This window comes from Pseudomonas sp. M5A4_2d (genome assembly GCF_053345295.1).
The window spans coordinates 1253258-1307397 of the sequence record NZ_JBKEZW010000001.1; the positions used below are offsets into that span (position 1 = coordinate 1253258).

Sequence of the window (54140 nt, forward strand, 5' to 3'; positions counted from 1 at the left end):
CACCGCTGACACCGCTCAAGTAACACCCGGTGCCCGGCCGAAACCTCGATTCGGCCGGGTACGTCCCTCCTCGATGATAAGTGCGCCGCCCTGCCCCGCTATAACAACCCTGGCGCAGGGAATGCGTCGAACCCTCAGCGGTTTTTCAGCTTCACATAAGACTGATACACGTCCGACGCCCAGCCATCGATAACGCCTTTAACGTCATCCGCCTTCATCACTTGAGCGTCGTTGGACAAGGGCTTGCCGGTGCCTTTGCGAACCACCTGTGCGAGCACCTTGCCAGTCGCGCCATCCAGAAACTGCGCCTCAGTGCCCAGTGTCGTCTCCTGATCACGAATACCGGCTCCGGTACTCACCGCCGCCACCACCAAGGCCACGGGAATGTACTCGTAAGGCTTGAGGCTTTCGGTCTTGCTGCTCACGGCGGTAATGGCTGCGCGCAGCACGATCACGCCCGGGCCGGGGGCATTGGCCACCTGCATTGACTTGCTCAGCTCGCGCGTGAGCGCTGCGGTGTAGTAACTGTTGATACCGTTCAGGGTGCTGGCCGGAATTTTGGCGGTGGCCTGGGGTTTGGGATAGAACTGGGTGGGTTCGATGTACACCGCGGTGTAGCGCTTGAGGTCCAGGTTGGGATCGACCCAGCGCATCACCTGGGCGCCCGAGGGCGACTTGGCCTCTTTAAGTTGGCTGTAGTCCGAGAGAAAACCGGAATACTCGTCCGGCTGGGGGGCCTTTGAGGCACACCCGGACACTGCGACAGTAGCGACGCACAGCGCACTGACCATTAGCCTTAGTTTCATCATTGAACTCCCTGGCGACCATCATTGAAACAACGAGCCCTATGTATAGCCAATGCAGAAGGAGTTTGCTCAGCCGCGTTCGCGCGGGATCAGGCTTTGTAACTGCGCGGCCAGGAAGTTGGCGTCGAAGGCGAAGGTGTCCGGGTCTTTCAGGCCGTTGGTTTTCTTCCACAGCCAGTCCTGTTTATCCGGCGGTAGCACCAGCGAGATACTGCCGTGCCGAGCAGCGGTCAGGCCTATCACCGAGACGGAAATCAAGCCGCCTGCGCCCATGACTTCCGGCACGAACTCAACGGCTTTGCCGGTGATCTGCACGGTAAGTTTCTCGGTTTTGAAGGTCGAACTCTCGACCGGCAGGCTCGGGCTGCTGGCGACATACGCTTCGCGATGGACGTCCAGCAGGCCGACGGTCTTGACCGGCTCCAGCCACTGTTCAATCTGCCCGAACAACTCACCGAGCTTTTGCGCCCAGCGCGCCGACTGCACGTCGAATTGCTGTTTCTTGTGCGCTTCGCTATCGGCGTAATGACGAAGCATCTCGCCCAGTTGCTGTACATCGTCCATTGCAGATTTCCTTGGGTGAGCCAGGTTGCGAAGTAAGATCATGGCAGAAGTGGCGGCTCGCCGTATGGCTTAAAACTGCTCCGGTCATTTAGCGGGTAACTGCATATGACTAATCCGCAGGCGGTGAGTAAGGTAACGCGACATTCCTTGTCAGGAGCTTCGCATGCGTACCATTGGCCTAATCGGCGGCATGAGCTGGGAGTCCAGCGCCGAGTATTACCGCATCATCAACCAACGCGTGCGCGACCAACTTGGCCCACTGCGCTCTGCGCAATTGTTGATGTACAGCGTGGATTTCGGCCCGGTGGAACAGGCTCAGCATGCCGGCCGCTGGGATGACGCCGCGCTGATTCTGGAAGATGCCGCGCGCCGCCTGCAAGCCGGCGGTGCCGAGTGTGTGGTGCTGTGTACCAACACCATGCATTTGGTGGCGCCGCGCATTGAAGCGGCGGTGTCGATTCCGTTTCTGCATATTGCCGATGCCACCGGGGCTGCGGCCGTTGAGCGCGGCACGCTGACGGTCGGCCTGCTGGGCACTGCGTTCACCATGGAACAGGATTTTCTCAAAGCGCGCCTGGCCGCCCAGGGCTTGACCGTGCTGGTGCCCGACGCGGACGAACGCCAGGCCGTGCACCGGATCATCTATGAGGAGTTGTGTGTCGGGATGATCAACCAGGCTTCACGCCAGGTCTATCAGCGCGTAATCGCCACCCTGGCCGCACGGGGTGCCCAGGCCATCATCCTCGGGTGCACGGAAATCGGCCTGCTGATCAAGCCTGAACACAGCGACCTGCCGCTGCTGGACACCACCGAGCTGCATGCGCAGGCCGCGGTGGCGTTTGCGCTGGAGGATTAAGCCGATTTGCGCAGGCGCGCCATGCTCAGGGTGTCGACAAAGACACCGTCACGCAGGGCGTAATCGCGCAACCGACCTTCAACTTCGAAGCCGAACTTGCGGTACAGGTTATGCGCCGCCTCATTGTCGGCGTACACCGTGAGTTCCACGCGGTGCAGGTTCATCCAGTTGTCGGCCACATCCAGCGCGGCCGTCAACAACCTGGAACCCACACCCTTGCCCTGCCAGGCCGTCGCCACGCCCATGCCGAACGAACCGACGTGGCTCTGGCGTACGCGCAGGTACTGTTCCATGCCGAGCTGACCAATCACCTCGCCGCCATGTATCGCCACCAGCTGTAGCCGGCGCTCGTTATCCATCACCAACCGCTTGCGCCAGGCCTCGATCGACTGAAAAGGCATTTGCAGCACCTGACGACACACAGCCGGTTCGTTATAGAGCGCAGCCACACCTTCAAGGTGGGCTTCGGTAAAGCGCTGGATCACGATGTGGGGTTCAGGCGTGTGCATTGTGTTTCATCCTTTGAAAGACAAGTGGCAGGCCAGTGTAGGGGCAAACCAGCTTCTCTGACGAGCCCGGAATCCTCCCGCAAATCAACCGGCTATATCCTGCATCTGTACGATAGCGATCGCACCCGGCAGCGCGGATACTTGGCGTAGGCCCTGCCACGTCAATCCAACGTTTCGGCCTTTAACCCTGTGACGAAAACAACAAAAAAAGTCCCACAGAGGAACGCCCATGAATCGTCTTGATCCCTCGGGCCTGTTACAGGCCTTCAGCACCCTGACCCTGGATTTGCAGCGACTGGCCCAGCGCCAGGACATCGAACATTTTCAGCAGCATGCACTGACGCGTATCAGCCAGTTACTGGCGTTTGACAGCGCCTGGTGGGGGCGCGCGGCGCTGATAGGAGGCTTGCCGGAAGAGCACAGCAGCTATCTGTACCAGTTGCCGCCGGGCTATTTGGACGACTGGCAATCGATCCGCCATATGGATGTGACGATCAAGCAGGTACATGCGGCGCCAGGCCAGGCCGTCATCATCGACATGCGCGACTGCGCCAGCGGCGCCGGCTTGAATTGGCTCGGCGAACGGCACGGGATCGGCGAGTTGTTGTGCGTCATCCATGTCGACCCGCTCACTTGTCTGAGCGATCACCTGACCTTGTACCGCAAGCCTGCGGCTGCGAAATTCAACGAGCAGGACTGCCTGCTGCTCAACAACCTGATGCTGCACTTGGTGGCGGCGGTTTCGGCGAACCAGATCCGCGCCCTGGTGGCCATGCGCGAAACGCTCACAAGCCCACGCAATCTCGCGCTGGCGGTGTGCGGCCCGCGCGGCGTCCTGCAGTGCGCCGAGCGCGGCTTTACCGATTTACTGCTCAGTGAATGGCCGCAATGGAGCGGCCCTACCCTGCCGGTGGCCCTGGATGAGCGCGGCTACGAGGGCAAGCAGATCCACATTGAGGTTTCGGCGGTGGGCGATCAGTTTCTGCTGGCGGCGCGCATCAACCGCGCCCTGCCCCAGCTCAGCCCAAGGGAAAACGACGTCGCCCAAGGCTTTGGCGAGGGCAAGACCTATAAGGAAGTCGCCCGCGACCTTGGCCTGTCGCCCAATACCGTACGCCATCATATTCGCGCTATCTACACCAAGCTCGGCGTCAAGGACAAGGCGCGTATAGCGCACTTGGTGCACGCCCCACCCGACTGATCCACACCGCTTTATCGCAGCGTTTTGCACTGTCGTTTTGACGGTCACGGGTTTCTTTTGCCCATTTTTTACCCCTGCTGCACTCGCCCTGACACTCCATTTAAGAGACACCTCGCCATGACCCCAACAACCGTGCGTAACCTGACGGTGCTGCTCGGCGGCACACTGCTGTGCCTCGATAGCCGGGCTGCCGACCTCAATGCCCGCGACTTTTTCAGCGCACCGCCAGGCACCAGCCTGGGCGTGCTGTACTTGCCTGCGACGCGTGCCGGAAATTTCCACGGGCCTGCCGATACCACCGGCAAGGCCGACCTCAGGGTGAACGCCCTGGCATACCGCCAAGTGTATTTCACCGACGCCTGCGGCACGCTGTGCACGCCGCAAGTCATCGTGCCCTTCGCCGACATCAATGCGCGCTTGCCAGGCGCCAGCCAACGCACCGGCGAAAGTGGGCTGGGCGATCTGCAAGTGGGCGGCACCGTGTTTTTCATCAACGACCCGGCCTCTCGTACCTACAGCGGCCTCTTGAGCCTGATCACCGTGCCGGTGGGCGAATACCACAGCAACAACCCGGACGTGTCTGCGGGCGCCAATCGCTGGGGCGCAACCTTTGTCTACAACTACACGCGAGGCATCGGCGAAAAATGGGTGCTGGAAGCCAATCTGGAAGCCCAGCTCTACGCCCCCAATGACGACTATTTCGGCAGCCAGCTCAAGCAAGCCCCGCTGTATCGCCTGCAAGCATTTGCCTCCTACGACTTCAGCCCCGCCACTTACGGTGCGTTGCGCCTGATCCAGGCCGACGGTGGGGCGCTGCGCCTCAACAACCGTCAACTCGACGACACCCACAAACGCTACACCCAGGTCGGGTTCGAGGTCGGGCACTGGCTCGACAAGCAGAACCAACTGATGTTCGGCCTTTCGCAAAATGTCGCCGCGTCCAACGGTTACGCCGGAACCGATGCGCTGTTGCGCCTGGTCCACGTGTTCTGACGCGCTTTCCCGAGCCCCTTTTCCCGGAGCAAGAAGATGCACACTCAAACCCATGCCGCACAGCATGAGGCCTCAGCCTCATCGCCCTCCTGGGCACTGCTGGCAGCCATTGTGCTGTTTGCCGCAATCACCCCGACCATCCTGATGACCGCCCCCGCCGTGGCTTCACAGTTGGCGAGCGAATGGCAACTGAGCCCTGCGCAAATCGGTGATCTGTTTTCCGTCGAACTGGGCGCCATGAGCCTGGCGACGCTGCCCGCGCTCTGGTGGCTCAAACGGGTCGACTGGCGGGTGGCGGCCTTGTGCGCCGCACTCCTGTTCATCGCGGCCAATCTGCTGTCGATGCTCGCCGACACCTACGCCAGCTTGCTTGCCTTGCGCTTCGCCAGTGCGTTGGCCGGAGGTTCATTGATGATCATCTGCCTGGCCAGTGCCGCCCATACGGCCAACCCCAGCCGGGTCTACGGGCTATGGGTGATGGGGCAACTGGTGGTCGGCGCCCTGGGCCTTGCGGTACTTCCGGGGTTATTCGAACGCTACGGCTTGAATGCCTGCTACCTCATCCTGGCGGTCCTGATGACCGTACTGTTGCCCCTGGCCCGTGGTTTTCCCCGTGCCAGCCCGGCGAGCAAGGCGAACGATAGCCCTGCGCTGCACCGCTCACCCTGGAAGGCCGCGCTGGGGATCGCAGCGGTCCTGGCCTTTTACATCAGCCTCGGCGGCGTCTGGACCTTCATCGGTGCCCTGGGTGCGCGTGCCGGAATCTCGCCACAGCACAGCGGAGAAGTGTTGGCCGTCGCGACGCTGATGGGCATTGCCGGGGCGGCGTGCGCTGCGCTGATCGGTGCGCGCCTGCCGCGTGGGGTGCTGTTGCTCGCGGGCTATGCACTGATGGCGACCGCCGTGCTGCTACTGCTCGGCCAACCCGCGCTGCTGCGTTTTGCGCTGGCGGCGCTGCTGTTCAAGTTCACCTGGACCTTCATCCTGCCGCTGATCCTCGCCTGCCTGGCCGACCTGGACCACAGCGGCAAGTTGATGAACGCCTCCAACCTGGTGATCGGCGGCGGCCTGGCCATCGGCCCTGCCGTCGCCGGCCGGCTGATCGAGACCAGTGGCGGGTTTACCGCGCTGCTGGTCGGCGCTGCCGTTATCACCTTGCTGTCCCTGGCGATGACCTTCGCCAGCCGCCCATCACAACCCCGTTGAACTGGAGCCTGTATGAACCGAACCACCGCGTTTTTCTTTGATGAAATGACCCTGTGGCACAGCGCCAGTGCCCACGCGCTGACCTTGCCCGTGGGCGGATGGGTGCAGCCGCCGGCCGGCAGCGGGCATGCCGAGTCGCCGGACACCAAGCGACGCTTGAAAAGCCTGCTGGACGTGTCCGGCTTGAGTCGCCACTTGCACCTGCACAGCGCCCCTCCCGCCAGTGAAGAGGATCTGCTGCGGGTGCATGGCAGCCACTACCTGCAACGTTTCAAGGCCCTGAGCGATGCCGGCGGTGGTGAACTCGGCCCCCAGGCCCCGATGGGTCCGGGCAGCTACGAAATTGCCAGGTTATCCGCCGGCTTGACCATCGCCGCGGTGGACACGGTCCTCAAGGGCCAGGCACACAATGCCTATTCGCTGTCGCGGCCACCGGGACACCATTGCTTGGCCGATAGCGCGATGGGCTTCTGTTTCCTCGCCAACATTGCGCTTGCCATCGAAGTGGCCAAGGCGCGCAACGGGCTGGGCAAGGTCGCCGTGATCGACTGGGACGTCCATCATGGCAATGGCACCCAATCGATTTTCGAGGACCGGGGCGATGTGTTGACGATTTCACTGCATCAGGACGGTTGTTATCCGCCGGGTTACAGCGGCGAGCAGGATCGCGGCCGTGGCGCCGGCCTGGGGGCGAATATCAATATTCCATTGCCGCCGGGCAGTGGTCACGACGCGTACCTGCATGCCATGGCGCGCATCGTGGTGCCGGCGCTTGAACGGTTTCAACCGGAGCTGATCATCGTTGCTTGCGGCTATGACGCCAACGCCGTCGACCCGTTGGCGCGCATGCTGCTGCACAGCGACTCTTTCCGACTGATGACCCGCACGCTGCGCCTGGCGGCAGAGCGCCTGTGCCAGGGCCGCCTGGTGCTGGTGCATGAGGGCGGCTACAGCGAAGCCTATGTGCCGTTTTGCGGGTTGGCCACCCTGGAGGAGTTAAGCGGTGTGCGCACGGCGGTGCAAGACCCGATGCTGGAATTTGTCCAGTTGCAGCAACCCAACGCGGCGCTGCTGACATTCCAGAAGCAATGGATCGAGCAGTTGGCGCGCGGGCTCATCGATTAAACCTTGGGCGCCGCCAGCCGCCATAAGCGAGCGATGTCCGAGGCCCGTTCGCGTAATAAACGCGGCGCTTCGCTGCAAGCCTGTTCCAGGCTCATCGGGCCCGAAGGCAAGGCGAATGCGGCGTCCACACCGTGGGCGTACATTTGCTCGTAGCCATCGCCCAGTGTGCCGGCGATCACGATCACCGGCACGTTGTGCTGGCGGGCAATGCGTGCCACGCCGAACGGGGTTTTGCCACGCAGCGTCTGGGCGTCGAAGCGGCCTTCGCCGGTAATCACCAGATCGGCGCCCCGTACGGCTTCGTCCAGCCCCACCAATTCGGCGACGACCTCAACGCCGGCGCGAAATTGCGCGCCCAGGAAGGCCTTGGCGGCAAACCCCAGGCCACCTGCTGCACCACTGCCTGGCTCATCACGCACTTCTTTGGGCAGAACCTTGGCGCAGTGATCGGCAAAATGGCCAAGGGCGGCGTCCAGTTGTTCGACCTGCTGCGCATTCGCACCTTTTTGCGGGCCGAAGATGGCAGAGGCGCCGTGTGCGCCGCACAACGGGTTGTTCACGTCGGCAGCAATCTCAAAGCGTACGTGGGCCAACCGTGGGTCCTGTTGTTCAAGATTGATGCGCGCCAGGCCTGCCAAGGCCAGGCCACCGGGCGCCAGTGGCTGGTCCTGGGCGTCGAAGAGTTGCACGCCGAGCGCCTGCATCGCGCCTGCACCACCGTCGTTGGTGGCGCTGCCGCCAATCGCCAGGATGACGCGCCGGGCGCCAGCATCCAATGCGGCGCGTATCAGTTCGCCGGTGCCGTACGTGGTGCTGGTGCAGGCATCGCGCTGACCCGGCGGCACACGTTGCAAGCCGCTGGCTTCGGCCATCTCGATAATCGCGGTGCAGCTGTCGGCCAGCCAGCCCCAGCGCGCTTCAACCGTCCCTCCCAACGGACCTCGCACAGTGTGGCTGCGCAGTTCGCCATTGCAGGCGGCGAGTACCGAATCCACGGTGCCTTCACCGCCATCGGCCATCGGGCACTGGATCAAGCGTGCATCCGGCCACACCTGGGCCAACCCTTCGGCAATCGCCTGGGCGACGCCTTCGGCACTCAGACTGTCCTTGAATGAGTCGGGGGCGATGATGATTTTCATGGGGTTTCTCCGTTTTTTATAACGCCCATGCTGCCAGTTGGCTGCGGCAATGACGCCGGTCAGATGCACAAGTGTGAGTGAGGTTTGTTGTTCATTTCGACAAAGCCTGGGGCAACAACTGTACGCCGAGGTAAAGGGCAAGCATGCCGTCGAGGGTCAGTGGGTCGACACCACTCAACTCGGCTATGCGCTCCATCCGATAACGCAGGCTGTTGCGGTGAATACCCAACGCATCCGCACACGCCTGGCTCTGGCCGTCGTGTTCGCACCAACTGCGCAACGTCGCCAGCAACTGACCGTTGGTGTCCTTGGCCAACACTTTGCGCAACGGGTTGAGCAATTCGTCGAGGGCGTCTTCATTACGGTGTCGCCAGAGCATCACGGGCAAACGATAACGGTTGAGCGTCAACAGCCGTGATTGCGGGAGAATATCGCGACCATAGGCGAGCAAATCCCCCACGCGACGGTAACACCGGCGCAGCCCCGCCAAGCCATCGGCCTGACCGCCCACGGCCACTCGCAGGATATTCCAGCCCAGGCCTTCAAGCTTCTCCAGCAAGCGCAGGTTATCCACGCGCACCGCTGCAGGTCGGCACCACAGCAGGGAAAATTGCGCGGAGCTGACGCACCAACTGTCCGGGTAGCGGCTGGTGAGCCAGGCGCTCAACGCGTCCGCCGATTGGCCCACGCCCAGCTCGAACAGGTACGGCGTGCGCGTCATTTGCGGTTTGAGCCCCAACTGTTGCGCTTCATCGACCAGGCGCGGCGAGTCGCCGGCGTCGGCCAAAAGCAACGCCAGCAGATCATCACAGCGCTGGCGCCGCCATTGCTGTTCGGCTTGTTGATGGCGATGGCTGACCAGCATTTCCGCCGTCATGCGCACCAACTCAGCGTAAGTGCGCAACAACTCGGGTTCACCGGTAATGCCGAGCACGCCGATCAGCCGCTGGTCGTGCATCAGCGGCAGGTTGATGCCGGGTTGCACGCCCTTCAGGTGTTTGGCGGTCTGGCCGTCGATTTCCACCACCCGACCGTTGGCCAGCACCAACTGCGCGCCTTCATGACGTGTGTTGATGCGCTCCGGCTCACCGCTGCCGAGGATCAAGCCCTGGCTGTCCATGACGTTGACGTTGTAGGGCAGGATGGCCATGGTGCGATTGACGATATCCTGCGCCAGGTCATGATCCAGCTCGAACATGGGGCTAAGTTCCTTGAAAGGCAGGGTTGTTCATAGGCACAGCGCAAAGCACGCTTCACTGTGCGCTAGCACAAAGACAGCACCCCGGCCGGTGGCCGAGACTCTTTGGGCGATCAACGTTACCCTCGCATCGCGAAAAATCATAATAAAGAGAGACTGCCATGTCACAGAGCGCCGCTGCCACACTGGCCACCGATGACGATAAAAACGCCATCTACAAGCGCATTACCCTGCGCCTGATCCCCTTCATTTTCATCTGCTACTTGTTCAACTACCTTGACCGGGTGAACGTTGGCTTTGCCAAGTTGCAGATGCTCGACGCGTTGAAATTCAGTGAGACGGTGTACGGCCTCGGTGCCGGGATCTTCTTTATCGGCTACGTGCTGTGCGGCGTGCCGAGTAACCTGGCGCTGACCAAATTCGGCCCGCGCCGCTGGATCGCGTTGATGATGATCGTGTGGGGCACCTTGTCCACCTGCCTGCTGTTCGTCACGACGCCGACGCATTTCTATGGGCTGCGCCTGTTGACCGGCGCCGCTGAAGCCGGCTTTTTCCCCGGCGTGGTGCTGTACCTCTCGCAGTGGTTCCCAACCTTTCGCCGCGGGCGGATCATGGCATTGTTCATGTCGGCGATTCCGGTGTCCGGCTTGCTCGGCAGCCCGTTCTCCGGCTGGATCCTCAACCACTTTGCTGCAGGCCAGGGTGGCCTGGCGGGCTGGCAGTGGATGTTCCTGCTGCAAGGCATCCCGACCGTAATACTTGGCGCACTCGCTTACTTCCTGCTCAGCGACAGCTTTGCCAATGCCCAGTGGCTCACGCCCCACGAGCGTGCAGTGCTGGAAGCCGATCAGGCGATGGACTTGGCCAACAAGCCGAAGACCACCACCGATTCGCTCGGCGCAGTGTTCAAGAACCCGGCCATCTGGGCGTTCGGCCTGATCTACTTCTGCATCCAGAGCGGTGTGTATGCGATCAACTTCTGGCTGCCGTCGATCATCAAGAACCTGGGTTTCAGCGATAACCTGGTGATTGGCTGGCTGAGTGCGATTCCGTATCTGCTGGCCGCCGTGTTCATGCTGCTGGTGGGCCGCTCCGCCGACTTGCGCAAGGAGCGTCGCTGGCATTTGGTGGTGCCGATGTTGATGGGCGCAATCGGCCTGCTGATCGCGGTGAATTTCGCCACCACCCCGGCGATTGCGATTCTCGGTCTGACCATCGCCACCATGGGCGCGCTCACCGGCCTGCCGATGTTCTGGCCGGTGCCAACCGCCCTGCTCAGTGCAGGCGCGGCGGCAGGCGGTTTGGCGCTGATCAACTCCATGGGCCAGATGGCCGGCTTCCTCAGCCCCTACATCGTAGGGTTTGTGAAGGATGCCACCGGGTCCACGGACATGGCGTTGTACCTGCTGGCGGCGGTGATTGTCGCCGGTAGCCTGTTGGCGCTGCGCATGACACGTACTCTCAAAGTATAAAACCCAGTCCATGTGGGAGGGTGCAAGCCCCTCCCACATTTTGCGCTGTGTTTACAACACACCGCCGCCGTCGATATCCATCACGGCACCGGTCATAAACCCGTTCTCCATGGCCAGCACATACCCCGCCGCAACCTCCTCAGCCTGCCCCACTCGCCCAACCGGCAAGGCCCCGCCAGCCTTGGCGAACATCGCCAGCCGCTGCTCCTCTGTCAGCCCTGCATAAGCCGGTGTATCAATCACCCCCGGGCTGATCACATTGACCCGACGGGGCGCCAATTCTTTTGCCAGTTGCTTGCCCAGCGCTTCGGTCGCAGCGTTGATGCCGGTCTTGATCAACTGGCCGGGCGCCAGTTTGCGGCCCAGTTGGCCCGAGGTCAGGCTGATGCTGCCGTGCTCAGCCAAAAACGGCAGCGCCTGTTGGATTGCCCGCAGCGCGCCCCAGAGTTTTACGTTGAAGTTGTCCTGGGCTTCGGTCAGGTCGGTTTCACTGAGGGTTTTGGCCCGCACCGACGGCCCGGCGGTATAGACCAGATGATCAAAGCGTCCGACCGCTTCGAACAAACGTTGCAGGGAGACGCTGTCGGTCACGTCGACCGGCTCGCTGCGCACGCCGTTGTCGACACTGGAGGCCAAGCGGCGCCCGGCCAGCACCACCTGTGCGCCACGCGCTGCGGCAGCCTTGGCCACTGCCGCGCCGATACCGCTGCTGCCGCCAATCACGATGACGGTTTTACCGCTGAGGGGGGATGTCATGAGGTTGATACCTGATTGAGAAAGTGAGCGTTGATCTTCTCAGCTTGGCAATCAGCGAAAAATCCCGGTAAAACGACAAGATCTTTAAAGGATTTTTACAAATGAGCTCAACCCTGGACCTGGAAGTGTTTGTGCGCACCGCCGACACAGGCAGCCTCTCGGCGGCCGCGCGAAGCCTTAACCTCACGCCGGCAGCAGCCAGTATCGCCCTCAAACGTCTGGAAACTCGCTTGGGCATCCGCCTGCTCGCCCGTTCCACCCGCAGCATGCGCCTGACCGAAGAAGGTCGGCGTTACCTGGACAGCGTACGCATAGCCCTGGAAGCCTTGTCCGAGGGCGAGCAAGCGATCAAACAACAAGGCCAAAGCCTCAGCGGCCTGTTGCAGTTGGCCGCCCCCTCGGATTTCGGGCGCAATGTGCTGCTGGGCTGGCTGGATGAATTCAAGGTCGAGCACCCGAACATCCGCCTGCAGTTGTTGCTCAACGACAGCAACGCCGATTTGTTCCGCGACACCGTCGACATCGCCCTGCGCTTTGGTGTGCCACGGGACTCCAGCCTGGTGGCATTACCCGTCGTGCCCGGCCACCATCGCATTCCTTGCGCGAGCCCTGACTACCTCGCGCGGCACGGTACGCCGCGTACGCCTGCGGACCTGGCGCAACACAGTACGCTGCGCTACATGCGCCGGGGGCAGCCGAATAACACCTGGTACTTTCGCCAGGGCGCACTGCTCCAGGAAGTCGAAGTGACGGGCGATTACCTGAGCGACGATGGCGAAATTGTGCGGCGTTGGGCGTTGGCTGGCCACGGGGTCGCGTATAAGGCCAACCTGGATATCGCCCGGGATATCCAAGCCGGGCGCCTGGTGCCGCTGTTGCCCGATTGGCAAGGCGAGCCCACCCCGTTCAACCTGATGTGCCCTCACCGCCTGCAAGTGTCGGAACGGGTGAAAGTGCTGCATCGTTTTTTACAGCAGCGCTGTCAGACCTTGCTGAGCGCATGAAGAAAGCCGTGCTGGGGTTGTTCCAGAGCCCTTGAGTCTGGTATTGCATCACTTACGTTTCCCAGCCATGAGGATCTTTGCATGATTTACCGCACATTGGGCCAGTCCGGGTTGAAGGTCAGCGCACTGACCCTGGGCACCATGATGTTTGGCGAACAGACCCACACCGAAGACTCGCTGCGCATCATCGACAAGGCCTGGGACCAGGGCATCAACTTTATCGACACCGCCGACGTTTACACCGGCGGGCGCTCCGAAGAAATCGTCGGTGAAGCTATCGCCCGCCACCGCTCGGATTGGGTGGTGGCGTCGAAAGTCGGCATCGGCCCATTGGACGGTTTACCCAACCGCAATGGCTTGAGCCGCAAGCGCATTTTCAACGCACTGGAAGCCAGCCTCACCCGCCTCGACACCGACTACCTGGACATCTATTACCTGCACCGCGAAGACCACGACACGCCGCTGGAAGTGACGGTGTCGGCGATAGGCGACCTGATCCGCCAAGGCAAGATTCGTTATTGGGGCCTGTCCAACTACCGGGGTTGGCGCATCGCTGAAGTGATTCGCGTGGCCGAGCGTTTGGGCGTAGACAAGCCGATCATCAGCCAGCCGTTGTACAACATCGTCAATCGCCAGGCCGAGATCGAACAAATCACCGCCGCAGGCGCCTATGGCTTGGGCGTGGTGCCTTACAGCCCGCTGGCCCGTGGCGTGCTCAGTGGCAAGTACGCACCTGATGTGACGCCCGAAGCCGGCAGCCGCGCGGCGCGCCAGGACAAACGCATTCTGGAAACCGAATGGCGGGTTGAGTCATTGCGTATTGCCCAGCAGATTCAGCAATACACCCAGGGGCGTGGCGTGGGGATCGTCGAGTTTGCGATTGCCTGGGTACTGAACAACTCGGCGGTCAGTTCGGCGATTGTCGGGCCGCGTACCGAGGCGCAGTGGGATGCGTACACCGGGGCGCTGGATGTCAAGATCAGTGCTGAAGATGAGGCGTTTATTGACTCACTGGTGACGCCGGGGCATTCGTCTACGCTGGGGTTTAATGATGTGGGCCATTTTGTCTCGGGTCGCGTAGCTCGTTCTTAGCGTGTACCCCGGCTCGCCCGCCGCCTGTGACCAGTAGCAGGGTGTGGCGAACCGGGCTCACCATAAAAGCCCGCTTGCCACAGGGATTAGCCAAAACCGCGTGTCGTGAAAAATTTCCCGCAAAACGCCCCAAAACAGCGCAACCGTATTCCGCCAAAAGCACCATAATCCCCTCCTGAAATCTCTCTCTTTTGTAGCAATCGGTTTTCGCGAGGACAGTGTGTCTAAAGGTGTTGTTTTATCGGTATTGGCCTCGGTGTTGTTTGCCGTGATGTATTACTTCACTTCGTTGCTCACGCCATTGAGCGGCCTGGAAATTTTTGGCTGGCGCATGTTGCTGACCGTGCCCTGCATGACCGTGTTCATGATCGTCAGTGGCGAATGGCGGCGCGTGTGGGAACTGGTGCGGATGTTGGTGGCCAAGCCGAGGCTGATTGGCGGTGTGCTGCTGTCGTCGGCCCTGTTAGGTGTGCAACTCTGGCTGTTTATGTGGGCACCGCTGAATGGGCGTAGCCTGGATGTGTCGGTGGGGTATTTCCTGCTGCCGCTGACCATGGTGCTGACCGGGCGTTTGGTGTACGGCGAACAGCTATCACGCCTGCAGCAGATCGCGGTATTTTTTGCCGCGCTCGGGGTGCTTAACGAGTTGTATCAGGCCGGTGGTTTTTCCTGGGCGACATTGGTGGTGATCATCGGTTACCCGATCTATTTTGTGGTGCGCAAATACTTGAGCACCGATCACTTGGGCGGCTTGTGGCTGGACATGGCACTGATGCTGCCGGTGGCCTGGTGGTTTGTGCAGAGCGGTGAACAGGGGTTTGCCGTGCTCGATGTGCACCCCAAGCTGTACGCGTTGATTCCGATGCTGGGCTTGATCAGTGCCTCCGCCCTGGTGAGCTATATCGTTGCCAGCCGCTTGCTGGCGTTCAGCCTGTTTGGCTTGCTCAGCTACGTGGAGCCCGTATTGCTGCTGGCGGTGGCGTTGATATTGGGAGAAGGCATCAAGGGCGGCCAATGGCTGACTTACATCCCGATCTGGCTGGCGGTAATGGTGCTGGTGTATGAAGGGTTCAAGCACTTGGTGCGTCAGCGCAGAGCGTGATTCGCAGGCAATAAAAAGCCCGCCCGAGGGTTAACCTCGGGCGGGCTTTTTTACGCTTAGTCGGCGGTCAGTACACCACGACGCACCTGGTCACGCTCGATTGACTCGAACAGTGCCTTGAAGTTGCCCTCGCCAAACCCATCATCGCCCTTGCGCTGGATGAATTCGAAGAACACCGGGCCCATCAGGGTTTCCGAGAAGATCTGCAGCAGCAGACGTTTGTCGCCTTCAATCGAAGAACCGTCGAGCAGAATGCCGCGTGCTTGCAGTTGGTCCACTGGCTCGCCGTGATTCGGCAGGCGGCCTTCAAGCATTTCATAGTACGTGTCCGGCGGCGCCGTCATGAAGCGCATGCCGATCTTCTTCAGCGCGTCCCAGGTCTTGATCAGGTCGTCGGTGAGGAACGCCACGTGCTGAATGCCCTCCCCGTTGAACTGCATCAGGAACTCTTCGATCTGGCCGGCACCCTTGGAGGACTCTTCGTTCAGCGGGATGCGGATCATGCCGTCCGGGGCACTCATGGCCTTGGAGGTCAGGCCGGTGTATTCGCCCTTGATGTCGAAGTAACGCGCTTCACGGAAGTTGAACAACTTCTCGTAGAAGTTGGCCCAGTAGACCATGCGCCCGCGGTACACGTTATGGGTCAGGTGGTCGATGACCTTGAGGCCGGCACCCACCGGGTTGCGGTCAACGCCTTCGAGGTACACGAAGTCGATGTCATAGATCGAGCTGCCCTCACCGAAACGGTCGATCAAATACAGCGGCGCGCCGCCGATGCCCTTGATCGCCGGCAGGTTCAGTTCCATGGGCCCGGTTTGAATATGGATTGGCTGGGCGCCCAGCTCCAACGCGCGGTTAAACGCCTGTTGCGAGTCTTTGACGCGGAACGCCATGCCGCACACCGATGGGCCGTGCTCGGCCGCGAAGTAGGATGCGAGGCTGTCAGGCTCGTTGTTGAGGATCAGGTTGATCTCGCCCTGGCGGAACAGGTCGACGTTCTTGGAGCGGTGGGTCGCGACTTTGGTGAAGCCCATGATCTCGAAGATCGGCTCCAGGGTGCCCGGGGTTGGCGATGCGAATTCGATAAATTCAAAGCCCATCAGGCCCATTGGGTTTTCGTATTGGTCGGCCATTTTCGGCGCCTCATTCTTGTAGTGAACAAATAGTTATTTGCGAGCAAGGATGAGGTCGGAGGGAGGCGCACAAGAGAGGCCCCGCACACTGCGTGCGAGGAAGTCACCAAAGATCAGGGGGGAGCCGAATAGCTTCATGGTTACATCAGTCTCTGACGGCCGAGGCTTGCGTGAGCGCAAGTCCATATTCTTGTATGCGTAAATCGATTCTACACAGCGTAACCGTATTTGTCCGCACTCTTATCAAATCCCCATTGGCTTGGCCTGCGCAAGGGGTTTGTTGCACAGATAGATGCCGGACAGGATCACCGCACCGCCCAGCACCATGGGCGCAGTCAGTTGTTCGCCCAGCAGCAGTGCGCCGCAAATCACCGCTGTCAGCGGGTTAAGCGCAATAAACACACCGGCACGGGTCGCGCCGATGCGCCGAATGCCGTCGTAATAGCCGATGTACGCCAGTGCTGAGCCCAGCACGCCCAGGTACAACAAACTCAATGCCTGCGGCAGTTGGAGGCTGCCGAGCCCTTCGGCGGTGAAACGTCCCATGAACAGGGTGAGGACGGTGAGCATCAAGGTGCCCAGCAGCACGGACCAGGTGACGGTTTGCAAAGGGCCGAGGCTCTGATTCAGCTCACGGGAAAACAGCGAGTAAATCCCCCACCCCACTACGCAGCCAAAAATCAGCACGTCGCCCCGCCAGTTGCTCGCGGTGCTGTGCAGCAGCTCAGGGTTGCGACTGACGATCACCACGGCGGCGCCGGCCAGGCATAAGGCGATGCCCGTAACTTTGCCGACACTCAGGCGCTCTTTGAAGAGCCACCATGAGGCCAGGCCGATCACCGCCGGATTCAACGCCACGATCAACGAGGCGCGCGATGCGTTGACGTAATGCAGGCCATAGAAAAAACACAGGTTATAGAAAAAGATGCCAAAGAAACCCAGCACGCTCAGCCGTATCAGTTGCCGAGGATCGGGTCGCGCCAGAGGAATCCGCGCGCACACCATAAACAGCAGCAGCGCCAGGCTGGCCAGGATAAACCGCAGGCTGGCGGCCAGTAGCGGGTCGACCTGATCGGCCAGGTAGCGCCCGGCGACAAACGTGCCGCCCCATATCATGGTCACAGCAGCAAGTTTCAGATAGGTCAGTCGTTCGGACAGGGGGTGCATAAGGATGTGCTCAGGGTACTGAAGGATTGGCGTATTCTTCGACTAATGATCGGTAATCGTAAAATGAGCCTTTACTCATGACCCTGACGCAGTTGGAAATCTTTTCGTTAGTCGCCGAACTGCAAGGTTTTACCAGTGCGGCTCACCGCCTCGGCATCAGTCAATCCGCGGTGTCGCATGCGATCAAGGCCCTGGAACAAGAGCTGGGCGTGGAATTGTTCCGGCGCCACCAGTCGTTGGTGGAACTGAGCGATATCGGCGCGCAATTACTCGGGCGCGCGCGTGCAATGCTGGGCCTGGCCAATACCTTGCAGCAGGAAGCGGCCGATGCCCGCGGGATGAAACGCGGCACACTGCGGATTGGGTCGTTCGGGCCGACGGCGTCAATCCGCATCTTGCCTACGCTCCTGCGGCAGTTTCGACAGGCTTATCCGGGCATCGAAGTGCACGTGGACGAAGGGCCCGACAGACAGGTTATCCAGTGGCTGGATGAGCGCAGGATCGATGTCGGGTTTGTGGTGCTGGATCAGGAGCGCTTCGACACCGTGGCCTTGTTCGAGGACCAACTGGTGGCACTGCTACCCGCCGCTCATCCACTGGCCGCTAACGCGGCGCTGCCCTTGCAAGCGTTGTGTGATGACCCTTTTATTCTCACCGAGGCCGGTTCCTCGGAACTGGTGATGCGTTTGTTCAGCGAGGCCCGTTTAAGGCCTAAAGTGCGTTATCGCTGCGCCCAATTGCTCAGCACGCTGGAAGCCGTCAGCCGTGGCGACGGGCTGAGTATCGTGGCGCAAGCGTCGCTGCCGGAACGCGTCGACCCACGCTATGCAGCGCGGCCGTTGTCTCCCGCGGTGCCACGCCGGATCGGTCTGGCCGTGCTTGACCGCCGCCAGTCCTCACCTGCCACCCTGGCGTTCATCGCGCTGGCGCAAAAGCTGCACCACGCCGGGACTTAGCGATAACTCATGGTGAACGAGGCCAACCCGTTGGCGACGCCGGGCGTGATCGTTTGCTCGGTTTGGACGTAACGGGCGGTCAAGGGGATCGTCACCTTGCCATTGCCGGTGCTGCCCACCTGCCATTGATTCAGGTTGCCCACTTCCGCGGAATCGGCGCCATACCTCACCAATTGGGCGCCATGCAGCAGTTGCAGCGCCACGCCACGGGCGTTTGAAGTGCGGGTCAGGGTCAACCGGTCGCTGCGATTAGCGTTGTCAGTCTGGTCGGTTATCGTGATGAATACATCTTGGGTGCCACCGGTTCCGCCAGCGCACTCCAAGGTAATATCCTGAGTTACGCTGCCGGCGAAACTGCCTGGCCCCTTGAAATCACGGCTGGCTATACGCCCCACCGGCATCGCAATCGACGGCGCAGAGACACGGCAGGTAGGCCTGCGCGGGGGTGCTATAACCGCAGGGGTAAAGTTGACCGCCACATAGCCCGGACCTGCGGTCGATACATTTGTCAGCGTGTACCTCGCGATATTGCGGGAGGGAATCGTACCGGCCGATACCGGCCCGGTGGCAACCAGATAGACCCGCCCTTGAAGCCCCCAGCCATTGGGTTTGTTATGTTTGGTGTTTAACAGTGTGGTGCCGGTGTGGCTGATGGCACGCATTGGCTGGCCGGGGTCCCTGGCCATCATGGCGAACCCGACCCCGGGCAGGCCAGTGGCATACACCGGCATTGACACGCCTGAGGCGCTGAACGTCCTACCACTGACTGGCGAATTGACCACGCTCATGTTCGCAGACACCGGTTGCTCGATGGGCCAGTCCTGATATCGACACAGCATCACAAAGCTATTGTTGCCGAAGTCATAACCGTTCGCCGCACCTATCACCTGACCCACTTGCGGGTTGACCGGCAAGGTGATCGGCGCAATAGAGAGGTTCACTGTCGCTTGGGGTGTACACGTGCCAGCACTGAAATGAGCATGGGCCGCCATCGCAACTCCCCAGCCCGCCAACAGAGCGCTCATGCGTAAAAACCTGATCATATCGCCACATCCTCTGTTACAGGACCCGCCAGGGACACCGAATGCTCGCGCGTCACGCCGTGGTCATCCAGGGTGGTAAAGCGCAGCGTCGCCGAGCCTTGCCAAGGTTCTGACCGGCCTTTCAACATCAGGTTTGCCGTGGTGCGTGGCAACAGCATCGGCGGGTCCTCACTGGGGTATTCGACGCCCTCCAGGGTCAGCACGACGCTGGATAACGTCACATGAAAAGCACTGGGGTTATGCACCCGTAGCACCGGGCTGTCGCCGCCCAGCCGCCACCGCAGGGTCTGCACGGCGTCCACCTCCCGGCCTGCCAGCTCCTCTGGGCGCAGGAACAGCTTGATTCGTGTGCGAAAGACAAATTGCAGTTGATTGCTAGTCCTGGCCGTGGGCCGGATACCTCGTACATTCAGCCAATACACTGACTCTTGAGGGCGTGCGTTCGCCTGCTCCTCAGCGGGGTGGTAAGCCAACCGCAACCCCTGTGCCGTGCCGGCCTCCAGCCGCAGGATCGGCGGGCTGACCGTAAACGGTACGTCACTCAACTCCGGCAAGGCCTCAGGGTCGCCGCGATCAATCCATACCTGCACCAACCTCGGGCCGTCAGCTTCGTTGCGAAGGTTGACCGTCACCTCCCGCGCGGCGGCGGGGTAGATGATGCGGGTTCGATCTATGACGATTTCCCCGTGCGCCGGCCACATCTGAGCCGCCAGTGCCAGACCGAACACGGTCCTCAACCACCTGTTAAACATCAACTGCTCTCCTCCTGCCTACCCAGGTCGCCCTTGCACTGGCTGATCAACTGGTCCGCGTTTTGCTGGCGCCGGCCGGGTTCTCGGGGTGGCAAGCGATACTGGATAAAGCAGCGCTCGCCGGCGGCCTCAGCCCAGCGGACGGTCAGCGTGCCGTGCTCGGCAACGCCACGCACAAACGCCTTGCCGGCCTGCCCGATAACGCCGACTTCACTACCGTGTTCATCGAACACCTGTGCGGCGAACGGCACGGGTCTGCCGTCTGGATGGGTCGCCTTGATCACCACCGCCCGGCCGCTGACGGTCTCGAACCTGACCCGCGACACCGCCCCCATCGTGGGGACGACGTGATGGTTGGACGCTTTCAACTCCACATCCATGGGCATGCCCTGTGGATCAATGGCCACTTCATTGCGCTGGTACGCCCTGAGCGAGGGCATGACGCCATAGCCGTGTTTGTCGATACGCACCCCGGAACTGCCGAGCTGCGCGCCCTGCGCATCCGGCGCATAAACCAGCGCCGAGGCTTCCCCAAGGCTTGGCGAGAGCGTGACGCCGCCGTCATGGGCGATGAGCCCGCCATCGGCGCTCATGGACACTTGCGCGCTGTCCCGGCTCTGGCCATAACCGGCGCGCAGGCTGGCGGTGTTGCTGCGATAGCCCGTGTAGGCATTGAAACTTGAGCCGTGCTGGTTACCCGTTCCGTGGCTGCCGATCAGCCCGTAGTGAGTGTGATCTGAATCCCCCAGCAAACCATTGATTCCGACTTGCTGTTGGCTGCCGCGCGAATCACCGGCGTCCCGGTAAAGCGAACTGCTCAGGGTCGGTGCGTGCGCGCCATCGCCCAACGGCATGGAGAGGGTCAGTACCAGATGATTATCGACACGCCCTGCTTGCGTGGCCCGGCCAAAAAAGATCTCGTCACTGCGTTCTCGGTCGCTCGAGCGATGCATTTCACTGACCCTTGAGCGCTGCGCCGAGAGGTTCCAGTTGAGCTTCTTCCAATGGGCCCCATAGCTGACAGTGAATGAAGTCTGGCGCCCTTGCGTCCCGGCCCAGTAGTCGATGGAACTGCCGTACACACTCAGCGTGCCCTCGCCCACCTGCTGACTGATCGTCAGGTCCAATCGACTTTTCTGCCGGGTATAACTGCCCATGCTCCCGCCGTGATGCCCCAGTTCCCGTACAGTCAGCGCGTCAGGCAGGCTCAGATAGCCTTCGGTAGAGAAGCGATAGGCCCCCAACATAAAATGTGTCCCTGAGTACGGCACGTTCTTGCTATAGGCCAGTCCCCAGCTTTGTCCGCCGAACAGCCCTTGCCCCGGCACCTGAGTACGCGAGCGCGTGCTGTCGAGGGCGAACGCGCCGATGGGCGTGCTCATCGCCACACCCACCTTGGCTTGACCATAACCCTGGGAAAGCGTGCTGCCTGCGTAGGCGGTCAGGCTATTCGTGAGCCCCTGCTGGAGGGTGCCCTGGAATACCGTGGGGCTGGCGCCGGCTAGCCCGCGTTGTTGCACGCGCCCCATGGTCACGGTGTAGTGGGTAGCGCCATTACGTAACAGGTGCGGGGCAACCGAATAGGGCACGACAAAGGTGCTACGCCGCCCGCCCACCTCGGTGACGCTGACGTTGAGGTCGCCACCGTAACCGGTGGGGTAAAGATCATCGATCACAAACGGCCCGGGAGCCACCGTGGTTTCGTAGAGCGTGTAGCCATTCTGGCGCACCGTCACCGTGGCAGTGCTTTCGGCGACGCCGCGAACCTGGGGTGCATAGCCTTGTTGCGACTGCGCAAGCATGCGGTCCTCGGTCGCCAGGGTAATACCCCGTACGCGCACGCCGTCGAGGATCTGGCCGCTGCTGAAACTGTCGCCAACGGTAAGTTGCGAACGCCAGGTTGAAAGGGAGCGTTGCAGGTAGGTAGCCGTTTGTTGATAAGGCAACCGGCCACTTCGCGATGCCCAGGCTTGCCCTCCCTGGTGGCGCAGTCGCCAGTCACCCAGGTTGACGCCGCCGTTAAGGCCCAGGTAGCCCCGGTCCTCACCGGCGCCCGACGTCACGGCTGCGGCGCTGAAGTTGTAATTGAGCAGTGCGGCATCAATGCCCTCGTCCCACTGGGCAGGGTCAATGTAGTCGCGTGCGGAGCGGTTGATGTAGACCTGCGGGATACTCAGGTCCAGCGTCAGCGACTCGGTGTCGACGCGGCTGCTGGCCATGGGGATCCAGTCGGCAAAATCGCGGCAGGCAGCCTGCGAGGCGCCGTCGAGTGGGTGCAGCACCACCCCGAGTTCGGCAAGCTGTTGCGCACTCACGCACGGCTGCGCGCCATCCTGCTCATTGCGGGGCACGAAATTGAGCGCGTGGCGACCAATCGATTGCCCATTGAGCATCACGTCTACGCGATAAACGCCAGGCGCTAGCGTATTGACGGCATTGAAACGCGTGATGTCCGCCGGGCTGGACTGGCCGCTGCTGAAAGCCTCTATGTCAAACAACAATGGGGCAGCCTCGACCGATATCACCAGCGTACTCAGGAGGCCGAACAACACCACCAGCCGAGGATGGGAAAACAGCCAGGCGCATTGGTAGAGCGTAAATTGTAATGAGGCAGGCATAGTCAGAACTTCAGGGGCGCACGCTGCGGCGGGGAAAACGCGCCGTAGTCATTGATGTATTTAAAATGCACCTGGGCATCAGCGGGAATTGCATGCACGACCTCGCGCACGGCCAGTGTCAGATGACCGCCGGGCGCCACCATGCCCTCTCCCGCCGGCAGCAGGCGCGCGTCAGGTTGCGCGCCCATGGCCAGCGCGACCTCGTTGAATGTCACGTGATAGGCCGATGGGTTGTGCACTTCCAGGAGCGCGCCCTGGGCGCTGCGGTGCAGGGTCCAGCGTAATTGGGCGGGCGCCTCGTCCGTGCTGCCGGGTAAATGGGCCGGCCGAAAAAACACTTTGGTGCGGATGCGAAAGGCGAACTGCAGGTGGCTCGCAGGAGCGTCGTCCTGAGCGGACTGCTCAGCGTTGACCTTGGGCGGAATCTCAAGCGCGTTCAGCCAAAACACTGACTCGCGGTCAGCCGGCAGCGGCTCTTGGGTATAGACCAATCGCACCGCCTGGCTTTTGCCCGGGTCCAGACGGAATACCGGTGGCGAAAGAATGAAAGGCACTTCACTGCCTGACGGGGCTGGCGCTTGGTCACCCGGGTCCAGCCACACCTGCACCAGGCGCGGAGCCCGCGGGTCGTCGTTGGTCAGGCGTAGCGTGACTTCACGGCGCTGCTGCGGGTAGATGTGCCGAGTGCCATCAATCACCACGCCGGCGTGGGCGGCGCTTGGCCATCCCGCACTGATCGAAAGGGTCATCAGCAGGCAACTCAGAAGCAAGGGTCGGGCGAGCATGGATCGGTCCTTCAAGGCGCTGTCAGGTGCCTGGCGAATCGCCAGGCACCTGGGCCTTGATCAGGGGAACGTGATGGAATACAGCACTTGCGTGCTGACCGGGCCAGGGGTTGCAACACCGGTGGCGAAATACTGAGCCGCGAACGGCAACGACACTTCACCGTTTTCAGGGACCTTTGCGGCGCTCGAATTAAGGGCGAGGCGAAGGTCCATAGGGCGGTGAGTGGTGCCGTCGACAATCTGTACTTCAACCAGAGAAGCGGGCTTCGGCGAGGCAGGCGCTTGATTCTTCAAGTTACCGGTAGCCGGGTTGATGGCAGGGCTGCTGCTCTCAAACAAGACGGCCACGGCCGTGTCCTTCGGGCAAGCACCCACTCGCACAAAAAAGGGCGTGGTGCCGGCCGTCTGGCCTTTGGCCTTGAGCGCGCTGGCCTGGACCTTGCTGAGCGCCACCGCGAAGTTCGAACTGGTGCCAGCCGCCGAGCCGGAGCCGCCACTGATACTGCACGTTGTACCGGTGATTTCACCGGTCAGGCTGATCGTGCCATCTGCGCCAAACACAGGCAGCGTGGCAACGCCGGTAGCGGCCAGCAAGGCGGCGGCCAGTCGGATTTTTTTCATTGCGAGTGTTTCCTCATAAGTAGCGTTAACGGGTTGCAAGACGAATTTCAATTATTGAAAGACGAGGTTGTACCGTCCCGCCAAAGTTGGGCTTGAACGGCTGAGAGAGAGGCTGGAGGGGGTGTTGTTCCTGAGTCTCTTACTTTTTGCAACGATGTTTATCTTGCCAAGGTGAAGTGCCCGCAACAACTGACCAAACGGCTAGGTGGATGGGCCTCAAACAACTGAGCACACCGGCGCAATGCCATCTATCATCGGCATACACCTCTGTTTTCATTTCGTTATTGGCTGCCCCTATGCCCCTCACCGCTAAAGGCCCACGAAGCCGAACCGTACGCGCGTTTATCAGCGGAATCTGCGGCGTGCTTCCCGTTTTACTGGGCGTTGCGATTCTTTATTGGCAGGCCGAACGCACCCTTGAACAAAGCACGGACCAAACCGCCCACGAAGCCGTTCGCCAATTCGACTTGATGCTCGACAACACCGCCCTCGCCGCCCGCACATTGCTACCGCTGGCCGGCCACCCTTGCGACAACGGTACGCAACTGGCCCTGCGTGAGCAGGTGACGCGTCGGCCCTTTGTGCGAGCGACGACCCTGTCCTGGCAGAAAAACATTTATTGCAGCTCGTTATTCGGAGGTACTTACCAGTCAGCGGTTAACCCGGATGATTACGTTGATGGCACGTTGTGGCTGATGAACGGCAACCCGGTGACGCCGGACACCGCGCTGCTGGTTTACCGCTTGGTCGAAGGCGATAAAGCCGCATTTGCCTCTGTTGACGGCTACCACCTGACCAACGCCTTGCGCCTGATCAGCCGTTACGCGTACCTGATCCTGCAAGTCGGCCCCAACTGGCTGGATGCGGACGGCAAAGTACACAACACCGCTGTGCCGGAGTATGCCGTGGCCCATCACCACTTGGCCTCTGAGCGTTATCACTACAGTGTCGACGCAGGCATGCCCGACGGCGAGGTCTGGCGTTATATGGAAGCGCGCTACCCGGCCCTGTTCAGCCTGCTGGTGTTCTTCGGCGTACTGGCGGGCATGCTCGCGCACTGGCTGCAAAAGCGCTCGTCCGCACCCACCCACGAGCTGCAGCGCGCCTTGGGTGCCAACGAGTTCATTCCCTATTTCCAACCCGTGGTACGCGGCGATACCCGCGAATGGGCTGGCTGTGAAGTGTTGATGCGCTGGCAACACCCGAAAGAAGGCCTGGTGCGCCCTGACCTGTTTATCCCGCTGGCCGAACACTCCGGCCTGATCGTACCGATGACCCGCTCACTGCTGCGCCAGACCGCCGCGCAACTCGCCCCACATGCCGGGCGCTTCAGCCCTGGTTTTCATATCGGCGTGAACATCACGGCACACCACTGCCAGGATCTGGACCTGGTACAAGACTGTCAGGAGTTTCTCGCCGCCTTTACCCCAGGCCAGGTGACGCTAGTGCTGGAGCTGACCGAACGCGATCTGATCCAGCCTACCGACATCACCCGCCGCTTGTTCGACGCCCTGCATCAACTGGGCGTGATGATCGCGATTGATGACTTTGGCACCGGCCACTCGAGCCTGGGTTACTTGCGCAACTTCAATGTCGACTACTTGAAAATCGATCAAAGCTTTGTCGCCATGATTGGGGCCGATGCACTCTCAAGGCATATTCTTGACAGCATCATCGAACTCTCCGGCAAGCTGGATCTGGGTATTGTGGCCGAGGGTGTGGAAACAGCAGAGCAGTGCGAATATCTCGCGGCACAAGGTGTGGATTTCCTGCAAGGTTATCTCTTCGGTCGACCGTTACCCTGTGAAGAGTTCATTAAGTCCCTGACCAGCCATTGAATAGCCATCTACTGCGCTCGATGAAATAATCTTATTAAAGCAACAACGTGATTTACTCGTGCGACATTAACTACTACAATTTTTCCTGCCTGTGCTGAACTCGCAGAAAGGCCTCTTTCTTTGAGTCACCTTAAGCTCTTGGCTTACTAGCTTTGTCTGCAGTTGATATCAGCCAACTACACTATTGGAGTACAGATTTTGTCCAGACTCGCCGAATTTCGCGCAGCAGAAAAAGCCCTTCAAGAGCAGCTTGCCCAGCTGGAATCCCTGAAGAACGACGCCGGCCTGAAAAAAGAAATCGAATTTGAAGAAAAGCTGCAAGGCCTGATGAAGCACTACGGCAAAGGCCTGCGCGACATCATCTCGATCCTTGATCCAAACCCAGGCAAAGCCGGTGCCGCCACCAATGCTCCCAAACAGCGTCGCGCTCGCGTGGTCAAGGTTTACCACAACCCGCACACCGGCGAACTGATCGAGACCAAGGGCGGCAACCATCGCGGCCTGAAAGCCTGGAAAGAACAGTATGGCGCCGCCACTGTAGATTCCTGGCTTCGCGGCTAATCAAAAGTCACTAGCAAAAAGCCCCGCCTACGCGGGGCTTTTTGTTTGAGGGTTCGAAAACGAATCTAACTACTGTTTCACTTTGTTCACTATCGATCAAAAGGGTGTGTTCAAAGTTTCAGACTGTCGCGCACCGAACTCACTTCACCCTGGCTGGCCTCGTAGGCTTCGGCTTGGCCCGCGTATGAAAAAACATACGCTTTATCGGTATCTACCGCGCCCACCAATGTTTGTGACAACACGTGTCGTCCGTTCTCGGTAATCACGCAAGTAGTTTCCATCGCCTCAAGACGACTCAATGTGGTTGGGTGCATTTTGCTGCACACGCTTTGATAACCACTGCGGGCAAATGCTTTCTGGATGGATTTACGCATGTCCAGCAACACACCCTGAAGATTAACTTTATGCCCGACCTCAATCGGTGTGCCGGTCAACTCCATGACCATCAAGGTATTGCCATTTTCATCATTCTTGATCGCGCGTTGCCGAGAAGCAGCCAGGGGTGTTACCGGCGCGCCGTCGTCGGGCACCACCTCCTCGACTTGCCAGCCGCTGGGCCAATGAATTTCCGGGTCTGCCGCTTGCACGAACGAACCGCCCAAGAGTGGGCCAAACAGCAAACACAAAGCACTCAACAGCGGTTTACGGATTTCAATCATTGCGAAAAACACCCAAGGTTCAAGCGCCAAAGTTTGACGCCCGATACCCGCAAGTCGCAAGCGCTGTGTGACCTTTTCATTTGGCGCAGCAGGCAGGCCTTGCGTATCATGGCCCGGCTGCATGGATGCTTGCCGCACGCCAAGGGAACGCTATTCTCACTTCAAGCCGCGTTTGCCCCATTTTTCTGGAGGGCCCATGAGCCTGCACGATCTGAACACTTTCCCGGGCGTCACCGCCCAACCCGACACCGCTACCACGAACTTCGTGTTCAACCACACCATGCTGCGGGTCAAAGACATCACCAAATCGCTGGACTTCTACACCCGCGTCCTGGGTTTTTCCCTGGTTGAAAAGCGCGACTTCCCGGAAGCCGAATTCAGCCTGTACTTCCTGGCCCTGGTGGACAAAGCCCAGATCCCGGCAGATGCCGCTGAACGTACCCAGTGGATGAAATCGATCCCGGGCATCCTGGAACTGACCCACAACCACGGCACCGAAAACGATGCCGATTTTGCCTACCATAACGGCAACACCGACCCTCGTGGTTTTGGCCATATCTGCATTTCGGTGCCGGATATCGTGGCTGCCTGCGAGCGCTTTGAAGCCCTGGGTTGCGACTTCCAGAAACGTTTGACCGATGGCCGCATGAAAAGCCTGGCGTTCATCAAAGACCCGGACGCGTACTGGGTTGAGATTATTCAGCCAGCGCCGATGTAAGCCGCTAATGGGTGGGAGCAGAGCGTCACTGAATGCATTCCCACGCAGCGCGCAGGAACGAAAAAACCCCATGAGCACTCATGGGGTTTTTCATTTTCGAGCGCGAATTTATGCCGGAGCGGAGGTTCGGATCAGGTGATCGAATGCACTCAAGGAAGCCTTGGCGCCCTCGCCTACCGCAATCACGATCTGCTTGTACGGCACGGTGGTTACGTCACCGGCAGCGAACACCCCTGGCAGGGAAGTTTCGCCACGGGCATCGACAATAATCTCGCCACGAGGCGTCAGCTCCACAGTGCCCTTGAGCCAATCCGTGTTGGGCAGCAAACCGATCTGAACAAAAATGCCTTCCAGGTCGATGGTGTTGAACTCACCGCTATCGCGATCCTTGTATGCCAAGCCGGTGACTTTCTGGCCATCGCCTTTGACTTCACTGGTCAGCGCGCTGGTGATGACATCAACGTTCGGCAGGCTGTAGAGCTTGCGTTGCAACACCGCATCGGCGCGCAACTTGCTGTCGAACTCAAGCAACGTCACGTGGGTGACGATACCGGCCAGGTCGATGGCCGCTTCAACGCCAGAGTTACCACCGCCAATCACCGCTACGCGCTTGCCCTTGAACAACGGGCCATCGCAGTGCGGGCAGAAACACACGCCCTTGGCCTTGTATTCCTGCTCGCCCGGCACACCCATTTCGCGCCAGCGGGCGCCGGTGGCCAGAATCACGGTCTTGGACTTTAGGGTCGCACCGCTTTCAAAGCGAATCTCGTGCAAGCCACCGGCATTTTTCGCAGGGATCAAGCTGCTTGCACGTTGCAGGTTCATGATGTCCACGTCGTACTGACGCACGTGTGCCTCAAGGGCACTGGCCAGTTTCGGCCCTTCGGTCTCTTGTACAGAGATGAAGTTTTCGATGGACATGGTGTCCAGTACCTGGCCGCCAAAACGCTCGGCCGCCACACCGGTGCGGATGCCTTTACGCGCGGCGTAGATGGCAGCCGACGAACCGGCTGGGCCACCGCCGACGACCAGCACATCAAAGGCGTCTTTGGCGCTGATTTTCTCGGCGGCTTTTTCGATGCCGCTGGTGTCGAGTTTAGCGAGGATTTCTTCCAGGCCCATGCGGCCCTGGCCGAAGTTCACACCGTTGAGGTAAACACTGGGCACTGCCATGACCTTGCGCTCATCGACCTCAGCCTGGAACAGCGCGCCGTCGATAGCGACGTGACGGATGTTCGGGTTGAGCACCGCCATCAGGTTCAACGCCTGCACCACGTCCGGGCAGTTCTGGCATGACAACGAGAAGTAAGTCTCGAAGCTGAACTCGCCTTTCAAGGCGCGAATCTGTTCAATCACTTCGACACTGGCCTTCGACGGGTGGCCACCGACTTGCAGCAGGGCCAACACCAGCGAAGTGAATTCATGGCCCATCGGGATGCCGGCGAAACGCAGGCTGATATCGGCACCCGGACGGTTGATGGAGAACGATGGCTTGCGCGCATCATCGCCATCGGTTTTCAGGGTAATCAGCGTGGTGAGGCTGGTTACGTCCTGCAAAAGAGCGAGCATTTCCTGGGATTTCGCGCCGTCGTCGAGGGAGGCGACGATCTCGATCGGCTGGGTGACCCGTTCCAGGTATGACTTCAACTGAGCTTTAAGATTGGCGTCCAACATACGGGCGATTTCCTATTAATTCGGTTTATTGCAGACAAAAAAACGCCCGAGCGAAACTCGCCCGGGCGTTTTGAGGGCGGTGCAGCTTACTTAAGGTGCGGCACAATCCGCCCTGAGGTGTTTCACAGGCTTAGATCTTGCCGACCAGGTCCAGGGACGGAGCCAGGGTGGCCTCGCCTTCTTTCCACTTGGCTGGGCACACTTCGCCCGGGTGGGCAGCAACATACTGAGCGGCCTTGATTTTGCGCAGCAGCTCGGAAGCGTCACGGCCCACGCCGCCATCGTTCAGCTCAACGATTTTGATCTTGCCTTCTGGGTCAATCACGAACGTGCCGCGGTCAGCCAGGCCAGCTTCTTCGATCAGTACGTCGAAGTTGCGGGAAATGGTCAGGGTTGGGTCGCCGATCATGGTGTACTGGATTTTGCCGATGGCTGGCGAAGTGTTGTGCCAGGCAGCGTGAGCAAAGTGGGTGTCGGTGGAGACGCTGTAGATTTCGACGCCCAGTTTCTGGAATTCGGCGTAGTTGTCAGCCAGGTCTTCCAGCTCGGTTGGGCAGACGAAAGTGAAGTCGGCCGGGTAGAAGAACACTACGGACCATTTGCCTTTCAGGTCAGCATCCGACACGTCTACGAAGTTGCCGTTTTTGTAGGCGGTAGCTTTGAACGGTTTTACTTGGCTGTTGATGATAGGCATCGATGACTCTCCGTCAGGGGTTAGTAAGTTGATGAGATGAATCCTACCCACTCTCTCCGACGATGGCTCATTGGCAAACCTGATGCTGACGATTGGTTTTCGCTATCAAGTGACACTATTAATAGAAGAAATCTCAAATCAGCGGTTGGGTGGCCAAGGTCATGCCAAGAAAGGGCGTCGCTTCAACATAGCGCATGGCGGATTTCATGTCGCTCCAGCCGACGTAGCTCATCAACGACTTCAAATCCCAGCCGCTGCGATGGGCCCAGGTGGCAAAGCCTCGGCGCAACGAGTGACTGGTGTATAGGTCGGCAGGAATGCCTGCGCGCTCCAGCGCTTGGCGCAACAGCGGGATGACGCTGTTGGGGTGCAGCCCCTCCTCGCCCAGGTTGCCCCAGCGATCTACCCCGCGAAACACTGGGCCACGCACCAGCGCCGACGCGTTGAGCCATTCGCTGTAGGCCTGCACCGGGCACAGCCGCAGCAACGCCGGGGTCTGGTAGGTCTTGCCGAGGTTGTCGCGGTCACTTTTACTGCGCGGCAGATACAGGCTGATGCCGGCGCCCGGTACCGCCTGCACGTGCTCGATCGTCAGGCGGCACAACTCATCGCTGCGAAAACCGCGCCAGAAGCCCAGCAGGATCAACGCGGTGTCGCGCTTGGCGCGCAGCAATCGCGGCTGATCCTGGTCAATACGTGCCTGAATCGCTTCCGCCTCCAAAGACGCAACCACCTGCTCAAGGTGCTTGAGCTGCAGCGGTTCGGCCTGCTTCTCCTGCGCCGGGTGCACCGCACGAATGCCCTTGAGCACCTTGCGCACCACCGGTGCCTTGGTCGGATCAGGGAAGCCCTGGCTCGTGTGCCACTGCGCCAATGCCGAGAGCCGAAGCTTCAAGGTGTTGACTGCAAGCACCCCGGCGTGTGCCACCAGATAACGCGCCACGCTATCGCTGGTCGCGGGCAGGAACCCACCCCAACTTACCTCAAAGTGCTCAATGGCCGCGCGATAGCTGCGCCGCGTGTTGTCGCGGGTGGCGGCATTGAGATAACGATCCAGATCGCTCATGAAAGGCCTATTCGTACTGCAGACGGGTGTATTGGTGCTCAAAACCGCAATGACACGGGATAATACGCCAATATCCCACCTGTTAAATCATGAATTTAAACGAGATTTTATTCGTGTTACAGTATGTATCTACATAATACGTACCACAGTACTAAATCGACGGAGACTCCATGGCTCGCGGCGGCATAAACAAAGCAGTAGTTCAAACGGCACGCCTGGCGATCCTTGCCCGCGGCGAGAACCCGAGCATCGACGCAGTCCGCATCGAAATGGGCAATACCGGTTCAAAGACCACGATTCACCGTTATTTGAAGGAGCTGGACGAGAGCGAAACCCGGCTGACGATCACCGAAGCGCCCATCGACGACGAGCTGGGTGAGCTGGTCGCACGCCTGGCCCAGCGGCTTAAAGAAAAAGCCCAGGAGCCGATTGACCTGGCGTTGGCGCAGTTCGAACAACAGAAAGCCGCCCTACTCGCCCAAGTGGAAGCGCTTGAAGAGGCTCACAGCCAACTCAATCAGCAATTTGCGATCCAGGCCGCTGCCCTCGCAGAAGAAAGTGCTGCCCTGCAAACCACGAGCACCAGCCTGCAAACCGAGCAAACCCGTAACGCCGGGCTCAGCCAGGCGTGCAGCGATTACGAATTACGCATCAACGACAAGGACGAACAAATTCGTTCGCTGGAAGAAAAGCACCTGCACGCCCGGGAAGCCCTCGAGCATTACCGCAATGCAATCAAGGAGCAGCGCGAGCAGGAGCAGCGACGCCATGAAGGCCAGTTGCAACAGGTCCAGGCGGAACTGCGCCAAGCCCAGCAAAGCGCGATGGTGCGCCAGGATGAAATCACCCAACTGCACCGCGACAATGAGCGGCTATTGATTGAACACCGTGTGACGGCGAAAGAGTTGGCCGCCCTGCAGGAGCAAACCCGCAAAGACCAGGCCTTGCAGCTTAAGTTGAACGAACAGGCAAGCCTGATAGAGAGCGAGCGCACCCTGCTTCAGGAGCGCCTGCGGGTTGCCGTACTGGAGAGCCAGTCACGCCAGCAAGCGCTGAGCGAACACCAGCAAGCCAACAAAATCCTGGAACTGGACCTTATCAAGGCCCAGGCCAGTATCGAGGCATTGCGCTTGGCGGCCGTCGTTGCAACGACGCCAGAGGCAACGCCCGAGACCTGATCAGTCCGCCACAGGCGTGCGCATGGTGACGAATTCTTCCGCCGCCGTAGGATGCACGCCGATGGTTTCGTCGAAATGTTGCTTGGTCGCGCCTGCCTTGAGCGCGATCGCCAGCCCCTGAACGATCTCGCCGGCATCCGGCCCGACCATGTGGCAACCCAGGACTTTGTCGGTGTCGGCATCGACCACCAGTTTCATCAGGGTTTTTTCCTGGCAATCGGTCAGCGTCAGCTTCATAGGTCGGAAGCGGCTTTCAAAGACCTGCACCTTGTGGCCGTTCTTCTTCGCTTCTTCTTCGCTCAAGCCGACGGTGCCGATGTTCGGCAGGCTGAACACCGCCGTCGGAATCATCGCGTAATCCACCGGGCGGTACTGTTCTGGCTTGAACAGACGACGGGCCACCGCCATGCCTTCAGCCAGGGCCACCGGCGTCAATTGCACACGACCAATCACATCACCGATGGCCAGGATCGACGACTCAGCGGTCTGGTAAAGGTCATCCACTTCAACAAAACCGCGCTCGTCCAGGGTGACACCGGTATTCTCCAGCCCCAGGTTGTCCAGCATCGGACGGCGACCGGTGGCGTAGAACACGCAATCGGCCTCCAGCACACGCCCATCTTTCAGCGTCGCCTTGAGGCTGCCATCTGCTTGCTTGTCGATACGCTCGATATCGGCATTGAATTGCAGGTCCAGGCCGCGCTTGGTCAACTCTTCCTTCAGGTGCGTACGCACCGAGCCATCAAAGCCGCGCAGGAACAGATCGCCGCGATACAGCAGCGTCGTCTGTGCGCCCAAGCCATGGAAAATACCCGCGAATTCAACTGCGATGTAACCACCGCCAACGACTAGCACGCGCTTAGGCAATTCTTTCAGAAAGAACGCCTCATTGGAGCCAATGGCGTGTTCACGCCCCGGGATCTCCGGGATCTGCGGCCAACCACCCGTAGCGATCAAAATGTGCTTGGCGGTGTAACGCTCGCCATTGATTTCCACCTGGTGCGGATCAACCAGGCGTGCGTGCCCTTCATGCAAAGTCACGCCACTGTTAACCAGCAGATTCCGGTAGATGCCATTGAGGCGATTGATTTCGCGGTCCTTGTTGGCGATCAAGGTCGCCCAATCAAAGTTCGCTGCGCCCAGCGACCAACCAAAACCGCTGGCCTGCTCAAAGTCTTCGGCAAAATGCGCGCCGTACACCAACAGCTTCTTCGGCACGCAGCCGACGTTAACGCACGTGCCGCCCAGGTAGCGGCTTTCCGCCACGGCCACCTTGGCACCAAAGCCTGCGGCAAAGCGCGCCGCGCGAACACCGCCAGAACCGGCACCAATTACATACAGATCAAAATCGTAGGCCATTTCACTCTCCTCGGCAGGACATCAGCATACCGATTTAGATGGGGCTGAAAAACGAAAAAGCCACCCGAAGGTGGCTTTCTCTTAAAACAGGTCAGGCAACCGTGAATCAGTAAGCCTTGCCAGTTTTGTAGAAGTGCTCGTAGCAGAAGTTGGTCGCCTCGATGTAGCCTTCAGCGCCACCGCAGTCGAAACGACGGCCTTTGAATTTGTAGGCAATCACGCAGCCGTCTTTGGCTTGCTTCAACAGGGCGTCAGTGATCTGAATCTCGCCGCCCTTGCCTGGCTCGGTTTCTTCGATCAATTTGAAGATGTCCGGGGTCAGGATGTAACGGCCAATGATGGCCAGGTTCGAAGGTGCATCTTCCGGCGCTGGCTTTTCAACCATGTCACGCACGCGAATCAGGCCATCACCAATGTCATCACCGGCGATCACGCCGTACTTGTTGGTTTCCTGAGGGTCGACCTCTTGAACCGCAACGATGGTGCAGCGGTATTTCTGGTACAGCTTGACCATCTGAGTCAGTACGCCGTCGCCTTCCAGGTTAACGCACAGGTCATCCGCCAGTACCACGGCGAACGGTTCGTCACCGATCAGTGGGCGGCCGGTCAGGATCGCGTGGCCCAAGCCTTTCATCTGGGTCTGACGGGTGTAGGAGAACGAGCACTCGTCGAGCAATTTACGGATGCCAACCAGGTATTTTTCCTTGTCGGTGCCCTTGATCTGGTTTTCCAGCTCGTAGCTGATGTCGAAGTGGTCTTCCAGCGCGCGCTTACCGCGGCCGGTAACGATGGAAATTTCGTTCAGACCGGCATCCAGTGCCTCTTCGACGCCGTACTGAATCAGTGGCTTGTTCACCACCGGCAGCATCTCTTTAGGCATGGCTTTGGTCGCTGGCAAGAAGCGAGTGCCGTAACCGGCTGCTGGGAACAAGCATTTCTTGATCATATGAGTCCTTACAAAGGGCTGTGCGTACGGAATTCGGCGCAGTCTAATGAGGCCGCAGTCACCTTACAATGGGTCCTGCTGGCGTTGCGATGTCAACATAGAGAAAAAATGTGCGCGTAAGTTCCGCTGATCCTACAAGGGGCATTACCAACGGCACGACAAAACACGCCTTGACCCCTTTGTTTAAAAGGGCTGTAACCGTTTTAGCACGCTTTTCGACGCAAGGCACTGACCTGCAACAACTTGCGCGCTTGCAGGGCGTTTGGCGCTATCATTACGCGCTTGAACCACACCACGAGATTGATAGATGTCAGAACCCAAAGGCGTAAACGGCTACCTGATCACAAAGCGAGCGGACGGCTGGCACTTGATCAACTTCCACGGAGACAGCGTCGCCGGGGCATTTGCGACCGAAAGCCAGGCTGCTGCAGTAGCCGAAGTGTTTGTGGACGAAGCCGGCCACGCGTCGAGCAAAAGACCCAAGGGTAAGTAAGCATCAAAGCCCTTTGCACAAAGCCCCGGTGATCGGGGCTTTTTTGTGATTGGCTGTACCTAGGTGGCAGTTCGCTATAATCTTGCGCAAACGCCCCACGACAGTGTCAGCGCCCCTCCAACACCCTCGACGACGATTCCACTATGAACAAGATTCTGGCACTGCCTGCACTACTGGCGCTGATGGCCGGCTGCACCACCACTTCCGATACTTACCTGAAAAATGGCGAGCAAGGCCTGACCATCGACTGCTCGGGCGAGGCGAACTCGTGGGCCAGTTGCTACGAAAAAGCCGATGCTTCCTGCGCAGGCACTGGCTACCGCATTGTCGGCACCGAAGGCACGCCAGCGCTGAAGGAAAGCGACAAGACCCTGGGCAAAGACGTGGGTAACTTCAAGAGCCGCAGCGTGGTTGTCGTCTGCAAGTAAACCCGATGGCTACAGATGAATTTCAGCGAACTTGATGCCAAGGCCGCGCAGGATTTCGATCAGGTCATCCAGGCGCGCAAATGATTCGACTTCATCGTGCTCATCCACCAGGAAAAAACTGCGACCGCCGCTTTTCTTGAAAAATACGATCCACTCGCCCAGGTGCGCGGGGTTCTGGATGACATGGGTGGCCGAGATTTGGCCCTCGGCATGGCGGGCGGTGACGTGTTCACGTTTCATGACGGTTTCCAGAAAAGACAAATGCCGCGCATTCTCAAGGCTTGCGCGGCATTTTTTTGGATTGGATGACCGACAGTTTAACGGATCTACAAATCGCAGGGTAATGATCCTTTGTCGACAACACCTGACATCAACGCAAAAAAAAACCTGACGCTGCTATCGTAGCGTCAGGCTTTTCTATCGGATTCAACGGCGTGGGTAAGCCTCAGGCTCAGCCGGAAATGCAATCCTCCGCGGCTTTTTTGATGTCACCTGGGCGGATCGGGACATTGGACATGCTCTCATAGAGCTTGATGCTGCTGCCGCTGGAGCGCTCTTCAATCTCGAAAATTGCCGAAGGGTCGGCCGAGAATTTCTGCGGCACAATCACCTGTACACCATCCTTATGTGGCTCGATCTGCGGCGGGCGACGGGTCGCAGCCAGCTTGCGCACCACACACGCAGCATATTCCGGCGGTTTTTTCCCGGAAATGACCACCAACGTTGGCGGGGTCTGCTTGATATCTGCAACCGAAGCACATCCACCTATCGCCAAGGCCAGAACCAACACACTCCACTTCATACTAAAACCTCCGATAAAGACCCTACGACAGCTTAGAGAGTAAATTTCTCCCGCCAATGTAGGATTTATCTCTGAAAACTCGGTAAATAACTGTTTTAAATTGTCGAAGTCGTCGACGACGACCCGATAATAAACGCGCTGGGGCTGATAAACTCTATCTTAACCTACGTATCATTCTGATTTTTCAGAAAAAGCCCTTCTGGAGACACCCCATGAAATTCATCCACCAGCGCGAGCACCTCAACGAGGGCGACATCGTTGTCATCGAATGCTCGCAGACCTGCAATATTCGCCTGATGAGCGATGCCAATTTTCGCAGCTTCAAGAACGGCGGTCGCCACACCTACCACGGCGGCGCCTTCGACAAATTCCCGGCGAAAATCACTGCACCCAGCACCGGTTTCTGGAACATCACCCTGGACGTAGTCACGCGTCGCGCCATCAGCGTTACCCGCAAACCCGCGTTGTCCCACAAGATCCGCATCGTTCGTCGCACCAGCACCAAACTGAGCTGATCCGAACCCACGACAGGAAAAAAGCTGTGACCACCACGACTAAATACGTCATCAAGTACAAGCTCAACGGCGAACGTCGCTTTGAGTTCGCACAATTGCACACCAACAGCGTCGAAGAGGCCAAACAGGCCTTGGCGAAAATCCACGGTGCCAGCGACGAAATCACTGACATCAATGTGAGTAAGGCGCTGTAAGTCATGCCAGGGCCGACTGCCGACCTGTTCGCCGAGGATGCGTTGCAGCAACCTGCGAGGCGCGAACAGATTGGCGAAGAGTCTTACGTACTGAGGGGCTATGCCCTGCCCTGGATTGAACGCCTGCTACCGGAGCTTCGGCAGGTGCTGGCCCAATCGCCGTTTCGGCAAATGGTCACGCCCGGCGGTTTTACCATGTCAGCAGCGCTGAGCAGTTGCGGCGAACTGGGCTGGACCACCGACACCGCCGGCTATCGCTACAGCCCTCTCGACCCGCGCAGCCAGCAACCCTGGCCAGCCATGCCCAGCTCCCTGCGCGAGCTCGCCACGCTTGCGGCAGCCGAGGCGGGCTTCAGCGAGTTTTCCCCGGATGCCTGCCTGATCAACCGCTATGTGCCCGGGGCCAAGATGTCCCTGCATCAGGATAAAAACGAGCGCAGCTACAACGCCCCGGTGGTTTCCGTGTCGTTGGGGCTGCCGGCGATTTTCCTGTTCGGCGGCCCTGAGCGCAGCAGCAAGACCCAGAAAATCTCCTTGTTCCACGGTGATATCGTGGTCTGGGGCGGCGTCGATCGCCTGCGTTTTCATGGGGTGATGCCGATTAAGGAAGGCGTGCATCCGGTCATGGGCCCACAACGCATCAACCTGACCTTTCGTACCGCCGGCTGATTTGACCGCAAGCTTCGGAGTGCCGAGTATGACCGGTGCGGCTAATCTGCCCCTGATCCGTCAAGAGTGCAGGCCATGAACAACGAACACGACCCCCGCTGGGCCGCCATCATCGCCCGCGATGCCAAGGCAGACACGCTGTTTGTCTACGGCGTAAAAACCACAGGCGTGTATTGCCGCCCCAGCAGTGCCTCGCGTTTGCCTCGCCCGCAAAACATCGAATTCTTCGACACCCCCGAGCAGGCCGAGGCTGCCGGTTATCGCCCGAGCAAACGCGCCTCCGGTGACCAGACCCAACTGGCCGCGCACCATGCGCAGTTGGTGGCAGCGGCTTGTCGCTACATAGAACAGGCCGAAACACCACCCAGCCTGGATGAAATCGCCTGCCTGGTCGGGTTGAGCGCGTTCCATTTCCACCGCGTATTCAAAGCCATCACCGGCCTGACCCCCAAAGGTTATGTCAGCGCCCTGCGTGCGCGCAAAATGCGCGACGGCCTCATGGGCGAGCATTCCGTGACAGCAGCGCTGTATGACGCCGGCTTCAACTCCAACAGCCGCTTTTATGAGTCCGCCGATCAGCTACTCGGCATGACGCCGACTGATTACCGGGCCGGCGGCACTAACAGCGAGATTCGCTTTGCCGTGGGCCAATGCTCATTGGGGGCGATTCTGGTGGCGCAGAGTCAACGCGGTGTGTGTGCGATTTTGCTGGGGGATGACCCGGACAAACTGGTGCGTGACCTGCAGGATCAATTTCCCCATGCACAATTGGAGGGCGCGGACCGCAACTTCGAACAGCTGATTGCCCACGTCGTGGGCTTTATCGAAGCGCCTGCGCTGGGGTTGGATTTGCCGCTGGACTTACGCGGTACGGCCTTTCAGGAGCGAGTATGGCGGGCGCTACGCGAAATTCCGCTGGGGAGCACCGCCAGCTATGCGCAGATTGCCGAGCGTATCGGCGCACCCAAATCCTTTCGCGCCGTGGCCCAGGCCTGTGGAGCCAACAGCCTGGCGGTGGCGATTCCCTGCCATCGCGTGGTGCGCAGCAACGGTGAGTTGTCGGGCTACCGCTGGGGCGTAGAACGCAAGCGGCAGCTGCTGGAGCGCGAACGTCAGTAATGCGCTAGCGGATACCGATATAAATCCGTGCCTCTTCGTCTGCCTGATAGACCTCGAAGTCGGTGACAAACGCCCGCGACTCGACACCTGGCTTTGCGAAATAAGCCCAGACCTGTTGCCAGGTAGCAATGATTGCATCCGGCATTGGCCCGCGCGCCTCAAACACCAAATAGCGGCCCGGCTCGATCACCAGGCTTTCAAAGCCTTGCGCCGGTGCAACGGAGGCAACACCCGCCGTCACATCAAAAAAACTACTCGCATCCGATTCATAGCCGCTGTACACCCCGTACACCGGCGAGTCGGGGTGCTTGCCCGGGATTGCCTGGTACAGCCCCTCTTCAAAAAACCGTTGCCACATTGGGCCGATTTTCGCGGTCGCAGGCTGCATTTCATCGGCATTACGGGTCCGCACTTGCAAGCCCGACACCCTGATTGCCGCCACGACCTGTTCCTTGATTGCTTGCAAAGCCCTCTCCTTTCAACGCTTCAATTGACGTTTACGGAATTCGGCGACTTTATGCCGGTTACCGCACAAGGCCATGCTGCACCAGCGACGCTTGTGGGCCTTGGTCCGATCATAAAACCACAGGACGCATTCCGGATGCTCGCACCGGCGAATCAAACTGAAATCGCCGGCCACCAATAAATTAGCTGCGGCTTCGGCAATCGGCGACAAAAGTTGCTCCGCCGTCTGCAATTTGCGTTGGCGCTCCAACAGAGGCGCTCCGGACGCCGGCCAGACCAGCTGTGGATGGCTGACCGCCTTGCGCAAAAAACTGTTGAGCGCCGCAGGATCGCCCACTTGACCGAGCTTGCGTGTCGCGACGAGGTCACGAATCACCTCGCGCAACTCACGAGCGGCAGCGAGTAAGGCGCCCTCCTCAAACGTGGGAAGACGCCCTTCTTGAACCCACGCCAAACGCACTAACCAACGCTGGACGTCAGCATCGGCCTGCCAGAAATCCCACGGCATGCCGTCGATATTCGCCAGGGTATTGAGCATGTCCAAGACCGGGTCATCGGCAAGCACATAGGGTTCCAAGGGTGTGGCTGGGGGCGTAGGGATGGCCATGATTCGTCCTCTTGATCACCGCGCAATCGTAACCGCTATTTTCATGCAAGGGTAGTTACACCAGGCGAATAGCTAACCTGAATTATTTATTTGACAGGTTACATAATTGGGCGCAGCTTTTTAAAAAGGTAACCCGTAATAACACTTAATCAAGTTACAAAGGTGGTCCAGTCATGTCTATCCAAGCCCCTGTCGTTCGCTACCACCACGTCGATGCCGATGGCGTGCGCATGTTCTACCGTGAAGCCGGCGACCCGGCCGCACCGGTGATATTGCTGCTGCATGGTTTTCCCAGCTCCTCCCATATGTACCGCGACCTGATCCCGCTGCTCGCCACACGTTTCAGGGTTATCGCGCCAGACTTGCCGGGCTTTGGCTTCACCGAAATCCCTGCCGAGCGTGCTTATCACTACAGCTTCGATAACCTGGCGGTCACTGTCGGGCATTTCGCCGATGCGCTGAAGCTGTCCCGCTACGCGCTATACGTGTTCGATTACGGTGCACCCGTGGGCCTGCGGCTGGCAGTGGCACATCCGGAGCGGGTCAGCGCGCTGGTCTCGCAAAACGGCAACGCTTACCTGGAAGGCTTGGGCGATGCCTGGGCACCGATTCGGGCCTATTGGGCCGAGCCTAGCCAGGCCAATCGCGAGGTGATCCGCACGGCGGTGATCAGCCTGGAGGGCACGCGCTACCAGTACCTGCACGGTGTGAGTCAGCCGGAGCGGGTTGCGCCCGAGTCCTACATGCTTGATGTGCTGTTGATGCAGCGTCCCGGCAATGACGAGATCCAACTGGACCTGTTCCTCGATTACCGTAACAACCTCACGCAGTACCCGGCGTTCCAGGCGTTCTTCAAAGCCACACAGGTGCCCACGCTGGTGATTTGGGGCCAGAACGATCCGTTCTTCATCCCGCCTGGCGCCCACGCTTACAAAGGGGACAACGCGAATGCCGTGGTCGAGCTACTGGACACCGGCCACTTCGCCCTGGAAACCCATGCGGCGCATATCGCTGAACGCATTCATGCCGTGCTGGGCGAGGCCATCGACTGACGGCGCTACACGAAATCCCGACTTCGTCCAGTGAATAAAACAGACTGGCCGGGTGCCAAGGGCCCTGTTAAAACAGCGAAAAGACCGACTACTGCTGGAGACGCATCCCATGAGCACCTGGCCAGACACCCGCATTCTCGACCTGCTGGGCATTGAAGTGCCTATTATCCAGGCCCCAATGGCCGGCGCGACCACTCCCGCTATGGTCATCGCCGCCAATAATGCCGGCGGGCTGGGTTCTCTGCCCGCTGCCGCGCTGAGTCTCGAGCAACTGCGCGAAGCCTTGACCACCATCCGCCAGGCAAGCTCGCGCCCCATTAACGTCAATTTCTTCTGCCATCAACCGCCTGCTGCTGATGCAGTGCGTGATCGCCACTGGAAGGATTTGCTGGAGCCCTACTACCGCGAACTCGGCGCCGATTTTGATGCGCCAACCCCCGTTTCCAACCGCGAGCCTTTCAACGAAGCCGCCTGCAAAGTGGTCGAGGAGTTTCGTCCCGAGGTGGTGAGTTTTCACTTTGGCCTGCCGGAAAAAGCCTTGCTCGACCGGGTAAAAGCCACCGGGGCCAAGGTGCTGTCATCGGCCACCACCGTAGAAGAGGCCATCTGGCTGGAACAGCATGGGTGCGACGCAATCATTGCGATGGGCATAGAGGCTGGCGGGCATCGTGGTTTGTTTCTCAGCGACGACCTTAATACCCAGATCGGCCTGATGGCGTTGGTGCCGCAAATTGTCGACGCCGTGAGCGTGCCGGTGATTGCTGCCGGCGGGATTGGTGACGCGCGCGGGATTGTCGCGGCATTTGCGCTGGGGGCGTCGGCCGTCCAAATCGGTACCGCGTACCTGTTCACCCCCGAAGCCAACGTAACCGCCTCCCACCACTTTGCACTGCGTCACGCCCAGGCCAGCGAGACGGCCCTGACCAATCTGTTCACCGGCCGCCCGGCACGCGGTATCGTCAACCGCGTAATGCGTGAACTCGGCGCGATCAACCCGGCGGCCCCTGCCTTCCCCACCTCCGGCGGCGCCTTGATGCCGCTCAAGGCCAAGGATGATGCGGGCTTCAGCAACCTGTGGTCAGGCCAGGCGCTGCGCCTGGGTAAAGAGCTTTCCACTTATGACCTGACGCGCCAGTTGACCGAGCAGGCGCTGGCCAAGCTCAAGCGCGACTGACACTGGGAACAACTTTGCACTGTACCGGCTATGGCCAACCGCTATATATTTCCATACATAGCGGTAACCCCTTCTGCCTATAACAAGCCGTACAACGCCCAAAGGAGCTGCTTCATGATGATCCGCGCCTCACGCTTGGCCCCCACTGCCCTGGTAACCGTTATTGCCGCCTTTGCCTTTGGCTCGGCCCAAGCCGATGAAGTGCAGGTCGCCGTCGCCGCCAACTTCACCGCCCCGATCCAGGCGATCGCGGCTGACTTCGAAAAAGACACCGGCCACAAACTGGTCGCGGCCTACGGCGCCACGGGTCAGTTCTATACGCAGATCAAGAACGGCGCACCGTTCGAAGTGTTCCTCAGTGCTGATGACACCACCCCGCAAAAACTCGAAACCGAAGGCGACACCGTCAAAGGATCGCGCTTCACCTACGCAGTCGGTACCCTCGCACTGTGGTCGGCGAAAGAAGGCTATGTAGATGCCAAAGGCGACGTGCTGAAAAAGAATGCATTCAAGCACCTGTCCATCGCCAACCCGAAAGCCGCCCCGTATGGCCTGGCCGCCACTCAAGTGCTGGCTAAAGAAGGCCTGACCGACAAGGTCAAGGACAAGATCGTCGAAGGCCAGAACATCACCCAGACCTATCAATTCGTGTCCACCGGCAATGCCGAACTGGGCTTTGTTGCCCTGTCGCAGATCTACAAAGACGGTAAAGTCACGAGCGGCTCGGCCTGGATCGTCCCGGCGGCCCTGCATGACCCGATCAAACAGGACGCCGTGATCCTCGCCAAAGGTAAAGACAGCGCCGCTGCCAAAGCCCTGGTCGAGTACCTCAAAGGTCCGAAAGCCGCCGCGGTGATCAAGTCCTACGGTTACGAGCTGGCCAACTAAATGCCGCTGTCGAGTGCCGATTTTTCCGCGATCTGGCTGACCATCAAGCTGGCGTCACTGACCACCGTGATCCTGCTGGTCATCGGCACTCCGATTGCACTGTGGCTGTCGCGCACCCGTTCCGCGTGGCGCGGCCCCATCGGGGCGATTGTCGCGTTACCGTTGGTGTTGCCACCGACGGTGATCGGTTTCTACCTGCTGTTGACCATGGGCCCCCAGGGTTACTTCGGCCAGTTCACCCAATGGCTGGGCCTGGGCACCCTGACCTTCAGTTTTGCCGGCCTGGTGATTGGCTCGGTGATCTATTCCATGCCGTTTGTGGTGCAGCCGTTGCAAAACGCCTTCTCCGCCATCGGCACTCGCCCATTGGAAGTGGCCGCAACCTTGCGCGCCAATCCTTGGGATACTTTTTTCACGGTGATCCTGCCTCTGGCGCGCCCAGGGTTTATCACTGCATCGATTCTCGGCTTCGCCCACACCGTGGGTGAGTTCGGCGTGGTGCTGATGATCGGCGGCAACATTCCCGACAAAACCCGCGTGGTCTCGGTGCAGATCTACGACCACGTCGAAGCCATGGAGTATGCCCAGGCCCATTGGCTGGCGGGCTCCATGGTGGTCTTCGCTTTCCTCGTGTTGCTGGCGCTCTACTCCAGCCGTAAAACCAAGATGGGCTGGAGCTGAATGATGATTGAGGTACGCCTGAACCTTCACTATTCGGCCTTTGCGCTGGACGTTGACCTGCATTTGCCCGGCCGCGGTGTCACCGCGCTGTACGGCCATTCCGGTTCCGGCAAAACCACGTGCCTGCGCTGTATCGCCGGCCTGGAGCGCGCTGAAGACGGGTTTATCCAGGTCAATGACGAGGTCTGGCAAGACAGTCGCAAGGGGCTGTTTGTGCCTCCGCACAAACGTGCCTTGGGCTATGTGTTCCAGGAAGCCAGCCTGTTTCCTCATCTGTCGGTACGCGCCAATCTGGAGTTCGGCCTCAAGCGCATCCCACGCAGGCTGCGTCATGTGGACATGGCCCACGCGACCGAATTGCTCGGCATCGGCCACCTGCTCGAGCGCCACCCGCAGCATTTGTCCGGCGGCGAGCGCCAGCGCATCGGCATCGCCCGCGCATTGCTCACCAGCCCCCGGCTGTTGTTGATGGATGAACCGCTGGCGGCCCTGGACAGCCAACGCAAAAGCGAAATCCTGCCGTACCTCGAGCGCCTGCACGACGAACTGGAAATCCCGGTGCTGTACGTCAGCCATGCCCAGGACGAAGTGGCGCGGCTGGCCGATCACATCGTATTGCTCAGCGACGGCAAGGCCCTGGCCAGCGGCCCCATCGGCGAGACCCTGGCGCGCCTGGATTTACCCCTGGCCTTGGGCGATGACGCCGGCGTGGTCATCAATGGCAGCGTCAGCGCATATGACGAGCACTATCAGTTGCTCACCCTGCAGTTGCCCGACAGTGCGTTGAGCATGCGCGTCGCCCATACACCGCTGGCGTTGGGCAAACAGCTACGCATCAAGGTGCAGGCCCGAGACGTCAGCCTCAGCCTGCAGGCTGAGGAACACAGCAGCATCCTCAACCGCCTGCCGGTGACGGTCACTCAGGACATTTCGGCGGATAACAGCGCCCATGTGCTGGTGCGCCTGGACGCCGGGGGTACGCCGCTGTTGGCGCGTATCACCCGCTTCTCCCGCGACCAGTTGCAACTACATCCCGGCCAGACGCTGTGGGCGCAAATCAAGGCGGTGGCGGTACTCGCTTAACTTTTTGGCACGCGCGCAAAACCCTGCGGTCAATCAGACATACCGGCCTGATCCGTTGCCAAGGAATTTGCACGATGCCCGACTCTGCCCTGACTGCCGACCTGCCCCGCGACCTGCATTACGTTGACGACACCCAGCCCGGCATTCGCCGTAAAAAGCTGCGCGGCAAATTTCAGTATGTCGACGCCAAAGGCCAGCGCATCACCGATGCCGAGGAAATCAAACGCCTGAATGCCCTGGCCGTGCCGCCGGCCTACACCGACGTGTGGATCTGCGCCGACCCGCGCGGCCATCTGCAAGCGACCGGCCGCGATGCGCGCGGTCGTAAACAGTACCGCTACCACACGCGCTGGCGTGAGGTGCGCGACACCGACAAGTATTCGCGGCTGCAGGAGTTCGGCAATGCCTTGCCCAAACTGCGCAAGCAACTGGAGGCGCAAATCGCCGCCCCAGGCTTCACGCGCGAGAAAGTCCTGGCCACGGTGGTGATGCTGCTGGATGCCACGCTGATCCGTGTCGGCAACACCCAATACGCCCGCGACAACAAATCCTATGGGCTGACCACCCTGCGCAACCGGCATGTGGACGTCAAGGGCAGCGAGATCCAGTTCCAGTTTCGCGGCAAGAGCGGCGTCGAGCATCAGATCAGCGTCAAGGACCGACGCCTGGCCACGGTGGTCAAGCGTTGCCTGGAATTGCCGGGGCAGAACCTGTTTCAGTACCTGGACGAAGACGGTGAGCGCCACACCGTCAGCTCCCACGACGTGAATGCGTATTTGCACAGCCTGACCGGCGCCGACTTCACCGCCAAGGATTACCGCACCTGGGCCGGCACTGCGATGGCGCTGGCGGTGCTGCGGGAATTGGCGTGGCAACCGGAATCCGACGCCAAGCGGCATGTGGTGGCCATGGTCAAGGATGTCGCCAAGCAACTGGGCAACACCCCGGCAGTGTGCCGCAAGTGCTATATCCACCCGGCGGTGCTGGAGCATTTCAGCCTGGGTGAACTGTCCAGTTTGCCAAAACCGCGCAAGCGCACGGGCTTGAAAGCCGAGGAAGTCGCCCTGGCGATGTTCCTCGAACAATTGGCCGCTGACTTGCCGAAGAACGCCAAGGTGCGTTAGCCTTCGCGTCCCTTCTGACTCACGGGATGACCGCCGACGTGAACAACTAAGCCTTCCAAAATGTATCTGCAACGAGCCGCCCGGCGCGCTTGTTGGCCTGTTCGACATTTTTTTGGAGGTGCTGATGACTGACGTCAAACGGCTGCCCGTACTCGTATCCCTGCAACACGTGTCCTTCCAGTTCGCCAATGGCGAGACCCTGCTGGAAGATTTGAACCTGTCGATTGATCACACGCCCACCGGGATTGTCGGCCGTAATGGTCGCGGCAAAAGTATCCTGGCGAAGTTGATCGCCGGGGCACTGACGCCCTCCTCCGGCACGCTCGACCGTAAGGCCCGCGTGGCGTACGTCACACAGAACCCGGTGGTTGAAGCGGGAGCAAGCGTCGCCTGTTTCACCCGCACCGCCGAGGCCCTGGCCGCGCTTGAGCGCATGGCCGGGGGCGCACCCCAGGCCGATGACCTCGAAGTGATCGACGATCGCTGGGACCTTGCCGAACGTCTGCGCGCAGCACTTGATAGCGCAGGTTTGCAAGCGCTCGGTTTTGACGCCCCGGCCGATCAGTTGAGTGGCGGCCAACAGGCCAGGGTCGCCGTGATAGGTGCGCTGCTGGCGGCGCCGGATTTGCTGGTGCTGGATGAGCCCACCAATCACCTCGACAGCGCCGGCCGTGAATGGCTGCTGAACATCCTGGGCGAATGGCGTGGTGGCCTGGTGGTGGTCAGCCATGATCGGCAGTTGCTCAATACCTTGGCGCGCATCATCGAGCTTTCGCCCCTCGGCGCACGGGTGTACGGCGGCAATTATGATGCCTATCGCCGGCAACGCGACACCGAACAACAGGCGGCGGTTGCCGCACTTGAGCACGCTCGCCTGGAGCGCAGCCACGAACGCAAGCGCCTGCAAAAGGATCACGACAGCCTGCAATGCAGTGCCGCCCACGCGCGCAAACACGCAGAGACCGCCAATGTCTCGCGGTTTACCAAGGCCCGCTGGAAAGGCGCTGCCAAAGAAATCGTCAGCACGGTCCGCAGCGCACATCACGCGTATAAAAACGAGCTTGATGGGCACGTGCGCGAAGCCTATGCGCGTGTTGTCGATGAAAGCCCCACCCTGCTTGCACTGCCCGGCTCGGCCCTGCCCAACGGACGACACGTATTGACGCTGGAAAACGCCCAACTGCCATGGCTCGACCCACGGCAACCTTCGGCGTACGTCACGCTCGACCTGATGGGCCCGGTACGCGTGGCCGTGCGCGGCCCAAATGGGTGCGGCAAATCCACGTTGCTCAAACTGCTTGCGGGCCAATGGCAGCCTGTCAGCGGCGACTGTGCGGTGCACGTACCCTGTGCGTATATCGATCAACAGCTCGCGCTGTTGGACGATCAGCGTTGTATCGTGGAGCAGCTCAATCTACTTGATACTCCGCTGGCCGAAGCGCAACTGCGCACGCGCCTGGCCTTGCTGCAACTGGATGCTTTGCGCGTCACTCAACCCGTCGGCCGATTGAGTGGCGGTGAGCGTTTGAAGGCTGCAATGGCGATTGCCTTGTGGCGTGAAGTACCGGCGCAACTGCTGCTACTGGACGAGCCGACTAACCATCTGGACCTGGAATCGGTGCTGGCTTTTGAACAGGCGCTGCAAGGTTTTACTGGCGCAGTGGTCGCGGTGTCACACGACGAAGCGTTTGTGCAGGCGATTCGGCCAACCCATCACTTCATCTGGCAGCCGGCGGGATGGCGACTGGTGTGTGTCTGAGGTCATTGCATGCGCAACCAAAGCGCACTACGGTGGTGGCCGAATAATCTCACCGAGGAGCCCGGCCCCATGCTGCCTTCATCCCACAGACCTTACGCCAATGCGGCGCTCGCCCATCGCCAACGCTGGCGCGGGCGGGTCGGTTTGATGCTGGTGGCCAGCCTTTCCGTGCTGGCAGGCATGACCGATGCGATTGGCTTTATGGCCAGCGGTGATTTTGTCTCGTTCATGAGCGGTAACACCACGCGCCTGGCAGTGGCGATCAGCGCAGGTGACCTCGGCCTGACCGGGCGCTTGCTGTTGCTGGTGCTGGTGTTTGTGGTCGGCAACGCCTTGGGCGTGGTGGTCAGCCGGGTCAGTCGGCGGCATGCACTGCCGTTGCTGATGTGCATCGCCACCTTGTTGTGTGGTGCAGCCGTTTGGCCCTATGACGATGCCTTGCCTGCGCTGCTGGCAGCGATTACGGCCATGGGCATGCTCAATGCCGCGGTGGAAGAGGTCAACGGCCTGCCGGTGGGCCTGACCTATGTGACCGGTGCGCTGTCACGTTTTGGGCGCGGGCTCGGGCGCTGGATGCTCGGGGAGCGACGCAACGGTTGGCGGGTGCAACTGGTGCCGTGGGCCGGGATGTTTGTGGGCGCGGTGATCGGCGCGGTGCTGGAGCATCAGCTTGGCCTCAAGGCGCTGCTGGTCAGTGGCGCATTGGCCGCCTTGCTGGGGTTGGTGTCGCTGAAGATTCCTCGGCGCTGGCACCTGGGCTACATGCCACGCTAAGAAGAAAGGAGGCCCGCCCGACGTTTCGGCCTCGACATCCGTGTACTGGTAAAGAGCTATCACGTCGAGCGAGCGGAAAGAATGATAAGCCAATGCCTGCCAGCTGTCCCGCCGGGCATTTCCGAATATCACTAAGGCAAAGGATTACAGACAGGTTGCGAGTGCAGCCAAACGGCGTTTAGCCGGCATCGAGTCCTGGGCCGCGTAGTAGTTCACGCTGGAACCCGCGCCCGCGGCGCGCACGTCGACAAAATAATCGCCGCCGGTGGTGTAGACGGTAAAACCACCTGCCTCAAGAGGTTCCTTGAAGCCCCCGGCGTCTACGCCAAATACCGCTTCGTCCTGCCAGCCGAACTGAATGCATTGGGCAACCACCAGCGTGGCCTTGTCCGACGCCAGGGTCTTGTAAGGCTGACCTGCGCGCGCGTCTTTCATCTTCGAGCCCGCGCAACCGGACAGTGCAGCCACTAACAATGCGCCAATTACCACCTTGTGCATGCCATCGCCTCCTTGTAAAAAATGCGACTCTACCATTAGCCAGCGACACCCAAGGATTATTCAGTCACCCTGTCGCCTACTTGCAACCTCGCTTCTACCTGGAAACCCGATGACCCCCAACGCCGAGCGCTACAACCCTTCCACCGACTACGCCGACAAGCTGGTCAGCCGCATTGGCCAGACACCCGCGTGGATCGCCAAGCGTATCGGCGTCACGGACAAGCGCATCCGCTACATTCTCGATGGCGAGCGCACCGTCAAGGGCGAAAGCACGCCGATCCAGATGACCTACACCGAGCAGTTCGCCCTGGAATGCCTGGCGGCTGAAGCGAAGGCCAAGAAGAAGCCGTTACCGGCCGCCGAATGAATTTAGTTTCACTGTGAAGGGACACCACGACGCCTATAGTCAGCAGGCTCATTTTTAAGAAGTCTCCCTTCTGCCCGCTCTCCCGCGGGCTTTTTTTCGCCCCCGATTCAGCGCCACCAGCGAAACAGATAGAACAACGCCATGCTCAACAGCACGGTGATCAATACGCTGCGCGTCCAGAACATCAATGCCACGGCGCAGATACCGGCCAGCAAGTAGGGGTTGGCCGGGCTCAGGTTGAGCGTGTGATCCGCGAGGAAAATAATCGGCCCGCAAATCGCCGTGAGCATGCCCGGCACCGCAAACCCGAGAAACTCGCGCGCACCACGGTTGAGGCGTACCGGCAGGCGTGGCTCGATAAACAGGTAACGGTTGAGAAACACCACCAGGCCCATGGCCACAATCATGATGTAGATCATTTCAGCCCTACTCCCAATCGTTTGCAGGCAAACCCTGCGCTCATCCCCAGCACGCCGGACACCACCACCGCCGATTCCCAGTGCAGGTAACTCAGCCATACCGAGCACAGCAGGGAAACTGCGACGCACACCACGGTAGGCACGTCGCGCACTACGGGGGTGATCAACGCGATAAACGTCGCGGCGATTGAAAACTCCAGCCCCAATTGATCAAGGCCGGGAATGCTTTTGCCAAGCACGATGCCGGCCAGAGTAAAGAGGTTCCAGATGATATAGAACGTCAGGCCGACGCCCAGGGCATACCAGCGGTTGAAGGTCTCACGGTCATAGTGGTTGACCAGGGCGAAGAACTCATCGGTCAGCAGAAACCCCAGGCTCATGCGCCAGCGAGTGTTAAGCGATGAGAGTGTCGGGCGCATGTGCATGCCATAGAGCAAATGCTGGGAAGTCAGCAGCAAGGTGGTCAGCACAATCGAAATCAGGCTGGCGCCACCCTTGACCATACCGATAGCCACCAACTGGGCTGCACCGGCGAAGACAATGGCGGACAAACCCTGGGCTTGCAGCGGGGTAAATTGCGCATCAATGGCCATGGAGCCGGCCAGCAGCCCCCAAGGGGCACAGGCCAGGGACAGCGGAATAACGGCAATTGCGCCGCGTCCGAAGGCGTAATGAGGTAAGGCTGTAGGCATGGAGACGGCTCATCGACAGACAGTCGACAAGCATGCCAGCGTCATACGGAGCTTGTCTTGAACGATCGTGCTCAGGCGAGCCTTACCGAGACCTGTTCAACCGAGTCGCGCGCTTCGCGCAGCTCGTAGGCATCCTGGTTTAGCCGGTGAATAGTATTGAGCAGCCGTTGGCGCAGCACTTCATCACTGAGTTTTTCGACGGCGCGCATCAGGTCAAACGCCGCGGTTTCGTTGTTATCCGCGACGGAATCGAGGGTCTTGCGCAGGTTACGAGTGGCACGGGTCACGCGGGTTCTTCCTTCATCAGTAATGGCAGGCACTTTAGGACATGCGTGTTTCAGTTTAATTTCAGTCAGTTGTGGCTGTTTTGCCGGCGGTTGATCCACATCAAACGAATTCAGGATTTGACCTACATATATGGCTATACGTATATTCGAATAATCATATGTATAAAGACCTTGATCATGTCTGACCTCCTCTCCCCGCCCACCCTGTTCAAATGCCTGGCCGATGCCACCCGCGCACGCTTGACGTTATTGATCCTGCGCGAGGGCGAACTTTGCGTGTGCGAACTGATCCATGCTCTGGACGACAGTCAACCAAAAATCTCCCGCCACCTGGCGCAACTGCGCAGTTGTGGGTTATTGCAGGACCGTCGCCAGGGCCAATGGGTCTATTACCGCATCAATCCGGCATTGCCCGCCTGGGTGACACAGGTGCTCGACACCACTTTGCAAGCCAACCAGCCATGGTTGCAAAACGACGCGCTGCGTCTTGATGCAATGGGCGACAGACCACAACGCGCCAGCAATTGCTGCTGAGCCATCGGAGCGTTTACTCATGCTTGTCGCAATTGCGATTTTTATCTTCACCATTGTCCTGGTCATCTGGCAGCCCAAGGGCCTGGGGGTGGGTTGGAGTGCAACAATGGGGGCGATCCTGGCCCTGGCGTGTGGGGTCATCAGCCTGTCTGACATTCCGGTGGTGTGGCACATCATCTGGAACGCCACCGGCACTTTTGTCGCGCTGATCATCATCAGCCTGTTACTCGATGAGGCCGGGTTCTTTGCCTGGACCGCGCTGCATGTGGCGCGTTGGGGCCGGGGGCGTGGTCGACGGCTGTTCGCCTACATGGTGCTGCTCGGCGCACTGGTCTCGGCACTCTTTGCCAACGACGGCGCGGCGCTGATCCTGACACCTATCGTGATGTCGATGCTGCTGGCGCTGCGCTTTTCCCCGGCGGCGACCCTGGCATTCGTCATGGGCGCAGGATTTATCGCGGACACGGCGAGCTTGCCGTTGGTGGTATCGAACCTGGTGAACATCGTTTCGGCGGATTACTTCAAGATCGGTTTCAACGAATACGCCGCAGTCATGGTGCCAGTGAACCTCGTCAGTGTTGCCGCCACCCTGGCGGTGCTGCTGTGGTTTTTCCGCCGCGACATTCCCCAGGTCTACGACCCGGCCGACCTGGAAGAGCCGGCCAGTGCCATCCATGACCGCGCGACCTTTCGCGCCGGTTGGTGGGTACTGGGCATTTTGCTGGTCGGCTGTTTCGCCCTGGAGCCACTGGGCATTCCCATCAGTGCGATTTCCGCCGTGTGCGCTGTATTGCTGCTGGTCATCGCCGCCAAAGGCCACAAGATTTCCACGCGCAAAGTGTTGAAAGGCGCGCCGTGGCAGATCGTGATCTTTTCTCTGGGCATGTACCTGGTGGTCTACGGCCTGCGCAACGCCGGCTTGACCACCTACCTGGCGACCTGGCTCGATACCTTCGCCACTTACGGCGTGTGGGGCGCGGCCATGGGCACAGGTGTGCTGACGGCCCTGTTGTCATCGGCGATGAATAACCTGCCGACGGTATTGATCGGCGCGCTGTCCATCGAGTCCAGCCATGCGGTCGGCGTGGTCAAGGACGCGATGATCTACGCCAACGTAATAGGCAGTGACCTGGGCCCGAAAATTACCCCCATCGGCAGCCTGGCGACGTTGCTGTGGCTGCATATCCTGGCGCGCAAAGGCATCACCATCACCTGGGGTTACTACTTCAAGGTCGGGATCGTGCTGACCTTGCCGGTGCTGTTGATCACCCTCGCCGCCCTCGCTTTGCGCCTGAGTATCTGAAGGAGATACCGAAATGAAAGTCCTGTTCATGTGCACTGCGAACAGTTGTCGCAGCATCCTGTCCGAAGCGGTATTCAATCACTTGGCGCCGCAAGGCTTCGAGGCGATCAGCTCCGGCAGCTTCCCCAAGGGCCAGGTCCTGCCGCGCAGCCTGGGCGCGTTGCAGGCGGCGGGCATCAGCACCGAAGGTTTGTACAGCAAGGGCAATGATGCCTTTGAAGGCAGCCCGCCGGACCTGGTCATTACCGTGTGCGACAAGGCTGCCGGAGAGGCATGCCCGGTGTATTTCGGGCCGGCGCTGAAGGCGCACTGGGGGTTGGAAGATCCGTCCGATGTTCAGGGCGACGATGAACATCTCGACGCCGCGTTCAACGCAACGATGGACATCATCGCCACCCGCTGCCAGGCGTTTTTCGCCCTGCCCTTTGCCCGCCTGGGCCCTGTTGAACTGAAGGCTGAGCTCGACCGCATCGCGCGGTTGTAGCCGGAGAACCTGATGACTACGCTGCCTAACCTCGACACGACGCTGTCTTCGCCCGTGCATACAGAGCCGACTCACCCGCCGCGCATCCTGTTGCTTTACGGCTCCACCCGGCCCCGTTCGTTCAGCCGTTTGCTGGTGGAGGAAGCCGCGCGCCTGTTACGCCACTTCGGTGCCGACACTCGGATTTTCAACCCGTCCGGGCTGCCTCTGCCTGATGATGCACCCAACGACCATCCCAAAGTCCAGGAGCTGTTGGACCTGATGCAATGGTCCGAAGGCCAGGTCTGGTGCTCTCCAGAACGTCATGGCTCGATGTCGGCAGTGTTCAAGGCGCAACTTGACTGGGTGCCGCTGGCGTTGGGTGCCGTGCGGCCCACCCAGGGCAAGACCTTGGCGGTGATGCAAGTGTCGGGCGGCTCGCAATCCTTCAACACCGTCAATCAACTGCGCGTGCTCGGACGTTGGATGCGCATGTTCACCATCCCCAATCAATCCTCGGTGCCCAAAGCATTCATGGAGTTCGACGACCACGACCGCATGAAACCGTCGGCGCTTTACGACCGCGTCGTCGATGTGATGGAAGAGCTGGTGAAGTTCACCTTGTTACTGCGCGACCGCCCGGACCTGGTAGACCGTTACTCGGAGCGCAAGGAAAGCGCTGATGAGCTGTCGCAGCGGGTCAACCAACGGTCGATTTGATCGACCCTGCCAGCGTATGCTCAAGCAAACCGCTTCCCGAGCTGAATGATGAGCGCCATTCAACACGCCTGGCTGGGCAACTACGAAGTCAGCAGCACCACCTGCACCGGCCTGACCTTTGCCCGTCACAGCCATGATGAGTGCGTGATCGGCGTCAACCTTGTCGGTGAGGAAAAAGTCTGGCTCGATCGCCGGGAGTTCGAGGCCGGGCCGGGCACCATCACCTTGTACAACCCGGG

At 60.0% G+C, this 54140-nt stretch carries 61 protein-coding genes and 1 pseudogene (2 of these 62 running past the window's edge); 35 read left to right on the forward strand and 27 right to left on the reverse strand.

Annotation, left to right across the window (positions count from 1 at the left end; all coding sequences use genetic code 11):
- Nucleotides 1-23 carry the end of a DUF1254 domain-containing protein gene (locus ACLBW8_RS05700; RefSeq protein WP_447804834.1) on the forward strand. Its footprint begins 1372 nt before the window's first position, so 23 of the gene's 1395 nt are visible here — the last part of the coding sequence; its start codon lies beyond the left edge, outside the window; the stop codon is at nt 21-23.
- A gap of 111 nt (nt 24-134) precedes the next feature.
- Here ACLBW8_RS05700 and ACLBW8_RS05705 read toward each other — a convergent pair whose 3' ends face one another.
- Together ACLBW8_RS05705 and ACLBW8_RS05710 are read right to left on the reverse strand one after the other, a co-directional pair.
- Nucleotides 135-806, reverse strand: a complete 672-nt coding sequence (locus ACLBW8_RS05705; RefSeq protein ID WP_447804835.1) for a DUF3313 domain-containing protein — start codon at nt 804-806, stop codon at nt 135-137.
- A 69-nt stretch (nt 807-875) separates the two neighbouring features.
- Nucleotides 876-1370 carry a hypothetical protein gene (locus tag ACLBW8_RS05710; protein WP_128589232.1) on the reverse strand — a complete coding sequence of 165 codons (495 nt, stop codon included), beginning with the start codon at nt 1368-1370 and terminating at the stop codon, nt 876-878.
- Nucleotides 1371-1533: 163 nt separating this feature from the next.
- On the opposite strand from ACLBW8_RS05710, the gene ACLBW8_RS05715 reads away from it, so the two are divergent.
- A complete protein-coding gene (locus ACLBW8_RS05715; protein ID WP_447804836.1) occupies nt 1534-2226 on the forward strand; it encodes an aspartate/glutamate racemase family protein in 693 nt (230 codons plus the stop codon).
- Here the strand turns inward: ACLBW8_RS05715 and ACLBW8_RS05720 are convergent.
- A complete protein-coding gene (locus tag ACLBW8_RS05720; protein ID WP_447804837.1) occupies nt 2223-2735 on the reverse strand; it encodes a GNAT family N-acetyltransferase in 513 nt (170 codons plus the stop codon). The genes ACLBW8_RS05715 and ACLBW8_RS05720 overlap by 4 nt on opposite strands.
- A 229-nt stretch (nt 2736-2964) precedes the next feature.
- Between ACLBW8_RS05720 and ACLBW8_RS05725 the strand changes: the two genes are divergently transcribed.
- The 4 genes and pseudogenes from ACLBW8_RS05725 (at nt 2965) to ACLBW8_RS05740 (ending at nt 7260) form a co-directional block, all read left to right on the forward strand.
- Entirely contained in the window at nt 2965-3936 is a 972-nt protein-coding gene (locus ACLBW8_RS05725; protein ID WP_447804838.1) for a helix-turn-helix transcriptional regulator, read from the forward strand.
- Nucleotides 3937-4053: 117 nt separating this feature from the next.
- The gene (locus tag ACLBW8_RS05730) at nt 4054-4929 is read left to right on the forward strand and encodes a transporter (protein ID WP_447804839.1); all 876 of its coding nucleotides are present in this window, start codon (nt 4054-4056) and stop codon (nt 4927-4929) included.
- Nucleotides 4930-4965: 36 nt separating this feature from the next.
- Nucleotides 4966-6151: pseudogene (locus ACLBW8_RS05735) on the forward strand (MFS transporter).
- Nucleotides 6148-7260, forward strand: a complete 1113-nt coding sequence (locus ACLBW8_RS05740) for a class II histone deacetylase (protein ID WP_447804840.1) — start codon at nt 6148-6150, stop codon at nt 7258-7260. The pseudogene ACLBW8_RS05735 and the gene ACLBW8_RS05740 overlap by 4 nt, the downstream one beginning before the upstream one ends.
- Here ACLBW8_RS05740 and ACLBW8_RS05745 read toward each other — a convergent pair.
- Nucleotides 7257-8399 (reverse strand): glycerate kinase, encoded by a 1143-nt coding sequence (locus ACLBW8_RS05745; protein WP_447804841.1) that lies wholly within the window; start codon nt 8397-8399, stop codon nt 7257-7259. The genes ACLBW8_RS05740 and ACLBW8_RS05745 overlap by 4 nt on opposite strands.
- Before the next feature lie 91 nt (nt 8400-8490).
- A complete protein-coding gene (locus ACLBW8_RS05750) occupies nt 8491-9597 on the reverse strand; it encodes a sugar diacid recognition domain-containing protein (RefSeq protein WP_447804842.1) in 1107 nt (368 codons plus the stop codon).
- Between the two features lie 161 nt (nt 9598-9758).
- Between ACLBW8_RS05750 and ACLBW8_RS05755 the strand changes: the two genes are divergently transcribed.
- Nucleotides 9759-11069 (forward strand): MFS transporter, encoded by a 1311-nt coding sequence (locus ACLBW8_RS05755; protein ID WP_432751776.1) that lies wholly within the window; start codon nt 9759-9761, stop codon nt 11067-11069.
- A gap of 51 nt (nt 11070-11120) precedes the next feature.
- On the opposite strand, the gene ACLBW8_RS05760 is transcribed toward ACLBW8_RS05755, so the two are convergent.
- Complete coding sequence (locus ACLBW8_RS05760) at nt 11121-11825, reverse strand: SDR family oxidoreductase (RefSeq protein ID WP_447804843.1); 705 nt, start codon at nt 11823-11825, stop codon at nt 11121-11123.
- 101 nt (nt 11826-11926) lie between these two features.
- On the opposite strand from ACLBW8_RS05760, the gene ACLBW8_RS05765 reads away from it, so the two are divergent.
- From ACLBW8_RS05765 to rarD, 3 genes are all read left to right on the forward strand, one after another.
- The gene (locus ACLBW8_RS05765; RefSeq protein ID WP_064452509.1) at nt 11927-12829 is read left to right on the forward strand and encodes a LysR family transcriptional regulator; all 903 of its coding nucleotides are present in this window, start codon (nt 11927-11929) and stop codon (nt 12827-12829) included.
- An 81-nt stretch (nt 12830-12910) separates the two neighbouring features.
- Nucleotides 12911-13921, forward strand: a complete 1011-nt coding sequence (locus tag ACLBW8_RS05770; RefSeq protein WP_447804844.1) for an aldo/keto reductase — start codon at nt 12911-12913, stop codon at nt 13919-13921.
- 220 nt (nt 13922-14141) lie between these two features.
- Complete coding sequence (gene rarD / locus ACLBW8_RS05775) at nt 14142-15023, forward strand: EamA family transporter RarD (RefSeq protein ID WP_447804845.1); 882 nt, start codon at nt 14142-14144, stop codon at nt 15021-15023.
- 56 nt (nt 15024-15079) lie between these two features.
- Here rarD and hppD read toward each other — a convergent pair whose 3' ends face one another.
- Nucleotides 15080-16156 carry a 4-hydroxyphenylpyruvate dioxygenase gene (hppD, locus tag ACLBW8_RS05780; protein ID WP_064452512.1) on the reverse strand — a complete coding sequence of 359 codons (1077 nt, stop codon included), beginning with the start codon at nt 16154-16156 and terminating at the stop codon, nt 15080-15082.
- A 243-nt stretch (nt 16157-16399) separates the two neighbouring features.
- Nucleotides 16400-17323 (reverse strand): DMT family transporter, encoded by a 924-nt coding sequence (locus ACLBW8_RS05785; protein WP_447804846.1) that lies wholly within the window; start codon nt 17321-17323, stop codon nt 16400-16402.
- Between the two features lie 77 nt (nt 17324-17400).
- Here ACLBW8_RS05785 and ACLBW8_RS05790 point away from each other — a divergent pair, with 77 nt between their 5' ends.
- Nucleotides 17401-18279, forward strand: a complete 879-nt coding sequence (locus ACLBW8_RS05790) for a LysR family transcriptional regulator (protein WP_447804847.1) — start codon at nt 17401-17403, stop codon at nt 18277-18279.
- On the opposite strand, the gene ACLBW8_RS05795 is transcribed toward ACLBW8_RS05790, so the two are convergent.
- From ACLBW8_RS05795 to ACLBW8_RS05815, 5 genes are read right to left on the reverse strand one after another with little or no spacing between them, the layout of a single operon-like run.
- Nucleotides 18276-19304, reverse strand: coding sequence for a fimbrial protein (locus tag ACLBW8_RS05795; protein WP_447804848.1), 1029 nt, complete (start codon nt 19302-19304; stop codon nt 18276-18278). The two genes, ACLBW8_RS05790 and ACLBW8_RS05795, sit on opposite strands and share 4 nt — an antisense overlap.
- Nucleotides 19305-19318: 14 nt before the next feature.
- Nucleotides 19319-20074, reverse strand: coding sequence for a fimbrial biogenesis chaperone (locus tag ACLBW8_RS05800; protein ID WP_447804849.1), 756 nt, complete (start codon nt 20072-20074; stop codon nt 19319-19321).
- A complete protein-coding gene (locus tag ACLBW8_RS05805) occupies nt 20074-22692 on the reverse strand; it encodes a fimbria/pilus outer membrane usher protein (protein WP_447804850.1) in 2619 nt (872 codons plus the stop codon). The genes ACLBW8_RS05800 and ACLBW8_RS05805 overlap by 1 nt, the downstream gene beginning before the upstream one ends.
- Before the next feature lie 2 nt (nt 22693-22694).
- On the reverse strand, nt 22695-23477 hold the full coding sequence (locus tag ACLBW8_RS05810) for a fimbrial biogenesis chaperone (RefSeq protein WP_447804851.1): 783 nt from the start codon (nt 23475-23477) through the stop codon (nt 22695-22697).
- Between the two features lie 60 nt (nt 23478-23537).
- Entirely contained in the window at nt 23538-24098 is a 561-nt protein-coding gene (locus ACLBW8_RS05815; RefSeq protein ID WP_064452518.1) for a fimbrial protein, read from the reverse strand.
- Between the two features lie 296 nt (nt 24099-24394).
- Here ACLBW8_RS05815 and ACLBW8_RS05820 point away from each other — a divergent pair, with 296 nt between their 5' ends.
- Both ACLBW8_RS05820 and ACLBW8_RS05825 read left to right on the forward strand, forming a co-directional pair.
- Nucleotides 24395-25936, forward strand: a complete 1542-nt coding sequence (locus ACLBW8_RS05820; protein WP_064452519.1) for an EAL domain-containing protein — start codon at nt 24395-24397, stop codon at nt 25934-25936.
- A 198-nt stretch (nt 25937-26134) separates the two neighbouring features.
- Nucleotides 26135-26497, forward strand: a complete 363-nt coding sequence (locus ACLBW8_RS05825) for a histone-like nucleoid-structuring protein, MvaT/MvaU family (protein ID WP_064452520.1) — start codon at nt 26135-26137, stop codon at nt 26495-26497.
- 110 nt (nt 26498-26607) lie between these two features.
- Here ACLBW8_RS05825 and ACLBW8_RS05830 read toward each other — a convergent pair whose 3' ends face one another.
- Nucleotides 26608-27156, reverse strand: a complete 549-nt coding sequence (locus ACLBW8_RS05830; RefSeq protein ID WP_447805023.1) for a DUF4946 domain-containing protein — start codon at nt 27154-27156, stop codon at nt 26608-26610.
- Nucleotides 27157-27352: 196 nt separating this feature from the next.
- Between ACLBW8_RS05830 and gloA the strand changes: the two genes are divergently transcribed.
- Nucleotides 27353-27874 carry a lactoylglutathione lyase gene (gene gloA, locus ACLBW8_RS05835; protein WP_064452521.1) on the forward strand — a complete coding sequence of 174 codons (522 nt, stop codon included), beginning with the start codon at nt 27353-27355 and terminating at the stop codon, nt 27872-27874.
- 108 nt (nt 27875-27982) lie between these two features.
- Here gloA and ahpF read toward each other — a convergent pair whose 3' ends face one another.
- From ahpF to ACLBW8_RS05850, 3 genes are all read right to left on the reverse strand, one after another.
- Nucleotides 27983-29548, reverse strand: coding sequence for an alkyl hydroperoxide reductase subunit F (ahpF, locus tag ACLBW8_RS05840; RefSeq protein WP_447804852.1), 1566 nt, complete (start codon nt 29546-29548; stop codon nt 27983-27985).
- Between the two features lie 130 nt (nt 29549-29678).
- Nucleotides 29679-30242, reverse strand: coding sequence for an alkyl hydroperoxide reductase subunit C (gene ahpC / locus ACLBW8_RS05845; RefSeq protein ID WP_053255965.1), 564 nt, complete (start codon nt 30240-30242; stop codon nt 29679-29681).
- Nucleotides 30243-30375: 133 nt separating this feature from the next.
- Nucleotides 30376-31308, reverse strand: a complete 933-nt coding sequence (locus ACLBW8_RS05850) for a site-specific integrase (RefSeq protein ID WP_447804853.1) — start codon at nt 31306-31308, stop codon at nt 30376-30378.
- 170 nt (nt 31309-31478) lie between these two features.
- Between ACLBW8_RS05850 and ACLBW8_RS05855 the strand changes: the two genes are divergently transcribed.
- Nucleotides 31479-32486 (forward strand): DNA-binding protein, encoded by a 1008-nt coding sequence (locus ACLBW8_RS05855; RefSeq protein WP_447804854.1) that lies wholly within the window; start codon nt 31479-31481, stop codon nt 32484-32486.
- Here ACLBW8_RS05855 and gorA read toward each other — a convergent pair whose 3' ends face one another.
- Nucleotides 32487-33845, reverse strand: a complete 1359-nt coding sequence (gene gorA, locus ACLBW8_RS05860) for a glutathione-disulfide reductase (protein ID WP_432751789.1) — start codon at nt 33843-33845, stop codon at nt 32487-32489.
- 106 nt (nt 33846-33951) lie between these two features.
- Nucleotides 33952-34791 (reverse strand): UTP--glucose-1-phosphate uridylyltransferase GalU, encoded by an 840-nt coding sequence (galU, locus tag ACLBW8_RS05865; protein WP_003212579.1) that lies wholly within the window; start codon nt 34789-34791, stop codon nt 33952-33954.
- A 307-nt stretch (nt 34792-35098) separates the two neighbouring features.
- Between galU and ACLBW8_RS05870 the strand changes: the two genes are divergently transcribed.
- Both ACLBW8_RS05870 and ACLBW8_RS05875 read left to right on the forward strand, forming a co-directional pair.
- Nucleotides 35099-35284 (forward strand): hypothetical protein, encoded by a 186-nt coding sequence (locus ACLBW8_RS05870; RefSeq protein WP_017734216.1) that lies wholly within the window; start codon nt 35099-35101, stop codon nt 35282-35284.
- A 143-nt stretch (nt 35285-35427) separates the two neighbouring features.
- Complete coding sequence (locus ACLBW8_RS05875; RefSeq protein ID WP_053255959.1) at nt 35428-35712, forward strand: hypothetical protein; 285 nt, start codon at nt 35428-35430, stop codon at nt 35710-35712.
- A gap of 9 nt (nt 35713-35721) precedes the next feature.
- Here ACLBW8_RS05875 and ACLBW8_RS05880 read toward each other — a convergent pair whose 3' ends face one another.
- Nucleotides 35722-35952 (reverse strand): hypothetical protein, encoded by a 231-nt coding sequence (locus tag ACLBW8_RS05880; RefSeq protein WP_064452526.1) that lies wholly within the window; start codon nt 35950-35952, stop codon nt 35722-35724.
- A 211-nt stretch (nt 35953-36163) separates the two neighbouring features.
- On the reverse strand, nt 36164-36514 hold the full coding sequence (locus ACLBW8_RS05885; RefSeq protein ID WP_447804855.1) for a hypothetical protein: 351 nt from the start codon (nt 36512-36514) through the stop codon (nt 36164-36166).
- A gap of 212 nt (nt 36515-36726) precedes the next feature.
- Between ACLBW8_RS05885 and ACLBW8_RS05890 the strand changes: the two genes are divergently transcribed.
- The 4 genes from ACLBW8_RS05890 (at nt 36727) to ada (ending at nt 39011) form a co-directional block, all read left to right on the forward strand.
- Nucleotides 36727-37029 (forward strand): DUF1883 domain-containing protein, encoded by a 303-nt coding sequence (locus ACLBW8_RS05890; RefSeq protein ID WP_003173824.1) that lies wholly within the window; start codon nt 36727-36729, stop codon nt 37027-37029.
- Nucleotides 37030-37055: 26 nt separating this feature from the next.
- The gene (locus ACLBW8_RS05895) at nt 37056-37223 is read left to right on the forward strand and encodes a hypothetical protein (RefSeq protein ID WP_447804856.1); all 168 of its coding nucleotides are present in this window, start codon (nt 37056-37058) and stop codon (nt 37221-37223) included.
- Between the two features lie 3 nt (nt 37224-37226).
- Nucleotides 37227-37892, forward strand: coding sequence for a DNA oxidative demethylase AlkB (gene alkB / locus ACLBW8_RS05900; protein WP_447804857.1), 666 nt, complete (start codon nt 37227-37229; stop codon nt 37890-37892).
- Between the two features lie 75 nt (nt 37893-37967).
- Nucleotides 37968-39011, forward strand: a complete 1044-nt coding sequence (ada, locus tag ACLBW8_RS05905; RefSeq protein ID WP_447804858.1) for a bifunctional DNA-binding transcriptional regulator/O6-methylguanine-DNA methyltransferase Ada — start codon at nt 37968-37970, stop codon at nt 39009-39011.
- Nucleotides 39012-39015: 4 nt separating this feature from the next.
- Here ada and ACLBW8_RS05910 read toward each other — a convergent pair whose 3' ends face one another.
- The gene (locus tag ACLBW8_RS05910) at nt 39016-39477 is read right to left on the reverse strand and encodes a GyrI-like domain-containing protein (protein ID WP_447804859.1); all 462 of its coding nucleotides are present in this window, start codon (nt 39475-39477) and stop codon (nt 39016-39018) included.
- 12 nt (nt 39478-39489) lie between these two features.
- Nucleotides 39490-40083 carry a CGNR zinc finger domain-containing protein gene (locus tag ACLBW8_RS05915; RefSeq protein ID WP_447804860.1) on the reverse strand — a complete coding sequence of 198 codons (594 nt, stop codon included), beginning with the start codon at nt 40081-40083 and terminating at the stop codon, nt 39490-39492.
- A gap of 173 nt (nt 40084-40256) precedes the next feature.
- Here ACLBW8_RS05915 and ACLBW8_RS05920 point away from each other — a divergent pair, with 173 nt between their 5' ends.
- From ACLBW8_RS05920 to ACLBW8_RS05955, 8 genes are all read left to right on the forward strand, one after another.
- Nucleotides 40257-41135 carry an alpha/beta fold hydrolase gene (locus ACLBW8_RS05920; protein ID WP_447804861.1) on the forward strand — a complete coding sequence of 293 codons (879 nt, stop codon included), beginning with the start codon at nt 40257-40259 and terminating at the stop codon, nt 41133-41135.
- A 109-nt stretch (nt 41136-41244) separates the two neighbouring features.
- Nucleotides 41245-42309: an NAD(P)H-dependent flavin oxidoreductase gene (locus ACLBW8_RS05925; RefSeq protein WP_447804862.1), complete on the forward strand. Its 1065-nt coding sequence runs from the start codon at nt 41245-41247 to the stop codon at nt 42307-42309.
- A gap of 114 nt (nt 42310-42423) precedes the next feature.
- Nucleotides 42424-43197, forward strand: a complete 774-nt coding sequence (gene modA, locus ACLBW8_RS05930; protein WP_447804863.1) for a molybdate ABC transporter substrate-binding protein — start codon at nt 42424-42426, stop codon at nt 43195-43197.
- Complete coding sequence (gene modB, locus ACLBW8_RS05935) at nt 43198-43878, forward strand: molybdate ABC transporter permease subunit (RefSeq protein WP_447804864.1); 681 nt, start codon at nt 43198-43200, stop codon at nt 43876-43878.
- 3 nt (nt 43879-43881) lie between these two features.
- Complete coding sequence (modC, locus tag ACLBW8_RS05940) at nt 43882-44961, forward strand: molybdenum ABC transporter ATP-binding protein (protein ID WP_262664789.1); 1080 nt, start codon at nt 43882-43884, stop codon at nt 44959-44961.
- Nucleotides 44962-45035: 74 nt separating this feature from the next.
- Nucleotides 45036-46085 carry a DNA topoisomerase IB gene (locus tag ACLBW8_RS05945; RefSeq protein WP_447804865.1) on the forward strand — a complete coding sequence of 350 codons (1050 nt, stop codon included), beginning with the start codon at nt 45036-45038 and terminating at the stop codon, nt 46083-46085.
- 124 nt (nt 46086-46209) lie between these two features.
- Nucleotides 46210-47844, forward strand: coding sequence for an ABC-F family ATP-binding cassette domain-containing protein (locus tag ACLBW8_RS05950; protein ID WP_447804866.1), 1635 nt, complete (start codon nt 46210-46212; stop codon nt 47842-47844).
- A 69-nt stretch (nt 47845-47913) separates the two neighbouring features.
- On the forward strand, nt 47914-48618 hold the full coding sequence (locus tag ACLBW8_RS05955) for a YoaK family protein (protein ID WP_447804867.1): 705 nt from the start codon (nt 47914-47916) through the stop codon (nt 48616-48618).
- 144 nt (nt 48619-48762) lie between these two features.
- Here the strand turns inward: ACLBW8_RS05955 and ACLBW8_RS05960 are convergent, their stop codons facing one another.
- Complete coding sequence (locus ACLBW8_RS05960) at nt 48763-49116, reverse strand: hypothetical protein (protein ID WP_447804868.1); 354 nt, start codon at nt 49114-49116, stop codon at nt 48763-48765.
- Nucleotides 49117-49225: 109 nt separating this feature from the next.
- Here ACLBW8_RS05960 and ACLBW8_RS05965 point away from each other — a divergent pair, with 109 nt between their 5' ends.
- Nucleotides 49226-49483 carry a hypothetical protein gene (locus tag ACLBW8_RS05965; protein WP_064452540.1) on the forward strand — a complete coding sequence of 86 codons (258 nt, stop codon included), beginning with the start codon at nt 49226-49228 and terminating at the stop codon, nt 49481-49483.
- 107 nt (nt 49484-49590) lie between these two features.
- Here the strand turns inward: ACLBW8_RS05965 and ACLBW8_RS05970 are convergent, their stop codons facing one another.
- From ACLBW8_RS05970 to ACLBW8_RS05980, 3 genes are all read right to left on the reverse strand, one after another.
- Nucleotides 49591-49902, reverse strand: coding sequence for an AzlD domain-containing protein (locus tag ACLBW8_RS05970; RefSeq protein ID WP_447804869.1), 312 nt, complete (start codon nt 49900-49902; stop codon nt 49591-49593).
- Nucleotides 49899-50594 (reverse strand): AzlC family ABC transporter permease, encoded by a 696-nt coding sequence (locus ACLBW8_RS05975; RefSeq protein WP_053255941.1) that lies wholly within the window; start codon nt 50592-50594, stop codon nt 49899-49901. The genes ACLBW8_RS05970 and ACLBW8_RS05975 overlap by 4 nt, the downstream gene beginning before the upstream one ends.
- Nucleotides 50595-50665: 71 nt before the next feature.
- Nucleotides 50666-50881, reverse strand: coding sequence for a hypothetical protein (locus ACLBW8_RS05980; protein WP_064452543.1), 216 nt, complete (start codon nt 50879-50881; stop codon nt 50666-50668).
- A 177-nt stretch (nt 50882-51058) separates the two neighbouring features.
- On the opposite strand from ACLBW8_RS05980, the gene ACLBW8_RS05985 reads away from it, so the two are divergent.
- The 5 genes in view from ACLBW8_RS05985 to ACLBW8_RS06005 are tightly spaced (at most 48 nt apart) and all read left to right on the forward strand, a layout consistent with a single transcriptional unit that may run on beyond the window.
- Nucleotides 51059-51415, forward strand: coding sequence for a metalloregulator ArsR/SmtB family transcription factor (locus ACLBW8_RS05985; RefSeq protein WP_064452544.1), 357 nt, complete (start codon nt 51059-51061; stop codon nt 51413-51415).
- Nucleotides 51416-51434: 19 nt separating this feature from the next.
- Complete coding sequence (locus tag ACLBW8_RS05990; RefSeq protein ID WP_064452545.1) at nt 51435-52718, forward strand: arsenic transporter; 1284 nt, start codon at nt 51435-51437, stop codon at nt 52716-52718.
- 13 nt (nt 52719-52731) lie between these two features.
- Nucleotides 52732-53202 carry an arsenate reductase ArsC gene (locus ACLBW8_RS05995; RefSeq protein WP_447804870.1) on the forward strand — a complete coding sequence of 157 codons (471 nt, stop codon included), beginning with the start codon at nt 52732-52734 and terminating at the stop codon, nt 53200-53202.
- 9 nt (nt 53203-53211) lie between these two features.
- Entirely contained in the window at nt 53212-53901 is a 690-nt protein-coding gene (arsH, locus tag ACLBW8_RS06000) for an arsenical resistance protein ArsH (protein ID WP_447805024.1), read from the forward strand.
- A gap of 48 nt (nt 53902-53949) precedes the next feature.
- On the forward strand, nt 53950-54140 hold the 5' portion of the coding sequence (locus ACLBW8_RS06005; RefSeq protein ID WP_447804871.1) for a helix-turn-helix domain-containing protein. Its footprint extends 601 nt past the window's final position; only the first 191 of its 792 coding nucleotides appear in the window; the start codon lies at nt 53950-53952; its stop codon lies beyond the right edge, outside the window.

Coding starts and splice junctions, on each gene's coding strand:
- ACLBW8_RS05705 (WP_447804835.1), bottom strand. CDS start 806: ATGAAACTAAGGCTAATGGTCAGTGCGCTGTGCGTCGCTACTGTCGCA.
- ACLBW8_RS05710 (WP_128589232.1), bottom strand. CDS start 1,370: ATGGACGATGTACAGCAACTGGGCGAGATGCTTCGTCATTACGCCGAT.
- ACLBW8_RS05715 (WP_447804836.1), top strand. CDS start 1,534: ATGCGTACCATTGGCCTAATCGGCGGCATGAGCTGGGAGTCCAGCGCC.
- ACLBW8_RS05720 (WP_447804837.1), bottom strand. CDS start 2,735: ATGCACACGCCTGAACCCCACATCGTGATCCAGCGCTTTACCGAAGCC.
- ACLBW8_RS05725 (WP_447804838.1), top strand. CDS start 2,965: ATGAATCGTCTTGATCCCTCGGGCCTGTTACAGGCCTTCAGCACCCTG.
- ACLBW8_RS05730 (WP_447804839.1), top strand. CDS start 4,054: ATGACCCCAACAACCGTGCGTAACCTGACGGTGCTGCTCGGCGGCACA.
- ACLBW8_RS05740 (WP_447804840.1), top strand. CDS start 6,148: ATGAACCGAACCACCGCGTTTTTCTTTGATGAAATGACCCTGTGGCAC.
- ACLBW8_RS05745 (WP_447804841.1), bottom strand. CDS start 8,399: ATGAAAATCATCATCGCCCCCGACTCATTCAAGGACAGTCTGAGTGCC.
- ACLBW8_RS05750 (WP_447804842.1), bottom strand. CDS start 9,597: ATGTTCGAGCTGGATCATGACCTGGCGCAGGATATCGTCAATCGCACC.
- ACLBW8_RS05755 (WP_432751776.1), top strand. CDS start 9,759: ATGTCACAGAGCGCCGCTGCCACACTGGCCACCGATGACGATAAAAAC.
- ACLBW8_RS05760 (WP_447804843.1), bottom strand. CDS start 11,825: ATGACATCCCCCCTCAGCGGTAAAACCGTCATCGTGATTGGCGGCAGC.
- ACLBW8_RS05765 (WP_064452509.1), top strand. CDS start 11,927: ATGAGCTCAACCCTGGACCTGGAAGTGTTTGTGCGCACCGCCGACACA.
- ACLBW8_RS05770 (WP_447804844.1), top strand. CDS start 12,911: ATGATTTACCGCACATTGGGCCAGTCCGGGTTGAAGGTCAGCGCACTG.
- hppD (WP_064452512.1), bottom strand. CDS start 16,156: ATGGCCGACCAATACGAAAACCCAATGGGCCTGATGGGCTTTGAATTT.
- ACLBW8_RS05785 (WP_447804846.1), bottom strand. CDS start 17,323: ATGCACCCCCTGTCCGAACGACTGACCTATCTGAAACTTGCTGCTGTG.
- ACLBW8_RS05790 (WP_447804847.1), top strand. CDS start 17,401: ATGACCCTGACGCAGTTGGAAATCTTTTCGTTAGTCGCCGAACTGCAA.
- ACLBW8_RS05795 (WP_447804848.1), bottom strand. CDS start 19,304: ATGAGCGCTCTGTTGGCGGGCTGGGGAGTTGCGATGGCGGCCCATGCT.
- ACLBW8_RS05800 (WP_447804849.1), bottom strand. CDS start 20,074: ATGTTTAACAGGTGGTTGAGGACCGTGTTCGGTCTGGCACTGGCGGCT.
- ACLBW8_RS05805 (WP_447804850.1), bottom strand. CDS start 22,692: ATGCCTGCCTCATTACAATTTACGCTCTACCAATGCGCCTGGCTGTTT.
- ACLBW8_RS05810 (WP_447804851.1), bottom strand. CDS start 23,477: ATGCTCGCCCGACCCTTGCTTCTGAGTTGCCTGCTGATGACCCTTTCG.
- ACLBW8_RS05815 (WP_064452518.1), bottom strand. CDS start 24,098: ATGAAAAAAATCCGACTGGCCGCCGCCTTGCTGGCCGCTACCGGCGTT.
- ACLBW8_RS05820 (WP_064452519.1), top strand. CDS start 24,395: ATGCCCCTCACCGCTAAAGGCCCACGAAGCCGAACCGTACGCGCGTTT.
- ACLBW8_RS05830 (WP_447805023.1), bottom strand. CDS start 27,156: ATGATTGAAATCCGTAAACCGCTGTTGAGTGCTTTGTGTTTGCTGTTT.
- gloA (WP_064452521.1), top strand. CDS start 27,353: ATGAGCCTGCACGATCTGAACACTTTCCCGGGCGTCACCGCCCAACCC.
- ahpF (WP_447804852.1), bottom strand. CDS start 29,548: ATGTTGGACGCCAATCTTAAAGCTCAGTTGAAGTCATACCTGGAACGG.
- ahpC (WP_053255965.1), bottom strand. CDS start 30,242: ATGCCTATCATCAACAGCCAAGTAAAACCGTTCAAAGCTACCGCCTAC.
- ACLBW8_RS05850 (WP_447804853.1), bottom strand. CDS start 31,308: ATGAGCGATCTGGATCGTTATCTCAATGCCGCCACCCGCGACAACACG.
- ACLBW8_RS05855 (WP_447804854.1), top strand. CDS start 31,479: ATGGCTCGCGGCGGCATAAACAAAGCAGTAGTTCAAACGGCACGCCTG.
- gorA (WP_432751789.1), bottom strand. CDS start 33,845: ATGGCCTACGATTTTGATCTGTATGTAATTGGTGCCGGTTCTGGCGGT.
- galU (WP_003212579.1), bottom strand. CDS start 34,791: ATGATCAAGAAATGCTTGTTCCCAGCAGCCGGTTACGGCACTCGCTTC.
- ACLBW8_RS05870 (WP_017734216.1), top strand. CDS start 35,099: ATGTCAGAACCCAAAGGCGTAAACGGCTACCTGATCACAAAGCGAGCG.
- ACLBW8_RS05875 (WP_053255959.1), top strand. CDS start 35,428: ATGAACAAGATTCTGGCACTGCCTGCACTACTGGCGCTGATGGCCGGC.
- ACLBW8_RS05880 (WP_064452526.1), bottom strand. CDS start 35,952: ATGAAACGTGAACACGTCACCGCCCGCCATGCCGAGGGCCAAATCTCG.
- ACLBW8_RS05885 (WP_447804855.1), bottom strand. CDS start 36,514: ATGAAGTGGAGTGTGTTGGTTCTGGCCTTGGCGATAGGTGGATGTGCT.
- ACLBW8_RS05890 (WP_003173824.1), top strand. CDS start 36,727: ATGAAATTCATCCACCAGCGCGAGCACCTCAACGAGGGCGACATCGTT.
- alkB (WP_447804857.1), top strand. CDS start 37,227: ATGCCAGGGCCGACTGCCGACCTGTTCGCCGAGGATGCGTTGCAGCAA.
- ada (WP_447804858.1), top strand. CDS start 37,968: ATGAACAACGAACACGACCCCCGCTGGGCCGCCATCATCGCCCGCGAT.
- ACLBW8_RS05915 (WP_447804860.1), bottom strand. CDS start 40,083: ATGGCCATCCCTACGCCCCCAGCCACACCCTTGGAACCCTATGTGCTT.
- ACLBW8_RS05920 (WP_447804861.1), top strand. CDS start 40,257: ATGTCTATCCAAGCCCCTGTCGTTCGCTACCACCACGTCGATGCCGAT.
- ACLBW8_RS05925 (WP_447804862.1), top strand. CDS start 41,245: ATGAGCACCTGGCCAGACACCCGCATTCTCGACCTGCTGGGCATTGAA.
- modA (WP_447804863.1), top strand. CDS start 42,424: ATGATGATCCGCGCCTCACGCTTGGCCCCCACTGCCCTGGTAACCGTT.
- modB (WP_447804864.1), top strand. CDS start 43,198: ATGCCGCTGTCGAGTGCCGATTTTTCCGCGATCTGGCTGACCATCAAG.
- modC (WP_262664789.1), top strand. CDS start 43,882: ATGATTGAGGTACGCCTGAACCTTCACTATTCGGCCTTTGCGCTGGAC.
- ACLBW8_RS05945 (WP_447804865.1), top strand. CDS start 45,036: ATGCCCGACTCTGCCCTGACTGCCGACCTGCCCCGCGACCTGCATTAC.
- ACLBW8_RS05950 (WP_447804866.1), top strand. CDS start 46,210: ATGACTGACGTCAAACGGCTGCCCGTACTCGTATCCCTGCAACACGTG.
- ACLBW8_RS05955 (WP_447804867.1), top strand. CDS start 47,914: ATGCTGCCTTCATCCCACAGACCTTACGCCAATGCGGCGCTCGCCCAT.
- ACLBW8_RS05960 (WP_447804868.1), bottom strand. CDS start 49,116: ATGCACAAGGTGGTAATTGGCGCATTGTTAGTGGCTGCACTGTCCGGT.
- ACLBW8_RS05965 (WP_064452540.1), top strand. CDS start 49,226: ATGACCCCCAACGCCGAGCGCTACAACCCTTCCACCGACTACGCCGAC.
- ACLBW8_RS05970 (WP_447804869.1), bottom strand. CDS start 49,902: ATGATCTACATCATGATTGTGGCCATGGGCCTGGTGGTGTTTCTCAAC.
- ACLBW8_RS05975 (WP_053255941.1), bottom strand. CDS start 50,594: ATGCCTACAGCCTTACCTCATTACGCCTTCGGACGCGGCGCAATTGCC.
- ACLBW8_RS05985 (WP_064452544.1), top strand. CDS start 51,059: ATGTCTGACCTCCTCTCCCCGCCCACCCTGTTCAAATGCCTGGCCGAT.
- ACLBW8_RS05990 (WP_064452545.1), top strand. CDS start 51,435: ATGCTTGTCGCAATTGCGATTTTTATCTTCACCATTGTCCTGGTCATC.
- ACLBW8_RS05995 (WP_447804870.1), top strand. CDS start 52,732: ATGAAAGTCCTGTTCATGTGCACTGCGAACAGTTGTCGCAGCATCCTG.